Annotated in this window: 50 protein-coding genes and 2 pseudogenes (1 of these 52 only partly in view); 22 read left to right on the top strand and 30 right to left on the bottom strand. The window is 61.9% G+C overall.

Features of this window, described 5'->3' with window-relative positions; genetic code table 11:
- Both PDMSB3_RS20565 and PDMSB3_RS20560 read left to right on the top strand, forming a co-directional pair.
- Positions 1–411: the 3' portion of a GntR family transcriptional regulator gene (locus tag PDMSB3_RS20565; protein ID WP_165187566.1), read on the top strand. Its footprint begins 294 nt before the window's first position; the window shows 411 of its 705 coding nt (coding positions 295–705); its start codon lies off the left edge, out of view; its stop codon occupies positions 409–411.
- 92 nt (positions 412–503) lie between these two features.
- Complete coding sequence (locus tag PDMSB3_RS20560; RefSeq protein ID WP_007178689.1) at positions 504–905, top strand: RidA family protein; 402 nt, start codon at positions 504–506, stop codon at positions 903–905.
- Positions 906–927: 22 nt separating this feature from the next.
- On the opposite strand, the gene PDMSB3_RS20555 is transcribed toward PDMSB3_RS20560, so the two are convergent.
- A complete protein-coding gene (locus PDMSB3_RS20555; RefSeq protein ID WP_165187564.1) occupies positions 928–4,425 on the bottom strand; it encodes an ATP-binding protein in 3,498 nt (1,165 codons plus the stop codon).
- 300 nt (positions 4,426–4,725) lie between these two features.
- Here PDMSB3_RS20555 and PDMSB3_RS20550 point away from each other — a divergent pair, with 300 nt between their 5' ends.
- The 6 genes from PDMSB3_RS20550 to PDMSB3_RS20525 all read left to right on the top strand — a co-directional run bounded on the left by PDMSB3_RS20550 (position 4,726) and on the right by PDMSB3_RS20525 (position 12,211).
- Positions 4,726–6,420 carry a methyl-accepting chemotaxis protein gene (locus PDMSB3_RS20550; protein ID WP_165187562.1) on the top strand — a complete coding sequence of 565 codons (1,695 nt, stop codon included), beginning with the start codon at positions 4,726–4,728 and terminating at the stop codon, positions 6,418–6,420.
- Positions 6,421–7,028: 608 nt separating this feature from the next.
- A complete protein-coding gene (locus PDMSB3_RS20545) occupies positions 7,029–7,280 on the top strand; it encodes a hypothetical protein (protein ID WP_007178686.1) in 252 nt (83 codons plus the stop codon).
- 335 nt (positions 7,281–7,615) lie between these two features.
- On the top strand, positions 7,616–8,608 hold the full coding sequence (locus tag PDMSB3_RS20540; protein ID WP_007178685.1) for a DedA family protein/thiosulfate sulfurtransferase GlpE: 993 nt from the start codon (positions 7,616–7,618) through the stop codon (positions 8,606–8,608).
- Positions 8,609–8,698: 90 nt separating this feature from the next.
- Positions 8,699–10,429, top strand: a complete 1,731-nt coding sequence (locus PDMSB3_RS20535; RefSeq protein WP_165187560.1) for an FAD-dependent oxidoreductase — start codon at positions 8,699–8,701, stop codon at positions 10,427–10,429.
- 155 nt (positions 10,430–10,584) lie between these two features.
- Positions 10,585–10,857, top strand: a complete 273-nt coding sequence (locus PDMSB3_RS20530; RefSeq protein ID WP_165187558.1) for a hypothetical protein — start codon at positions 10,585–10,587, stop codon at positions 10,855–10,857.
- Between the two features lie 103 nt (positions 10,858–10,960).
- The gene (locus PDMSB3_RS20525) at positions 10,961–12,211 is read left to right on the top strand and encodes a winged helix-turn-helix domain-containing protein (RefSeq protein ID WP_007178682.1); all 1,251 of its coding nucleotides are present in this window, start codon (positions 10,961–10,963) and stop codon (positions 12,209–12,211) included.
- Positions 12,212–12,231: 20 nt separating this feature from the next.
- Here the strand turns inward: PDMSB3_RS20525 and PDMSB3_RS20520 are convergent, their stop codons facing one another.
- From PDMSB3_RS20520 to PDMSB3_RS20485, 8 genes and pseudogenes are all read right to left on the bottom strand, one after another.
- Entirely contained in the window at positions 12,232–12,831 is a 600-nt protein-coding gene (locus PDMSB3_RS20520) for a LysE family translocator (RefSeq protein ID WP_165187556.1), read from the bottom strand.
- Positions 12,832–13,061: 230 nt separating this feature from the next.
- A complete protein-coding gene (locus PDMSB3_RS20515) occupies positions 13,062–13,319 on the bottom strand; it encodes a hypothetical protein (RefSeq protein ID WP_007178680.1) in 258 nt (85 codons plus the stop codon).
- A 200-nt stretch (positions 13,320–13,519) separates the two neighbouring features.
- Positions 13,520–14,723: pseudogene (locus tag PDMSB3_RS20510) on the bottom strand (osmoprotectant ABC transporter ATP-binding protein OsmV).
- The gene (locus tag PDMSB3_RS20505; RefSeq protein WP_165187554.1) at positions 14,720–15,373 is read right to left on the bottom strand and encodes an ABC transporter permease; all 654 of its coding nucleotides are present in this window, start codon (positions 15,371–15,373) and stop codon (positions 14,720–14,722) included. The pseudogene PDMSB3_RS20510 and the gene PDMSB3_RS20505 overlap by 4 nt, the downstream one beginning before the upstream one ends.
- 15 nt (positions 15,374–15,388) lie before the next feature.
- Positions 15,389–15,541, bottom strand: a pseudogene (locus tag PDMSB3_RS20500) (glycine betaine ABC transporter substrate-binding protein); the annotation flags it as partial.
- 132 nt (positions 15,542–15,673) lie between these two features.
- Positions 15,674–16,474, bottom strand: a complete 801-nt coding sequence (scpB, locus tag PDMSB3_RS20495; RefSeq protein ID WP_165187552.1) for a methylmalonyl-CoA decarboxylase — start codon at positions 16,472–16,474, stop codon at positions 15,674–15,676.
- The gene (locus PDMSB3_RS20490) at positions 16,471–17,730 is read right to left on the bottom strand and encodes a CaiB/BaiF CoA transferase family protein (RefSeq protein ID WP_007178676.1); all 1,260 of its coding nucleotides are present in this window, start codon (positions 17,728–17,730) and stop codon (positions 16,471–16,473) included. Before PDMSB3_RS20490 ends, scpB begins: the two co-directional genes overlap by 4 nt.
- A gap of 41 nt (positions 17,731–17,771) precedes the next feature.
- Entirely contained in the window at positions 17,772–19,100 is a 1,329-nt protein-coding gene (locus PDMSB3_RS20485; RefSeq protein WP_165187550.1) for an MFS transporter, read from the bottom strand.
- 175 nt (positions 19,101–19,275) lie between these two features.
- Here PDMSB3_RS20485 and PDMSB3_RS20480 point away from each other — a divergent pair, with 175 nt between their 5' ends.
- Complete coding sequence (locus tag PDMSB3_RS20480) at positions 19,276–20,193, top strand: LysR substrate-binding domain-containing protein (protein ID WP_165187547.1); 918 nt, start codon at positions 19,276–19,278, stop codon at positions 20,191–20,193.
- A 28-nt stretch (positions 20,194–20,221) separates the two neighbouring features.
- Here PDMSB3_RS20480 and PDMSB3_RS20475 read toward each other — a convergent pair whose 3' ends face one another.
- Entirely contained in the window at positions 20,222–21,121 is a 900-nt protein-coding gene (locus PDMSB3_RS20475) for a DMT family transporter (protein WP_007178673.1), read from the bottom strand.
- A gap of 157 nt (positions 21,122–21,278) precedes the next feature.
- Between PDMSB3_RS20475 and PDMSB3_RS20470 the strand changes: the two genes are divergently transcribed.
- Positions 21,279–22,196, top strand: coding sequence for a helix-turn-helix domain-containing protein (locus tag PDMSB3_RS20470; protein ID WP_007178672.1), 918 nt, complete (start codon positions 21,279–21,281; stop codon positions 22,194–22,196).
- Positions 22,197–22,256: 60 nt separating this feature from the next.
- Here PDMSB3_RS20470 and PDMSB3_RS20465 read toward each other — a convergent pair whose 3' ends face one another.
- Positions 22,257–23,477: a pyridoxal-phosphate-dependent aminotransferase family protein gene (locus tag PDMSB3_RS20465; protein WP_007178671.1), complete on the bottom strand. Its 1,221-nt coding sequence runs from the start codon at positions 23,475–23,477 to the stop codon at positions 22,257–22,259.
- Between the two features lie 161 nt (positions 23,478–23,638).
- On the opposite strand from PDMSB3_RS20465, the gene PDMSB3_RS20460 reads away from it, so the two are divergent.
- Positions 23,639–24,364, top strand: a complete 726-nt coding sequence (locus PDMSB3_RS20460; RefSeq protein ID WP_007178670.1) for a GntR family transcriptional regulator — start codon at positions 23,639–23,641, stop codon at positions 24,362–24,364.
- A gap of 358 nt (positions 24,365–24,722) precedes the next feature.
- On the opposite strand, the gene PDMSB3_RS20455 is transcribed toward PDMSB3_RS20460, so the two are convergent.
- Entirely contained in the window at positions 24,723–25,361 is a 639-nt protein-coding gene (locus PDMSB3_RS20455) for an HD domain-containing protein (RefSeq protein WP_007178669.1), read from the bottom strand.
- A gap of 239 nt (positions 25,362–25,600) precedes the next feature.
- Here PDMSB3_RS20455 and PDMSB3_RS20450 point away from each other — a divergent pair, with 239 nt between their 5' ends.
- Both PDMSB3_RS20450 and PDMSB3_RS20445 read left to right on the top strand, forming a co-directional pair.
- Positions 25,601–26,560, top strand: a complete 960-nt coding sequence (locus PDMSB3_RS20450; RefSeq protein WP_165187545.1) for a GlxA family transcriptional regulator — start codon at positions 25,601–25,603, stop codon at positions 26,558–26,560.
- 111 nt (positions 26,561–26,671) lie between these two features.
- Positions 26,672–27,430, top strand: coding sequence for an SDR family oxidoreductase (locus tag PDMSB3_RS20445; protein WP_007178667.1), 759 nt, complete (start codon positions 26,672–26,674; stop codon positions 27,428–27,430).
- Positions 27,431–27,508: 78 nt separating this feature from the next.
- Here the strand turns inward: PDMSB3_RS20445 and PDMSB3_RS20440 are convergent, their stop codons facing one another.
- The 6 genes from PDMSB3_RS20440 to PDMSB3_RS20415 all read right to left on the bottom strand — a co-directional run bounded on the left by PDMSB3_RS20440 (position 27,509) and on the right by PDMSB3_RS20415 (position 34,218).
- Entirely contained in the window at positions 27,509–28,255 is a 747-nt protein-coding gene (locus PDMSB3_RS20440; RefSeq protein ID WP_007178666.1) for a winged helix-turn-helix domain-containing protein, read from the bottom strand.
- Between the two features lie 858 nt (positions 28,256–29,113).
- Entirely contained in the window at positions 29,114–29,479 is a 366-nt protein-coding gene (locus tag PDMSB3_RS20435) for a response regulator (RefSeq protein WP_007178665.1), read from the bottom strand.
- Positions 29,480–29,499: 20 nt separating this feature from the next.
- The gene (locus PDMSB3_RS20430) at positions 29,500–30,471 is read right to left on the bottom strand and encodes a chemotaxis protein CheX (RefSeq protein WP_165187543.1); all 972 of its coding nucleotides are present in this window, start codon (positions 30,469–30,471) and stop codon (positions 29,500–29,502) included.
- A gap of 37 nt (positions 30,472–30,508) precedes the next feature.
- Entirely contained in the window at positions 30,509–31,051 is a 543-nt protein-coding gene (locus PDMSB3_RS20425; RefSeq protein ID WP_007178663.1) for a hypothetical protein, read from the bottom strand.
- Positions 31,048–31,782, bottom strand: coding sequence for a methyl-accepting chemotaxis protein (locus tag PDMSB3_RS38190; RefSeq protein ID WP_007178662.1), 735 nt, complete (start codon positions 31,780–31,782; stop codon positions 31,048–31,050). Before PDMSB3_RS38190 ends, PDMSB3_RS20425 begins: the two co-directional genes overlap by 4 nt.
- Before the next feature lie 45 nt (positions 31,783–31,827).
- A complete protein-coding gene (locus PDMSB3_RS20415) occupies positions 31,828–34,218 on the bottom strand; it encodes an ATP-binding protein (RefSeq protein ID WP_165187540.1) in 2,391 nt (796 codons plus the stop codon).
- Positions 34,219–34,493: 275 nt separating this feature from the next.
- Here PDMSB3_RS20415 and PDMSB3_RS20410 point away from each other — a divergent pair, with 275 nt between their 5' ends.
- Positions 34,494–36,269, top strand: a complete 1,776-nt coding sequence (locus PDMSB3_RS20410; RefSeq protein ID WP_165187538.1) for a phospholipase D-like domain-containing protein — start codon at positions 34,494–34,496, stop codon at positions 36,267–36,269.
- 42 nt (positions 36,270–36,311) lie between these two features.
- Here the strand turns inward: PDMSB3_RS20410 and PDMSB3_RS20405 are convergent, their stop codons facing one another.
- The 6 genes from PDMSB3_RS20405 to PDMSB3_RS20380 form a co-directional block, all read right to left on the bottom strand.
- The gene (locus PDMSB3_RS20405) at positions 36,312–37,007 is read right to left on the bottom strand and encodes a DNA alkylation repair protein (RefSeq protein WP_007178659.1); all 696 of its coding nucleotides are present in this window, start codon (positions 37,005–37,007) and stop codon (positions 36,312–36,314) included.
- Complete coding sequence (locus tag PDMSB3_RS20400; protein ID WP_007178658.1) at positions 37,004–37,411, bottom strand: DUF1398 domain-containing protein; 408 nt, start codon at positions 37,409–37,411, stop codon at positions 37,004–37,006. The genes PDMSB3_RS20405 and PDMSB3_RS20400 overlap by 4 nt, the downstream gene beginning before the upstream one ends.
- Before the next feature lie 25 nt (positions 37,412–37,436).
- Complete coding sequence (locus tag PDMSB3_RS20395; RefSeq protein ID WP_165187536.1) at positions 37,437–37,955, bottom strand: MarR family winged helix-turn-helix transcriptional regulator; 519 nt, start codon at positions 37,953–37,955, stop codon at positions 37,437–37,439.
- Between the two features lie 533 nt (positions 37,956–38,488).
- The gene (locus tag PDMSB3_RS20390) at positions 38,489–39,007 is read right to left on the bottom strand and encodes a hypothetical protein (RefSeq protein ID WP_007178656.1); all 519 of its coding nucleotides are present in this window, start codon (positions 39,005–39,007) and stop codon (positions 38,489–38,491) included.
- Positions 39,008–39,218: 211 nt separating this feature from the next.
- Positions 39,219–39,698 carry a nuclear transport factor 2 family protein gene (locus tag PDMSB3_RS20385; RefSeq protein ID WP_007178655.1) on the bottom strand — a complete coding sequence of 160 codons (480 nt, stop codon included), beginning with the start codon at positions 39,696–39,698 and terminating at the stop codon, positions 39,219–39,221.
- A 13-nt stretch (positions 39,699–39,711) separates the two neighbouring features.
- Positions 39,712–40,377 (bottom strand): TetR/AcrR family transcriptional regulator, encoded by a 666-nt coding sequence (locus PDMSB3_RS20380; RefSeq protein ID WP_007178654.1) that lies wholly within the window; start codon positions 40,375–40,377, stop codon positions 39,712–39,714.
- A 109-nt stretch (positions 40,378–40,486) separates the two neighbouring features.
- Here PDMSB3_RS20380 and PDMSB3_RS20375 point away from each other — a divergent pair, with 109 nt between their 5' ends.
- Positions 40,487–41,137: a YceI family protein gene (locus tag PDMSB3_RS20375; protein ID WP_007178653.1), complete on the top strand. Its 651-nt coding sequence runs from the start codon at positions 40,487–40,489 to the stop codon at positions 41,135–41,137.
- 67 nt (positions 41,138–41,204) lie between these two features.
- Here PDMSB3_RS20375 and tdh read toward each other — a convergent pair whose 3' ends face one another.
- Complete coding sequence (gene tdh, locus PDMSB3_RS20370) at positions 41,205–42,236, bottom strand: L-threonine 3-dehydrogenase (RefSeq protein WP_007178652.1); 1,032 nt, start codon at positions 42,234–42,236, stop codon at positions 41,205–41,207.
- Between the two features lie 13 nt (positions 42,237–42,249).
- On the bottom strand, positions 42,250–43,449 hold the full coding sequence (locus PDMSB3_RS20365) for a glycine C-acetyltransferase (RefSeq protein ID WP_165187533.1): 1,200 nt from the start codon (positions 43,447–43,449) through the stop codon (positions 42,250–42,252).
- 149 nt (positions 43,450–43,598) lie between these two features.
- Between PDMSB3_RS20365 and PDMSB3_RS20360 the strand changes: the two genes are divergently transcribed.
- The 3 genes from PDMSB3_RS20360 (at position 43,599) to PDMSB3_RS20350 (ending at position 45,883) form a co-directional block, all read left to right on the top strand.
- Complete coding sequence (locus tag PDMSB3_RS20360; protein ID WP_007178650.1) at positions 43,599–44,237, top strand: helix-turn-helix domain-containing protein; 639 nt, start codon at positions 43,599–43,601, stop codon at positions 44,235–44,237.
- A 105-nt stretch (positions 44,238–44,342) separates the two neighbouring features.
- Positions 44,343–44,741, top strand: coding sequence for a DUF2471 domain-containing protein (locus PDMSB3_RS20355; RefSeq protein ID WP_165187531.1), 399 nt, complete (start codon positions 44,343–44,345; stop codon positions 44,739–44,741).
- 59 nt (positions 44,742–44,800) lie between these two features.
- Positions 44,801–45,883, top strand: coding sequence for a tyrosine-type recombinase/integrase (locus PDMSB3_RS20350; RefSeq protein WP_007178648.1), 1,083 nt, complete (start codon positions 44,801–44,803; stop codon positions 45,881–45,883).
- A gap of 71 nt (positions 45,884–45,954) precedes the next feature.
- On the opposite strand, the gene PDMSB3_RS20345 is transcribed toward PDMSB3_RS20350, so the two are convergent.
- The gene (locus PDMSB3_RS20345; RefSeq protein WP_165187529.1) at positions 45,955–47,160 is read right to left on the bottom strand and encodes a DNA-binding protein; all 1,206 of its coding nucleotides are present in this window, start codon (positions 47,158–47,160) and stop codon (positions 45,955–45,957) included.
- A gap of 2,087 nt (positions 47,161–49,247) precedes the next feature.
- Between PDMSB3_RS20345 and PDMSB3_RS20340 the strand changes: the two genes are divergently transcribed.
- Entirely contained in the window at positions 49,248–50,597 is a 1,350-nt protein-coding gene (locus PDMSB3_RS20340) for a replication initiation protein (RefSeq protein WP_007178646.1), read from the top strand.
- A gap of 58 nt (positions 50,598–50,655) precedes the next feature.
- Here PDMSB3_RS20340 and PDMSB3_RS20335 read toward each other — a convergent pair whose 3' ends face one another.
- Both PDMSB3_RS20335 and parA read right to left on the bottom strand, forming a co-directional pair.
- Positions 50,656–51,714 carry a ParB/RepB/Spo0J family partition protein gene (locus PDMSB3_RS20335; protein WP_007178645.1) on the bottom strand — a complete coding sequence of 353 codons (1,059 nt, stop codon included), beginning with the start codon at positions 51,712–51,714 and terminating at the stop codon, positions 50,656–50,658.
- Positions 51,715–51,739: 25 nt separating this feature from the next.
- Complete coding sequence (gene parA, locus PDMSB3_RS20330) at positions 51,740–52,402, bottom strand: ParA family partition ATPase (RefSeq protein WP_007178644.1); 663 nt, start codon at positions 52,400–52,402, stop codon at positions 51,740–51,742.
- Between the two features lie 1,082 nt (positions 52,403–53,484).
- Between parA and arsC the strand changes: the two genes are divergently transcribed.
- On the top strand, positions 53,485–53,844 hold the full coding sequence (gene arsC / locus PDMSB3_RS20325; RefSeq protein ID WP_007178643.1) for an arsenate reductase (glutaredoxin): 360 nt from the start codon (positions 53,485–53,487) through the stop codon (positions 53,842–53,844).
- Positions 53,845–53,912: 68 nt separating this feature from the next.
- Here the strand turns inward: arsC and PDMSB3_RS20320 are convergent, their stop codons facing one another.
- Positions 53,913–54,899: a sulfonate ABC transporter substrate-binding protein gene (locus PDMSB3_RS20320; protein WP_007178642.1), complete on the bottom strand. Its 987-nt coding sequence runs from the start codon at positions 54,897–54,899 to the stop codon at positions 53,913–53,915.
- Between the two features lie 229 nt (positions 54,900–55,128).
- Here PDMSB3_RS20320 and PDMSB3_RS20315 point away from each other — a divergent pair, with 229 nt between their 5' ends.
- Both PDMSB3_RS20315 and PDMSB3_RS20310 read left to right on the top strand, forming a co-directional pair.
- Positions 55,129–56,505 carry a GntT/GntP/DsdX family permease gene (locus tag PDMSB3_RS20315; protein ID WP_007178641.1) on the top strand — a complete coding sequence of 459 codons (1,377 nt, stop codon included), beginning with the start codon at positions 55,129–55,131 and terminating at the stop codon, positions 56,503–56,505.
- 134 nt (positions 56,506–56,639) lie between these two features.
- Positions 56,640–56,928 (top strand): DUF1272 domain-containing protein (locus PDMSB3_RS20310; RefSeq protein ID WP_007178640.1); only part of this gene is annotated, 289 nt, incomplete at its 3' end.

Below are 56,928 nucleotides of genomic sequence, written 5' to 3'. Positions count from 1 at the left end.
ATCGAACTGGAAGTCGTGCGCACGCTCGCGGAACAACGCGATGCTGCACTGACGGGTCAGTTGCGCGCCACGATTGCCCGGCAGATGGAACTGCGCGACCTCAAGAACTATGAGCAGTTCTCCGTGCTCGACCAGGCCTTTCATCGGCAGATGTACGAGGCGGCGGGCGTGCCGCAACTCTGGGATCTGGTGCGCAGGCTGAGCGGCCACATCGACCGGCTGCGTCGCCTGCACCTGCCGGTGGAGGGCAAGACGATGGCGTTGGTGCGCGATCACACCGAGATCGTCGAGGCAATCGAAAAGGGCGATGTCGAGGCAGCGCAGGCGGCGCTGCGCAAGCATCTCTCGGGTACGCTGAACCAGGTCGATCAGATCCGCAACAGTCATCCGAACTTCCTGACCGACGACTGAATACGCTCCGAGAGAGATGGGCAAACGCCGTGCCGAGTTTTGATCGGTTACCTTGTCATCCCGACATTCGAACTTGCCCATTGCACCCACCCATGAGCTCAACCCCTTCTTTCTGGATGATCCCCTCGGCACCCACGCCGGTCGGCCCGTTTTCGCACGCTGCCGAAGCCGACGGTTGGGTCTTCCTGACCGGCCAGATGCCGACCTCCCCCACGGACGACGCCGCGCCGCTTCCCGAGGGTGTCGTCGCCCAGACCAAGCGCGTGATGGACAATCTCGTGCTGGTTCTCCAGGGCTTGGGCCTCGGCCTGCAACACGTGGTTGCCACGCGCATCTTCCTGACCGAGTTCAAGCGCGATTACGCGCCGATGAACGAAATCTACCGCGCCTACTTCCCGGCCGACGCGCTGCCCGCTCGGACCTGCATCGGCGTCACCGGGCTGGCGCGCGATGCGCTGGTTGAAATCGATTTCGTCGTCAAACGGCCGGTTTGATCCCGCCGTGGCGGGCGGCGGCTCAACGCGCCGGTTGCTCGTCGAGTCCGTAGTGATCGGATAAGGCTTCGTGCAGCGAGATGGCGCGTTCGTCCATCTCGGTTGTCCACTCGCTGTTGTCGGCGCATAGCCTTTGCAATTGCCGGCATTGGTCGAAAAACTCCGGCTCCCGCACGACCACGAACGCACCGCTCGCGCTATGCGCCCAGCCGGCCAATGCCCGCACGTCTTCTTCCTCGACGATGGCGAGTAACCTGGGCAGATCTTTCCGCAAATGCTCCCTGAGCATCGCGGTGTAGCGCGCCTTGTCGTCCGAGCTGAGCATGCTCGCTACGTTGGCAACAGGCGCCACGGAGTCGGCCGATGCCGACGTCGATGCCGCCTTGGCGCGAACCGCTCGCGCCGGCGCGGGCACCACCGCCAGCAAAGCCGCCTGTAGTTCACTCAAAGACGCCGGCTTGGAAACGTACCCGCTAAAGCCGCGCTCGCGCCAGCTTTGAACCTGCTGCTCTTCGGCTGCGGCGCTAAAGGCCAGCACCGGCAGCTCAGCATGCCGCTCGCGCAATACCGTCAGCAGCTCATGGCCATCCATCACCGGCATATGGATGTCGGTCAGCACCACCTCGAACGGCGCCCGTTCGAAGAGTGCCAGCGCGTGCTTGCCATCCGCGGCAATCGTGGGCACGCAACCGAGCTCGACCAGTTGCTCGGCGATCAGGTTCTGGATCAGCGGATTGTCTTCCGCGACGAGGACCGCAAGACCCAGTAACGCGGGATCGATCTCGACAGCAGGCGTCAAGGCGGAGACGGCCGCGGGCGCTTCCTCCGTCGCGGCGGAGGCGCCCTCGACGGCCAGCTCGATTGCCGTCAGACACGCGGTCCGGCTGAATTCACTCACTTCGAGTACACCCTGAGCGCGCGCCTCTGGCCGGGTCGGGCCACCGCTCGTGATCCACACCGCCCCGACCGCCTGCAACGCGCGCAAGCGGACAATCGCCTCAAGATCGTATTCACCGGACACAATCAACACCACTGGGCGATTCGCTTTCAACCACGCCTCTGCGCCGGCCAGCGACGTCACCGTATGGCTCGACCAGCCCGCTCGCTGAAGCCAGCCGTCCAGAAACTCGCCCGCCTGCCGCTCCGTGCAGAGCACGAGCGCCGTCCCGCGCCACGCGGGGATCGTGACCGGCGTGCGCTGATCGCCCGGCACCGCGACGAGCGGGATCGATACATGAAACACGCTGCCCACGCCGGGTACGCTTTCGGCGGAGATCCGGCCGCCCATCAATTCGCATAGCCGCGCGCAGATCACGAGCCCCAGACCGGTCCCGCCCGTTCCGCGCGACGTACCCAGCGCCCCTTGCACGAACGGCTTGAACAGACGTGCCAGCAGCTCCTCGCTCATGCCGGCGCCGGAGTCCGAAATCCTGCAGATGAGCGTCGGGCGGCCTTGCGGATCGTCCTTCACTTCCGCATACAGCGTGATCTTGCCGGAGGACGTAAATTTGAACGCGTTGCTCAGCAGGTTGTTGACGACTTGCGCGATGCGCATGCGATCGCCGATCAGGGTGCAGTCGAGCGTCGGCGAAAGCAGTGCATAGAAACGGACCGCGCGGTCCCCGCACAACGGCGCTTGAGAGAACGCGATATTTTCAAATTCGTCGATGGGCCGGAAGGGCTCGTTGGCCAGCAGCATCTCGCCCGCATCGATCTTGGAGAAGTCGAGAATGTCGTTGACGACGCGGCGCAGCGCGTCGGACGCGACACCCAGGGTCGCAAGCCGCTGCGAATGCGCCTCGAGACCGGGCGTGCGCGCGAACAGTTCGAGATTGCCGAGCAACGCGTTCAACGGCGTGCGGATTTCGTGGCTCATCGCCGCGAAGAAATTCGTCCGCGCACGCATCATGGCGTCCGAAGTCTGCTGTGCGTGCCGCAATTGCTGTTCGAGTAACGTCTGGGCGGTGACGTCGAGAATTGCGCAGAACAGCACGTTCTCACCCGCGTAGCGCGCGGGTGCATAGGTAAACTGCAAAAACCGCGCGGGCGTGCCGCTTTCTTCCGGCGGTGGCGAAGCCTGCGACTGCGGCCGTGCGGCCACAACGAAAACGGCGATCCGTGCAATCGTCGCGGCCGAAGGTTTGCCGGGCGTCTGCGCGAGGAACTCGCCCACGATATGCGGCGGCAACCGGTTGCTGCCCGGCTCGATACTCAGCAACTCTGCGGCCAGCGCGTTGGCGGTCAGAATGGAATAGTCGCTTTGGCGGACGACGCACAGACCGACCGGCGTCGCACTGACCAGCACGTGATTGATGGTTTCACTTTCCAGTGAGCGAGAGGTTTCGGCAAACGCATTGCGCAACAGCCGAAAGCCGAAATAGCGCGCCGTCAGCGCAACCGCCAGCAGGATCAACGCCGTGAGAGCGGCGATCACCGCGAGTTGCCAGCCAAGCGCGACGGCGAGCGCCCCCCACGGCAAATAGCCGACCAGGAAGCCGAACCCCGGCCCCAGCGGCTCATGAAAGATCACGCCTTCACGTCCGTAATGAAACACGTGAGACGGCGTCGAGGCCACTGTCTGTTGCAGCATTGTGCCGGTCTGCGCGCCGAGCGGCTTCGAGGACGCGATAATGCGACGATCCGCGGCCATCAGCAGTATCGTGCCCTCGTCGCCCGGCGGCGCGATGCGCCTCGCGAGCACGTCGAGCCGAATATTCATGCTGATGAGCGTAGTGGGCGTGCCGCCGTCGTAATAGACGCTCACAGCCGAAATCACCGGCACGTTCTCCAGCGGATCGAGATAGGGCCCAAGCCAGACGCGCTCGCCTTTGCCGGGCAGACGCCTGCCGGTTTGCGCTTCGAGCTGGCGTTCGAGCGTTTCGCGCAGCGTCCGGATGAGAGCCCGTTGCCGCTGGGGCACAGCGGACAGGTTCGCGGCGGCGGCCTTTCCCGCCACCGGTTGCGCGAGCGAAGGCAGGATCACGGCATAGTCTTCCTTCAGCCCGACCAGCGTGGCCCGTTGCTGCAACTCGAACGCCTGCTGGGTCGCAAGCGTCGACTGCGACGCTTCGTACAAACGGCCAAGCTTCTCGCCGAGTTGCGGCCCCCAGGCCGCGGTGGTGGCTTCGCCGACCAGCAAGTCGAAGCCGGCATCGATCCTGTCCACCTTGCCGCGCACGGCGCCGGTCCGGCGGATCGACTGCTGAACGGCATCCGGCGCGCTGCGCACCTGGGGAGCGGTGTAGTAATAATCGAACGTGAGCTCGACGCGTCGCGAAAACGACTCCTCCTGGTGCAGGAGAAGGGAGATGTCGGTTGCATTCTGCGAAGCGAAGGTGCGGCGATAGTCGAGTTGCGCGAGCCCGGCAACGACAGCCAGCACGAGTGCGAAGATCGCCACGATCAGCATGAGCGAACCGATTGTCGCCAGATAAGCCCGCTGCTGACGCTTTGCGTTCTGCGCGAGCGTGGCGAAAGCGAGCGCCAGGGACTCTTGTGTACGGTCGAGGATCTTCTGCATCAGCTCGCGTGTGTAGCGGATTCGTGCAGGCAGACCACTGCGGAATCGAGGGACGAACTACGTCTGCAGGCCTTATACGGGCGCAGTGTAGCCCTTTTGAAGGTATCGCGCGACGCATCCGGCACCGTTTCGCGGGGCCGCCCCGGCACATATCAGACAACCTTGCGTTAAGGGCCCAGAGCCCCTTAAACCTGAATTGTTTACTGGGAAACCCTCAAGCCGGAGGGCTTAAATGCCGTTAATCCTTGCGACCAAGTAAGCATTGCGCGCACGTGCGCGTCTGCATCAGCAAGGAAAGCCATGCGCAACAACCAGCCTGTCACCGGGCACGAGTACGAGTACCCTTCGTTACAGATGCTTGTTTCCGCGACCGACCTGACCGGCCGCATCCAGTACTGCAATCCCGCCTTCATCGCCGTCTCGGGTTTTACGCGCGACGAACTGATCGGCCAGCCGCACAACCTCATCCGTCATCCGGATATGCCGCGCGAGGCATTCGCTGACATGTGGGCGACGATCCGCGACGGCCGTCCGTGGACCGCGCTCGTGAAGAACCGCCGCAAGAATGGCGACCACTACTGGGTGCATGCCAACGTCACGCCGGTGGTCGAGAGAGGCGCCGTTGTCGGCTATCTGAGCGTGCGCGTGAAACCGGAGCGTGACACGGTACGCGCCGCCGAGGCGCTGTACGCGCGCATGCGAACGGGCGAGGCGCGCGGCATCAAGCTGCGCCGCGGCGTGGTGGTGCGCACCGGCCTGCTGGGGCGTCTGCAGGCGCTCATGCGCCTTCCTGTCGCCACGCGCGCGGCAGCCGGCTACGCGATCACGTCGCTCGCGCTGCTGCTGACCGGACTCGCGGCATGGCAAGGCGCGCCGCCTGCGCAGTTCTGGATTGCGTTCGGCGTGACCACCGCAGTCGGCCTCGTATCCTGGCAACTGTTGAAGCGGCAACTCGCCGCGCCGATCCGCGAGATGTCCGGGTTCGCCACGCGTCTCGCCGCGGGCGATCTGACCGCCGATCTGCACATCGCGCGCCACGACGACCTCGGCGAAGTGCTCCAGGCACTGAATCAGTTGAAGGCGAATCTCGCGGCAATCGTCTACGACGTGCGTGCGCAAATCACCGGCATGCTCGACAACGCGCGCGAAATTTCCAGCGGCAATGTCGATCTCGCGCGGCGCACGGAGTTGCAGGCGGCATCGCTCGAGGAAACCGCCGCCACCATGGAACAACTGACCACCACCGTGCAGGCTAATGCCGACGCGACCGTGCGCGCGCTCGATCTGGCGAGAGACGCGCAGGCGGCGGCCGCGGTCGGCGGCAAGATCGCGGGCCAGGTCGAGCAGACCATGGCCGGCATCACGGCGGCGTCGCAGCGTATCGCGGACATTACCAGCGTGATCGACGGCATCGCGTTCCAGACCAACATCCTTGCGCTGAATGCGGCCGTCGAAGCGGCGCGAGCAGGCGAAGCAGGCCGTTCGTTCGCCGTGGTCGCGAGCGAAGTGCGAATGCTCGCGCAACGCTGCGCGGCGTCGTCGAAGGAAATCAAGTCGGTGGTCGAAGCGAGTGCGACCGAAGTCGCCGCAGGCACCGAACTGGTCGCGCGCACCACCTCGCAAATGCGTGTGATCGACGAAGCGGTGGGCCGCGTGTCGTCGATCATCGTGGACGTGGCGAATGCCAGCAGCGAACAGGCGGAAGGGATTCGTCAGGTCAATCAGGCGGTCTCGCATCTGGATGGCGCCACGCAGCAGAACGCCGCGCTCGTCGAACAGGCGGCGGCCACCGCGCAGCGTCTCGCGGAACAGGCCGATGTGCTGGATGAGGCGGTGCGTCTGTTCAGCGTCGCGCACGCCGCGCCCGCGCAACGCGCCAGCGCGACGCGCCCTCAGGCGCTCACGTCCGATGCCGCGCAAACCGCCGACATCAAGCGACGCAATGTGCCGGCCGTCGCACGCGATCTGGAGCATGACGAAGCCACAATGATCTGATAGATCGGCGTTACTCCCACCTCGACAGCCCGCTATTGGCGCAGCAGGATGGAACCCGTCAGCGCCCAGTTGGTTGCAAGGGCAGGCTGACCCAAGTAACAACGGCGTTTAGCAGCCCGTCCTTCTCACGGACGGGCTATTTTTTTGCGGACGCAGTTGGTTGCATGACTGTCGAGCCGGGTCGAACCGCTACGCCTTCGACGCGCTGACCCGCTGCAACGACGCGCTCACCATTTTCGGCAACGAATTGCCCTGTCCACGCGCAGCCTGGCTGCGGGATGCACAAATGCGGAGCGACGAGCCACGGCTCGCGTGCTTCCTTTAATCGCCGCACGCGTCAACAGCATGACAGTCATGGAGAAGATGCGCACCGCCACGGGGCACGAAAAATGCATCCGTCGTTGCCGGGAGTCGCGTTAAACTGGTTGTCACGGCGGGACGTCACGCCGCGCATTGCCCGGCGAGCCGCGCCAGTCAACGCGCCTGGCCGCGTACGGCACGCCGGCAAGTGAACGGGCAAATGCGTAAAGCGTGACTGCGGTGCGACAGACGCCGCACTATCCTGCCCGTACAATGGTTCGATCAACAACGGAACAAGGACAACTTCGATGCGCACTACCGGGTCCTCCGGGTCAATGGCCCTGCTCACCGAATACGACGACGCAACGGCGCGCGAACTCCGCTCGCTGCGCCTCGAATCGACAGAAGACGGCAAAGGCATTCTTTTGATCGAAGTCGATGAGCGCAAGCCAGGCATACACCGCGAAGTGCGCTACGAAATCACGCCAGCCGAACTGATTGCCGCGATTCGCGCGCACGGCGCCGAACTGCCGGGCGAACAGCACAACCACCGTCAATAACAGAGGTCACGCGGCATTCGCACTTGAGTGCGAATGCCGCGTGTGAGCATCGCCGGTCTTTAGTTGCTTGCCGAGAGGGCGTCTAGGGGACGTCAATCGGGCATTATTTCCGCATTAGCATGCGGCTCGGATTTCAAACCTTTTCGCGTTGTTCGAATTGCGCTCCTGATGCGCTTTTCGAGCGGTTCATTGTGCCCGCAATAGCGCTTCCAACGGCCGAATAACGGGCGTCTTTTCAAGGCGTTTGCACGTCTCGAAAATGCGTCCATAATCCTTGCATTCTCCTTTGCATTCCCTACCTGCGCCGCGCCCGAAAGGGCTGCGGATGTAAGCCGATGCTACATGATCTCGTCGAGCAATATGGGCCGGCGCTCGTCTTCGTGAACGTCCTCGCCGCCTCGATCGGGCTGCCGGTTCCGGCGATGCCGTCGCTCGTGCTGTTCGGGGCGATGGCGGCCATGCATCCCGGTTCCGTGGGCACACAGTTGGCGCCGGTGCTCATCCTGTCGATCTTCGCCACGCTGATCGGCGACAGCGCGTGGTATTTCGCCGGCCGCATGTACGGCGGCAATACGCTGAAAGCGATTTGCCGCCTGTCGCTCTCGCGCGACACCTGTGTGAAGAAGACCGAACGCTTTTTCGGCCGCTGGGGCGTGCGCGTGCTGGCCGTGGCCAAGTTCGTGCCGGGCCTGTCGATCGTGTCGATTCCAATGGCCGGCGCAATGGGCACGCGCTACCGCACGTTTCTCACCTACGACAGCATCGGCGCCGCGTTGTGGTCCGGCACGGGCCTGATTATCGGTGCGTTGTTCGCGCGGCAGATCGACATGCTGTTCGCCCTGGCCGGGCGCCTCGGCCGCACAGCCGCGCTGGTCGCCGTCGCGCTGCTGCTGGCGTATGCGGCTTATCGCTGGATACGCCGGCGCCAGTTGATCGCGAAGCTCGCGTCCGCGCGCATCGAAGTCGACGAACTGGCCGCGCTGGTTAAAGCCGGCAACACGCCGGTGCTGTTCGACATCCGCTCGCACGAGAAGCGCAAGCTCGATCCATTCGTGATTCCGGGCTCGCAATTCGCCGACGAGCGGCAACTCGACGAGATCGTCGCGAGCTATCCGCGCGATCAGAAGTTGGTGATCTACTGTTCCTGCCCGAATGAGATTTCCGCGGCATGGATGGCCAAGCAATTGAACGAAGCCGGCTTTTCAGACGTGCTGCCGCTGCGCGGCGGCATGGAAGCCTGGCGCGACTCGGGCAAGCCGGTGGAATCGCTGCCCGACATGCCGCCGCCCGAAGTGGCGGTCGAAGACGTCGCGCCGAAGGCTGTGTAGCGCAAGCAGCGCACTTGCATTCGCGCCATTGGGCGCCGCGCCGCTTCGCCTCCCGTTCGATCCGTCAATGAACACCGAAGGAGCGGTTCAATGCTTTCGACTCAAGAAGCTGAAGGACAACAAGGGGAAGTGCAACAGCAAGCCGTCGTCGCCGACGCGCCGTTTTCATCTCTCTCCACGCGCATGCATCAGATGTTCCCCGCGCTGACCTGCGCGGAGATCGATCGCCTGCGGCGGTTCGGCGAGATCGGTCAATGGAAAGCCGGTGAACTGCTGTTCGAAACCGGTTACACCGGTCCCGGCATGTTCGTGTTACTCGAAGGACGCGTGAAGGTGTATCAGCGCGACGGCATCGGGCGTGAAGTCCTGATCGGCGAGCATGGCGCAGGGCATTTTCTCGCCGAAGTCGGTCAGTTGTCGGGACGACCGGCGCTGGTCAACGGCATGGCGCTCAGTTCGGTGGAGGCGTTGCTGATTCCGCCGGAAGGACTGCGTGCGCTGATCGTCGCTGAAGCGGAACTCGGCGAGCGCATCATGCGCGCGCTGATCCTGCGGCGCGTGTCGCTGATCGAAAAGGGCGCCGGCGGCCCGATCCTGATCGGCAACAGTAACGATGCGCGGCTCGTCATGCTGCAAGGCTTTCTGTCGCGCAACGGCCATCCCCATTCCGTGATCGACGAACGCGACGAAGACGCGCTGCGTCTGATCGAGCAATTCGCCGCGCAAAAAGAAGACATGCCGCTGGTGATCTGCCCGGACGGCTCGGTGCTGCGTCATCCGAGCATGCCTGAACTCGCCACGTGCCTCGGCCTGCTGCCCGATCTCGACGATGCGCATGTGTACGACGTCGCGATCGTCGGTGCCGGGCCCGCCGGGCTTGCCACCGCGGTGTACGCGGCCTCCGAAGGTCTGTCGGTGATCGTGCTGGACAGCCGCGCGCCGGGCGGCCAGGCCGGCGCGAGTGCGCGGATCGAAAATTATCTCGGCTTTCCGACCGGCATTTCCGGCCAGGCGCTGGCAGGCCGCGCCTTCGTACAGGCGCAGAAATTCGGCGCGCACGTCGCGATTCCGGTCAACGTGAAGGCGCTGCATTGCGCGGAGCGGCCGCATCGGCTGGAACTGAAGTGCGGTGGACACATCACGGCGCGCGCCATTGTGATCGCGAGCGGCGCGGTCTACCGGCGCCCGGCGCTCGAAGGGCTCGACCGTTTCGAGGGGCGCGGCGTCTACTACTGGGCGTCGCCCGTCGAAGCGAAGCTGTGCAAGCGCCAGGAAGTGGTGCTGGTAGGCGGCGGCAACTCGGCGGGTCAGGCGATCGTCTATCTGGCGACGCATGCGGCCAAGGTCCACGTGCTGATCCGGCGCAGCGGCTTTGAAGCCACCATGTCGCGCTATCTGATCGACCGGATCCGCTCGTTGCCGAACGTGTTCGTCCATCCGAATTCGGAGATCGGCAGGCTGGACGCCGACGAAACCGGTTTGTCATCGGTCAGCCTGAAAAAACCGTTGCCCGACGGCACCGATCATTTCGACACGCGTCATCTGTTCCTCTTCACCGGCGCGGACCCGAATACCGACTGGCTGCGCACCTGCGGCGTGGAACTCGATGCCAAGGGCTTCGTGCTGACCGGCACGAGCGCCGAAGGCGCGTCGGTCTGCGATCTCGCCACCACGGTCGAAGGCGTGTACGCGATCGGCGACGCGCGCGCCGGCTCGACCAAGCGGGTGGCGGCGGCCGTCGGAGAAGGCGCTGCCGTGGTTGCCCAGATCCATCAGCTGCTGGCGGTTGCCGCGGGCGATGCAGTCCCGCTCGACGCCTGAACGAACGTCCGCTAAACCGCCGCGACCGCCCTTGCGGCCGGCGTCCGGTGGCCGTAAGGGCGGGTAACCTGCCGTTACACAAGCCTTCAACTCGTTGCACCTGTCTTGCTTTCTGTCTCGTAATATTGATGTCAGCCATTCGACAGGAGACAAGCATGTTCCAACGCGCGATCGTTCTCGCCGCCATCGGCCTTGCCGCCGCCTGCGCCTCGACTGCCGCCTCGGCCAAGGTGGACGTCGGCGTATTCGTCAACACGCCGGGGCCGGTGTACGCCGCGCCGCCGGTCTATGCGCCTCCGCCAGTCGTATACGCGCCGCGACCGGCCTACGGTTACGGCTACCGGGACGATTACTATCGCGGCCGCCGCTGGCATCACGATCATGGCCGTCATCGCGGCTGGGACCGGCATCACGGCCGCGGGTGGTAACGGCATGTCTGGCGGCTTCACGCTACAGTAACGGCTGCTGATCCAGGCCGGACCTTGTCCTTGTGTCCGCTCCCATCGCAGTCACTTACTGATCCACATTCGCGTGAAGACTCTTCCGCTTTCCGCCGCCCGAACCCTGCATCTGGCCGCGCAAGGTTTGCTGACACCGCCGCGCCGCAAAGCCGTCAAGACCGACGTGCTCGACGCGATCGGCCGCATGGCGCAATTGCAGATCGACACGATCCATGTGGTCGCGCGCAGCCCTTACCTCGTGTTGTTCAGCCGGCTCGGCGCTTATCCGCAGCAATGGCTCGACGAGCATCTCGCCGAAGGCAAGCTGTTCGAGTACTGGTCGCACGAAGCCTGTTTCGTGCCGACCGAAGACTACGGGCTGCTGCGCCATCGCATGCTCGATCCGAGCGGCATGGGCTGGAAATATGCGGCCGAGTGGCACAAGAAGCATCGCAAGGACATCGAGAAACTGCTCGCGCACATTCGCGCGACCGGTCCGGTACGCTCGGCGGATTTCGCCCGCGAGGCGGGCAAAGGCAACGGCTGGTGGGACTGGAAGCCGGAGAAACGCCATCTGGAAGTGCTGTTCGCGATCGGACAATTGATGGTGGCCGAGCGACGCAATTTTCACCGCGTCTACGATCTGACCGAACGCGTGCTACCGGATTGGGACGACGCACGCGATCTGCCGCCTGCGCACACCGTAACCGAAGAAGTGTTGCGCCGCACCTGCCGCGCGCTCGGTGTCGCGCGCGCCGATTGGGTCGCAGACTACTACCGCTTGCCGCGCCGGCCGTACCGCGACGAACTGCATGCGCTCGCCGACCAGGGCGAACTGATTCCGGTGCGCGTGGAGGGCTGGAAGCAGGACACGTTCGTCCACGAGGACTTCGCCGCAATACTCGACGATGCCGCGAGCGGCAAGCTCACCTCGACGGTGACCACGGTGTTGTCGCCGTTCGATCCGGTGGTGTGGGACCGCAAGCGCGCCGCTGCGCTCTTCGACTTCGACTATGCGATCGAATGCTATACGCCCGCTGCGAAGCGCAAATACGGTTACTTCGTGTTGCCGCTGCTGAGCCGTGGGCGTCTGGTCGGCCGCGTGGATGCGAAAGCGCATCGAACCCAAGGTGTGTTCGAACTGAAGTCGCTGCACATCGAACCGGGCGTGCGACTAAGCGCCCGTCTTGCCGGCGATCTGCGCCGCGCGTTGCAACGCTGCGCGGATTGGCACGGCACACCGCAACTGGAAATCACCGCCGCGCCGCCGGAATGGCTCGACGCGCTAAGCGTAGACGACGTCTCGAATGAAGTCCGCTTGCGCGCCGGCGTGGCTGCCTGAATGCGGAATTATCGCCGCGCTCAATGCAGCGCCGCCCACGCCAGCGACAGGGAAAACACGCCGAGCACAATGGAAGCGCCGCGCTGCACCTTCACGGGATTCAGCCAGGTGAGCCTGCCGCTGCCGAGCGCCGCACCGAACGTGATCCACGCGAGCGCGATCGGCACCACCAGGCACGCGAACATCAGCATTGCGAACACGTAGGCCGGCAGTTGCGCGAAGGCAATAGCCGGAAAGATCGTGCCGGCGAACAGCAAGCCTTTCGGATTGAGCAGCGTCGCCACGAACAACGTGCGCATGCCGCTCGCCTGCTGCGCCGAGTCAGGCAACGCGACTGCCGCGCGCCACATGTCGACGGCGAGATAGGCGATATATAAACCGGCCGCCACGCGTACCAGCGAGGGCAACCAGGGCAGCGCATGCGCCGCCTTGACGAGGAAATGCCCCCACACCGAGATCGAGATGAAATAACCACCCAGTTCGGCGGCGATCAACGGCAGCGAGCGCCGCACGCCTTGGCGCAAGCCGGCTGCGGCAAGCAGCGTATTGGTAGGCCCGGGCGTAATCAGCACGACGACAATGCCGAGGGCCAGCAACGCGATAGCAGACGCTGAGAGCATAAAAAAGGCGCAATGTTGGAGACAGTGCGCCTTTTTATCATAGACAGGGTGCCGCCGAAATGCAGCGGCTAGAAGTGGCTAGAAGCAGCTAAAGACGGCGGTGAGTCGCAACGACAATTCGCCGCCGCTTTGCCGTCACGCCATGCAATGGCAGCGGCCTTGCCACATCGGCAAGCATGCCAAGACGAATCGCGCCACCCACAAGCCACACCAGCGGCGCGCCATCGCCTTTAGTGGTCCAGCTTCGCGCGTAATTCGCGAGCGGCTTCCAGCAATCCCTCGTAACCCGAGCGCGCGTGCTCTGGCAGATCGGGGTCGCCGACAAACGTGCCGAGCGTTTCGATCAGGCTATATAGAATGCCCTTCGCGGCACCGGTTGCAATGCTGCCTGAAGATACCTGCTGATCCACATGGCTGAGCGCTGCGTCGAGGTGCTCCAACTCGGGCCGGTCGCCGGTGGGCGGTTTGGGCGTTACGTCTTGCGTCATGATGAAACTTCGCTCCTGTTGATGCATTGGTGAACAAGCCGTCCTTTCACGTCGTTATATACCGATCGTGCGTTGCCGTCTATTCGTGATCGGGGCGAACGCGAGCGACGTTAGGCGCCCATCGATAACTCAGAATTTTCTCACGGGCGTCGTCTTCAGGCGAGGCGGCGTACTCACGCACTTCGACCCACCCGCCGATTTCACGCGTGATCAGCCGTTGCAACCTGCGCAGCGGCTGCCTCCGCTGCGGCGACGGCGGGCGAGACGATCGCAGGCTGACCGGTCTGCCTGCGCGAACGGCCTGAGCTCAGATAGTCCGCAATCGAATCCTGCGTGACTTCGCCGACATAACGGCCGTCGCCGTCCAGCACCGGCATCCATGACGAATTGAACTGGTACATCTTCGACAGCACGATGCGCAGATTCTCGTCCGCGCTGACCGTCGCCTTGAACGCGCTCAGATGATCACCGCACACGCCTTCGCCCGTGCGCGCCGCGCGGCGCGTCACATAGCCGAGCGCCTGCTGCTTCTCGTCGACAATGGTCAGATAGCGGCTGTCGCTGTCGTCCATCATCTGGAATGCGCGCGCCACCGGCGTATCGGCGCGGGCGGTGTCCGGGTGCGTGGCGGCGTCGCCGGCCTTCACCAGCAAGAGGCGCTTTAACGTGCTGTCCTGACCGACGAACGCGCCGACGAACTCGTCGCGCGGATGCGCGAGCAGCGTATCCGGATGATCGTATTGCACCAGTTGGCCACGGCGGAACACGGCCACACGATCGCCGAGCTTGATCGCCTCGTCGATGTCGTGGCTCACCATGATCACCGTCTTGTTCAGTTGACGCTGCATCTGGAAGAACTCGTTCTGAATCGACTCGCGATTGATCGGGTCGACCGCGCCGAACGGCTCGTCCATCAACAGGACCGGCGGATCGGCGGCCAACGCGCGAATCACGCCGATGCGCTGTTGCTGGCCACCCGACAGTTCGCGCGGATAACGCTTCAGATACTGCTTCGGCTCGAGCGCGACCATCGACATCAACTCCGTGGCCCGTTCGCGGCAACGCTTCCTGTCCCAGCCGAGCAGGCGCGGCACAACCGTGCTGTTCTCTTCGATCGTCATATTCGGGAACAGGCCGATCTGCTGGATCACGTAGCCGATGTGACGGCGCAATTCGACTTCGTTCAGACCCGACGTGTCTTCACCATTGATCAGCACGCGGCCTGAGGTCGGCGCGATCAGACGGTTGATCATCTTCAGCGTGGTGGTCTTGCCGCAGCCCGAGGGGCCGAGAAATACGCAGATTTCGCCTTCGCCCACCGTGGTGGCTCACCGAGTCGACGGCCTTCACCTGCTGGCCGTCTTTTTGAGTAAACGTCTTGGTCAGTTTGTCGAGTTCGATCATGTCTTTTGTACTCCCCTCGGGGTCAGCAAGCGTTGCAGCGCTTGCAGCAGCAGGTCCGCAACAATCGCGAGCACGCTCACGAGCACGGCGCCCACCAACAGTTTCATCATGCTGCTCTGGCCGATCGCGCGGATGATCAGCGTGCCGAGACCGCCGGCGCCGATTACCGCGGCGATCGTCATCACGCCAATGTTCATCACCACCGCAGTACGCACGCCGCCGAGAATCACCGGCACGGCAAGCGGCAAATCGACGAGGCGCAGCCGTTGCCACACCGTCATGCCGATGCCGATGCCCGCTTCCTTGATGCCGGCGTCGACGCTGCGCAGCGCGAGGTAGGTGTTGCGCATGATGGGCAGCAGCGAATAGAGGAACACGGCGGTAATCGCCGGCACCGCGCCAATGCCCTGGCCGAAGCGCGAGAACACCGGAATCATCAAGCCGAACAGCGCGATGGAAGGCAAGGTCAGCACCACCGTTGCAATGCTCAGCAGCGGCGCGGCAAGCCATTCATGCCAATTGATCAGGATACCAAGGGGTACGCCGACGAGAATCGCACAGCCCACCGCGATGCCCACCAGCCATACATGTTGCGCCGTGAGTTGCAGCAATTCAGGCCAGTTAGCCGATAGATAGTCGAATACAGTCATTGTGAAAATCTCCGCTCAGGGCAGCTTGTGCGTGCGCGGGAATTCCGCCGCGACTTCGCGCACCGGCTTGCCGTCGACGTCGACCTGCTTGTTCATCTCAAGCATCGTGTCGTTGTTCAGCGCATCGGACAATGCGTTCAGTTGCGGCGCGAGTTGCGGGTTCTGGTCGAGCGTCGTCTTGCTGTGGCGTCCTCTACCGCTTTTTTAGCTCCCGAAAATACTCACCTCAAACGGCCACCAGTGCGGCCGTGCCAATCTGATTCATCACCTTTTAATCAACCGGCGCATCGGCAAACGATGTCACGTTCCCCCGAACACTGCCGCCCGTCTCTCCGAAAACGCCGCCAACCCTTCGCTGAAGTCAGCACTTTCGCACGCCTGCCGCCGCAGCTCCGCGATCTGCTCCATCGCCTGCACAGGCAGCGGCTGCAAGTCCTCGAGTATCCGCAATTGCTCCTTCACCGCCTGAATCGCAAGCGGAGCCTTGCCGGCAATCCCACGCGCCATGTCGAGCGCCGTTGCCTCCAGCCTGTCGCTGCCGACCAGCCGGTTGACCACGCCGAACCGCTCGGCACGCGCCGCATCGAGCGGCTGCGCGGTGAAGAACATCTCCTTCAGCACGTGAATCGGTACGTTGTTGAAGAACCGCAGCAAGCCGCTCGTCGTATAGGGCAAGCCGATGTTCGCCGGGGTCATTGCGAAACGGGCGGTCTCGTCGGCGACGACGAGATCGCAACTCATTGCCAGATCCACCGCGCCGCCCCACGCCGAACCCGACACCATCGCGATCACCACGCCCGGATACGCACGCACGCGGCGCAACGCCTGTTCGAGCGGCTTGCCGTAGGCGATCGGATCGCGGTCGTGCGCCAGTTCGCCGAGATCGTGACCCGCGCTCCAGACGTCCTGTCCGACGCCGCTGCCCAGTATCACGACGGGTATGCGCCGCGCAGCGAGTTCGACGAGGCGCGTGTCGAGCGCCTGCAGCAACTCGGCGCTGAGCGCATTCCTTCGCGTAGGATGACTGAACGTCAGGCGGGCGATCCGTTCATCGACGATATCGATTGTGACGGTAAATGGTGAAGGGTGCGTCGTACTCATTGTGTGACTCCCGCAGCGCGTTCCGAGGCTTTCTCCAGCGAATGATAGCCGCCCAGCTGATGCACGACCTTTGCGGCAAGCAACGCGTCGATCTGCGCGGCGTCGAAACCCGCCTCGCGCAACACGTCGACGGTATGTTCGCCGAGGCGCGGCGGCGCATGACGACTCGTGTGCCGCGCCGCGCCGTCCGAAGCAGCGGAACCCGACACGGGCGTCACAACCTGGCGCAACGCGCCGAGCGTCGGATGGTCGAGCGTCTCGACGAGTCGGCAATACTGCACCTGCGGGTCGCTGAACACTTCGTCGAGCGTATTGATCGGTCCGGCCGGCAGCCCCGCGTCGATGAACATCCCGGTCCACTCCCGCTTTCCTCGGGTCTTCAAACGCGCTTCGAGCACGGCCTTCAATTCGTCACGATGCGCGACACGCGCTTCATTGGTCACGAAGCGCGGATCGTCCGGCAATCCAGGCAGATCGAGCAACTGGCACAACCGCAGCCACATATCGGACGTGATCGGCGCGAGGTTGAGCGGACCGTCAGCGGTCTCGAACACGCCGTATGGCGCGATCACCGCGTGCGCATTGCCGGTGCGGCGCGGCACGTCGCCAAGGCTCAGGTAACGCTGACCATGCACGCTCAAGAGCCCAACCAGACTCGCGAGCAACGACGTGCTCACATGCTGGCCGCGCCCGGTCCGCTCACGTTCGAGCAGCGCGGCCAGAATCGCCATAGCGAGCCACATGCCCGAACTCAGATCGCCGATCGCGGTGCCCGTGCGCGTGGGGTCGCCATCGGCGAAACCGGTCAGGCTCATCAGGCCGGAATAGCCCTGTGCGATCTGATCGAAACCCGGCCAGCCGCTCATCGGACCTTCCGCGCCGAACGCGTTGATGCTGCCCATCACAAGACCCGGATTGCGCGCGCTCAGCACGTCGTAGCCGAGCCCCATGCTGTCGATGGTGCCTGGCTTGAAGTTTTCGATCACCACGTCGGCGCCGTCGATCAGACGGTGAATCGCGGCCAGTCCTTCAGGATGGCGAAAGTCGATGCACACTCCACGCTTGTTGCGGTTGCAGGACAGATAATACGTACTCACGCCGCGGTCGAACGGTCCCCAGGTCCGGCTCATATCGCCGCCCTGACCCGGCTCGACCTTGATGACGTCCGCGCCGAGATCGGCGAGCACCATCGAACAGAACGGCCCTGACAGCGCACGGCTCAACTCGACGACCTTGATTCCTTGTAACGCTTGCATCCGACTCTCCAGCGAATTGACGACGACAGATAAGAGGTGTGCTATTCCGGCAACGTCTGATGACGCGTCTCGATAGCGAACGGCAGAATCAGCAGCCCGATCACGAAGGCCGCCGCAGTCCACGCCACCGGCAAGCCGAGCGAGCCTTGCCAGTGAATCGCGGCGGCCAGCAGAAAGTTGACGCCGGCACCGAGCAGGCGGCCCACCGACGCATTGAAGGCGAACGCGGTGGCGCGAATTCGCGTCGGGTATTGCTCGGGTAGCCACAACGAGAAGATCGCGAAGTTGCCGCCGAAAAACCCAAGAAACAGCAGCGACACCATGAACAGGTTGAGTCCGTTCGGCAGATAGAAAACCCAGCCGAACGCGAACACGATCGACACGGCCATGCCGGCAAAGTAAGCGCCGAGCGCGAGCCGGCGGCCGAGCCGTTCCGCCAGCCAGGGCGCGGCAAGGCAGCCGAGTATCGTCCCCACGGACAGCACCGCCGCCCCGATCGACGCGAGATGCACGGCCCCGACGCGGCCGATGCCGGCGCGCGTCGCCAGTGTCACGACCGCGCTCGCTTCGTAGACCGAACCCGCCCACAGACCGATGATCGCGACGCCGACGAGACTCGCGCTAGTCAGCGTGCGACGCCGATACGCCGGCGCGAAGATTTCCAGCAACGGCCGGCGAGCCCGCACGGGCGGCGCGCTCGTCTGCCCGATGCCGTGCGTGGCCTTGCGCCACTGCCCCGGCTCCTTCACCTTGAGCACCGTGAAAATCGCGAGCAATGCCGGCGCGAGGCCGCACAGAAACATCGCGCGCCAGCCGTATGTCGCGCCAATGGTGTAGTTCAGCAAAGCAGCGAGGAAGAACCCCAGGTAGTAGCCCGTCTGCAGATAACCGGCGCCCATCTTGCGGCGATCCTCCGGCCAGCTTTCGGCCACATAGGTACCGGCCAGCGCCCATTCGCCGCCCACGCCGATGCCGGCAATCAGCCGGAACGCGGCCAGCTCCCAGACGTTGTGCGCAAACGCCGCTGCGCCGGTGAATACCGAGTAGATCAGGATGCTCGCGGCCAGCGTCTTGACCCGTCCGAAGCGGTCCGCGAGCGGTCCCCAGATGAACGACAGTCCCCAGCCGATCAGAAACAGCGCAAACAGGATCGAGCCGTACATGCCGAGGTTGCCGGGCGTGGCGGCAATCCCCGAAGCGGGCAGCAATTCGGCAAGCGCCGGGACCAGCACCAGCGCGTAGATCACCGAATCCACGCCGTCCATCACCCAGCCGGAGTAGACCGCCCAGAAGCCGCCGATCTGCTCGCGGGTCAGGGGCGTGCGCCGGGGCTTGAGCGCCGGCGTCGATGCAGCGATTACTTTGGCCATGCCTGTCTCCTGGCCGGCGTGAGCCGGCCGTTCTGAAGCGGCGCCGCACCGTTCAGAGCGGGCACGCTTCGGTTTTTTGTGAGTTGAGTATAAGAACGCGCTCGATAATCGAAAAATATGATATTTCTCTAGCTCGATCGGATTTCGTTATGGAATGAAGGAGCGAGCGACGCGCATGGACCTGCGGCAACTACGGTATTTCGTGAAGGTGGTGGAGTGCGGCAACGTCACGCGCGCGAGCGAGGCGTTGCATATCGCACAGCCCGCGATCAGCCAGCAGATGCGCAATCTGGAAACCGATCTGGGCATGCAACTGCTTGAGCGCAGCGTGCATGGCGTCGCGCCCACGGCGGCGGGGCAGACGCTGTACCGGCACGCCGTCGAATTGCTACGGCAAGCCGACGGCACGCGTGAACTGTTGCGTCAGGACGCGGAGTTGCCGCAAGGGAGAGTGTCGGTCGCCATGCCGTCGAGCACGACGCGCATGGTCGCCATCCCCCTCGCGCGCACGATTCGCGATCGTTATCCGGGGATCGCGCTGGAGTTGATCGAAGCGCCGAGTGCGGACCTCGCCAAATTGATCGGCGGCGGACGGGTGGAGTTGGCCGTGGTCGTCGACGCCGTCGAGACACGCGGCGTCGCCTCGCAGAAGCTGCTGACGGAAGCGCTCTATCTGATTGCGTGGCCGGAATTTGCGATGCCGCAGGAGCCCGTGCCGATCGCCGAACTGGCGCGCATGCCGCTGATCCTGCCGAGCGCACCGAATACGATTCGCAGCCGCGTGGAGTGGGCGCTGCGCGAGGCCGGGCAGCCCTGCGAGATTCTGTTCGAGGCCAGTTCCACCGCACTGCTGTTTGCCGCGGTGATGGCAAAGCTCGGCGTAACGATCTTGCCGTGGACGGCGGCGCACGTCGAACTCGATGAACACAAGCTCAAGCTCGCCAAGGTCGACCACCCGCTGTTTTCGCGCGACCTGTCGCTGTGCTGGCACGACACGGCATTGCTAAGCAACGCCGTGCAGAAGGTGAAGGCGACGATCCTCGAAGTGTTCGACAGCCTCGGAAAGCGGCCCGAGTGGATAGGCGCGGATTAGCGCGCCGCCTTGCGCGGAACAATGCCCGTCAGGAAGTGCGCACGCGCCGCACAAAGATACGCCGCGTGAGATCGAAAGCCACCAGATTGCCGGCCACCACCAGCAACAGGCCGACCACGGCCAGCGCGGACCACTGATAGCCCTCGAATACCGTCGATACCGCCAGCGCCACGATCGGAAACAACACCGTGCAGTAAGCGGCGCGCTCGGGTCCGATGCGCCCGACCAGCATCAGATAGGCCGTAAAGCCGATCACCGAGCCGAAAATCGCGAGATAGGCGAGCGCGCCGAGATAACGCGCGGACGGCTCGACGGCGAACGAAAAGCCTGCCAATGCGCTGCCTACCGTCAGGACGCCGGCGCCGATCAGCATCGCCCAGCTATTCGTGGCGAACGGGTGCAAACCCATCGACTGCATCCGGCTCGACAACAGATTGCCAGCCGAAAAGCACAAGGTTCCGAGAAACGCGATTCCCAGACCGAACCAGGCGGCGTGATCGCCGAGATGTCCCGCCATCTGCTGAACGAACAGGCACACGATGCCGACGAGCCCGAGCAACGCCCCGGCGATCGCCGTGGGTTGCAAAGGCCGGCCCATGAACAGGCGGCCGTTGATCGAATTCAGCAGCGGCGCCGTGGAAAACACCACCGCCACGAGGCCGCTCGGCACGACCTGCTCTGCGTAGTAGAAGCACAGGAAATTAAGGCAGAAGAGCGCCAACCCTTGCGCAACCAGGAATCGCCATGCGGCGCGCGGCGGCCAGATCGGCCGGCGCATGATACGTAGCAACGCGAACAGCACCAGTGCCGCGATCCAGAAGCGCCAGGCAATCGACACCGGCGGCGGCACGTCCCCCAGTTGCCATTTGATGGCAATCCACGTGGTGCCCCAGATCAGAACGGTGGAGATATACAGCGACAGATTCATGGCCAGGCCTGCAACAGCGAATATGGGGAGCTCACTATGCCGCAGCCTGGCTGGCCGCACTTGTCCAGGATTGCGCACATTTCAGTAGCCGCACGCCGCCCACGCGGGCCATCGTATACTGGCGCTCATTCAGTCATGACAAGTATTCGCACGCTTCGTGAACACCAGACCGCCCGCTCCCGCGACCCACTCCACTGAAACGCCGTTCGGCCTTCAGTCGGTGTGTCACACGCTGAGCAGCGCGAACGCCAATCTGGACCGGTTCGCGTGGCTCGGCGACCGGCTGGCCATCGCCGTCTGGACGCGCGACACGGAAGAAGCCGAGACCGTCTATGAACGGCCCGGCCATCACACGCTGTCGTGCTATCTGGACGGCGGCTATCGCACCGAGCGCCAGAAAATGCCGGGGCATTACGGCGCGCCGTCGCGGCTCTGCGCGCTGCCCGGCGATCACGAATCACGCTGGTGGGTACGCGGGCACATGCATTTCATGCATCTGTACTTCCTGCCCGAGCATTTCACACAGCGCGCCGTTCAGGAACTCGACCGCGAGCCGCGCGAACTGACGCTCGCGGATCGCACGTATTTCGAAGACGCCCGCATCGCCAGTCTGTGCCAATCGCTTGCGAATGAAGACTGGGAGAACCCCGACGGCTTGCTGCGCACCAACGAGACCGCGCATCAGGTGCTGAGTCTGCTGTTGCGCGCCCAAGGCGTGCGCCGCACGGACGCGTCGCTCAAAGGCGGTCTGTCGGTCGCGACTCGCCGGCGGCTGCGCGACTATATCGAAAGCCATCTTTCGCAGACGCTTACGCTTGGTGAGCTGGCCGGCGTAGCGGCGTTGTCGGAATTTCATCTCGCGCGCATGTTCCGTACTTCGTTCGGACTGCCGCCCGCCGCGTGGATCGCGCAGCAGCGGCTCGAACGCGCCCGCACGTTGTTACGGACTACGACGCTACCGCTCGCGCAGGTCGCCGAGCAATGCGGCTACGCGAACGCCAGCCATTTCAGCCACCGCTTCCGCGAGAGCGTCGGCGTGGCGCCGACCGCGTACCGGCAGGCACTTGCGGCCTGAACGCAGGTCGGCGCGTGCTCAGGCCGCCACTTTCAGGCCTGAACGCAGATCGGCACGTGCTCAGGCCGCCACTTTCAACCCCAAGGCCGTGGCCGCCTGGCTCAACCATTCCATCGCGGCAGGCAAGCCGCTTTCCTTGAGCGGCACGCCCGCGAGCCGCAGACCCATTTCGCAGCCAGCCAGCGTGGCGAGCAGCATCAGATCGTTGCAGTCGCCCAGGTGGCCGATGCGGAACATACGCCCCTTCATCTTGCCGAGGCCCGTGCCGAGCGACATGTCGAAGCGTTCGTAAATGACCTTGCGCACCGCGTCGGCGTCGACACCGTCAGGCATCATCACGCCAGTGAGCACCGGGCTGTATACGGCAGGATCGGCGCACTGAATCTCCAGGCCCCACGCGCGCACCGCGCGGCGGGCCGCTTCGGCGAGACGTTCGTGACGGGCGAACACATTGTCGAGCCCTTCGCCGAGAATCATTTCCAGCGCTTCCGAGAGGCCGTAAAGCAGGTTCGTGTTCGGCGTATACGGCCAGTAGCCGGTCTTGTTCATCTCGACGATTTCAGCCCAGTCCCAGAAACTGCGCGGCAGGCTTGCCTGCTTGCTGGCCGCCACGGCTTTCGGAGAGATCGCGTTGAAGCTGATGCCGGGCGGCAGCATCAATCCTTTTTGCGAACCCGAGACCGTGACGTCGACGCCCCATTCATCATGACGGTAGTCGGCGCACGCAAGGCCCGAGATCGTGTCGACCAGCAGCAACGCCGGATGGCCAGCGGCGTCGATTGCGTGGCGCACGGCGGCGATATCGGAGGTCACGCCCGTCGACGTTTCGTTGTGCACCACGCACACGGCCTTGATCGCGTGTTGCGGGTCGGCACGCAGGCGCTCCTCGATCATTTGGGGCTGCACGCCGCGGCGCCAGCCTTCAATGCCCGGCAGACCGAGGAATTCCGGCTTCAGCCCGAGGCTGTCCGCCATCTTTTTCCACAGCGTGGCGAAGTGGCCCGTTTCGAACATCAGCACGTGGTCGCCAGGGCTCAACGTGTTCGACAGCGCCGCTTCCCAGGCGCCCGTGCCCGAGGCTGGATAAATCACCACGGGCTGCTGCGTCTTGAAGATTTTCTTGATGCCGTCGAGCACCGTCAGACCGAGCTCGCCGAACTCCGGCCCGCGGTGGTCGATGGTGGGGTAGCTCATTGCCCGGAGGATACGGTCGGGCACGGGGCTCGGACCGGGAATCTGCAGGAAATGACGGCCGGCGGGGTGAAAATCTAGCTTGAGCATTGGGCTCCTCCGATTTGAATTTTGCATTCAAAAAACTATATCAGATGAACGATGACGTACCCAAGACGAACGTCACTTTCTGGCACCCGTGTTTACCCGTGCTATTAACTAATCCTTGAGTTTCCTATAAAATCGCGCTATGAGAGGTTGAGGGCTTTTGTATGCAAAATTCTGGTTTTGAGACGGGCATCGCTCCTTCGCCGCTGATGCCGAAGGTCGAGCGGCAGCGTCTGCATGACACGGTGGTGGAGCACATCCGTCGCTTCATCGTCGAAGGCGCGCTCGAAGCGGGCAAGAAACTGAACGAGCGCGAACTGTGCGAGACGCTCGGCATTTCACGCACGCCATTGCGTGAAGCGCTGAAGGTTCTGGCTGCTGAAGGGCTGATCGAAATTTCGCCGAATCGCGGCGCGTCGGTATCGAAAATGTCGGAGGCCGAGTTGCGCGAGACCTTCGAATTGATGAGTGGTCTCGAGGCTTTTTCCGGCGAACTGGCCGCGGAGCGCATGACGGCGGCAGAACTCAGCGAGATCAAGGCGCTGCATTACGCCATGCTCGCGTGCCGTACGCAAAACGATCTACCTGGATACTACAGCCGCAATCAGGCGATTCACGACAAGATCAATGAGGCTGCCAGAAATTCGGCATTGAGGCAGACTTATATGGCGGTCAACCGGCGCCTGCAAGCGCTCAGGTTCCGGTCGAATTTCCAGGTTCCCAAATGGGATCGCGCGATTCACGATCACGACGAGATGCTGAAGGCGCTTGAGGCGCGTGACGGTAAGAAGCTGAGCGCGATTCTCCGGCAACACCTGCTCGATAAGCGTGATGCGGTTTTGCAGGTGCAGTCGCAGGAAGCGGCGGCTGCGTCGCCGCTGAAGACTTAAGGCACGGGATCGGTTTTGCCTTCGGTGCGGACGTACATGCTATGTCGACGCTGAAGGCGCCATATCCCCGCCTCCAGCCGTCCCCTGAACTTATCCCCACAAATTGTTTGCAAGGCTGTGGACAACCTGCGCACAGCCCACCCAAGTGATTGATGCAACGGGCCTATCCTGTGTCGGTGCAGCCACAGGCAACGCGGCTTCCCTGTGACAAGAGTGGTTCTCCAGTCAAGCACCGAGGCCGCGCATGCCGTCCGTCACGGGCGTCAAAGTCGCCCCGCTGTCGCTCGTCGCAATCATCGGTCTCGAACTGCTCGCCAAGCGGCTGCGTCGGACTCTTTGCCCGCGGCACAGACTCAACTCAGTCCTTCCAGGCCGAACCCAGGATCATCGTGCAGAAATTCTCGCGATGATAATGCGGATCCTTCACCGCCAGCACGTCCGCTTTCACGTTGCCGAAGGTAGTCTCCGGTTTGTGAATCGTGCCCTGCGCGAATGCGTCGATAATGCCTTCCTTGAAATGTGCGCCCCGCGGATGCGCGTGAATGACCTCGTGGCGCTGGTGCTCGGAGAATTCATCGTAGGTGAGGCCCAGCACGTCCATTTCCACGCCCGCCGTGACTAGCGCGATCACCGGCTTCATATGCTGCGGAATGCCTGGCGTGGTGTGCAGCGCGATCGAGTTCCACACCTGATCGATGTCGTCCTCACCAATGCCGTAGCGCCGCAGGAAATCACGCGCCGCGTTCGCGCCGTCCACCTCGAAGCGGTCGTGCTCGCTGCTATACGGCGCAACCAGTCCCATGTCATGAAACATCGCGCCGATGTACAGCAGTTCGGCATCGTACTTCAGCTGTTTGCGCGCGCCGGCCAGCGAGCCGAACAGGAAGACGCGCCGCGAATGGTGGTACAGCAGCTCGGTTTCGGTATCGCGCACGAGTTGAGTGGCTTCGCGCGCCATCATGCTGTCGGGAATCTGAATGCCTGCGATCGTGGTCATGTGATGAACTCCGTGATGGATTCGAATGAACGGGACGCGCGTTCTTGGTGATTTGAATGCGCGTTTGGTATGCTGGTCCGCGGCGCTTTTTTCAACCATTCAAGCGCCGCGTCCGATGAAATCCAGTATTGGTCAACGCATCGTCGCAAACAATCGCCGTGGACCGTTGAACACTGCCAAACGCACCGCGTTGACTGCCGCGGCATGCGGAGTCCGTCCGTCGTCAAAGGAAGTTTTCGATGCCCACCGTTGCGATCGCCATCTTTCCCGGGGTGCAGGCGCTCGACGTCGCCGGTCCCGTCGACGTGTTTTCCGAAGCCAACCGGTTCATCGCGCCCGACGATCGTTACGAGGTGACGCTGCTTGGCGCGGAATCCGCGCCATTGCGTGCGTCCAATGGCATGACGCTGGTCGCCGACGCTACTTTCAGCGAAGCACGTCACGCGTTCGATCTCGCGCTGGTCGCGGGCGGCCCGGCGCTGCCCGATCACGCGCCGGATGCGCGCGTACTGGATTGGCTAGCGAACGTCGCCAGCCAGTGCGGCCGTTACGGTTCCATCTGCACCGGCGCATTCGCGCTCGGCCACGCGGGCTTGCTCGATGGCCACAACGTCACCACACACTGGCAGCATGCGGCGCAACTGGCGGCGCAATTCCCCAACGCACGCGTCGATTTCGATCGTATCTATCTGCGCGATGGACCACTCGTGACGTCAGCGGGCGTGACGGCCGGCATCGATCTATCGCTTGCTTTGGTCGCCGAAGATCATGGGCCGCAGATCGCGCTCGCGGTCGCCAAACGCCTCGTGGTGTTCGCGCAGCGGCAAGGCGGTCAATCGCAATTCAGCCCTTATCTGACCGCACCTGCCGACGAGACGTCGCCGGTCGCCAAAGTCCAGGCACACGCCATGGAACGGATTCGCGAGAGCTTCACGGTGAAGCAACTGGCTGATGTCGCAGGTATGAGCGCGCGCAACTTCGCGAGGGTGTTCGTGCAGGAGACCGGGGTAACGCCGCATGAATTCGTCGAACGTGCCCGTGTGGATGCCGCGCGCAAGCTGCTTGAGAGCAGCGGCGCGGCGCTGAAGGCAATCGCGTACGACTGCGGGTTCGGCACGGCGGACCGCATGCGCATTGTCTTCACCAAGCGCATCGGCGCGACGCCCATGCAATACCGCGAACGCTTCCGGTCGCCCTGAGGCCGAGGCAACGCGCCCGGCCGTCAGCGTATGACGCTGGACACTGAGCGCAAGAAAATCTTGCGTGAGAAAATGGCCGCCTCGCTCAAGCCATTGATCCCAAGGACCGACATGACCACCTCTTCTCCGATCCGTGCGATCGTCACCGGCCACACCCGCGGTCTGGGCGCGGCGCTCGCCGAACAACTCCTTGCTCGCGGAATCGCGGTGCTGGGTTTGTCCCGCTCGCGTCACGCCACGCTCAAGGCACGCTTCCCGGCGCTGCTCGAAGAAATCGAACTGGAACTGGCCGACACCGCGCGCGTCACGCAATGGATCGCGACCGATGCGCTACGCGCATTCGCCAGCGGCGCGCAAACCGTTCTGCTGATCAACAACGCGGGGATGGTGCAGCCGATTGGCCCGATTGAAGGACAAGACGCGGCGGCCATCGCGAACGCGGTGAGCCTCAATGTCGCCACGCCGTTGATGCTCGCCAGCGCGCTCGCCGCAGCCGCCGTCGACGCCACCGACCGGCGCATCGTGCATATTTCCAGCGGCGCGGCACGCAATGCGTACGCCGGCTGGAGCATCTACTGCGCGACCAAGGCCGCGCTCGATCACCACGCGCGTGCCGTCTCGCTCGACGCGAACCGTGCGTTGCGCATCTGCAGCCTGGCGCCCGGCGTGATCGATACGAATATGCAGGCGGAGATTCGCGGTAGCGGAGTCGAACAGTTCCCGATGCGCGAGAAATTCGAAGACCTCAAACGCAACGGCCAACTCGCGACGCCCGAACAATGCGCCACCCAGTTGCTCGATTACGCATTGAGCGATGCATTCGGACAAACGCCGGTTGCCGACATTCGCGAGATCGCCAGACCGGCGTAATGAGCAAAAAACGCAGTAACATCGGAGCGGATCAAGTGCTCCCGAAAACTCTCACCTTTGCCCTGACTCGCCGCTGATTTACGCGCCGGGCGCGACCATTACGGTGCGCTCGGCCGCGCCGAGTTCGCCGTGCGGCACGAACACATAGCCGCGTCCCCACACAGTCTGCACGTAGCGCGGCTCCGAAGGATCGATCTCGATCAGACGACGCAGCCGCCAGATCGACACGTCGAGGCTGCGCCCTTGATGCAATACGCTGTTGCCACGCAGCTTCTCGTTGAGCTGCATGCGCGTGAGCACGGTCATCGCGTGATTGACGAAGATCTTCAGTAACGCAAACTCGGAACTGCGCAATGCGAAGTGCTCGTTGTCGCGGCGCAATTCGCGAGCGGAGAAGTTCAGTTCGCAGCGGCCGAAACGATAAGGCGGCCGGGTCTCAGGAGCGCCTGGCGCAACCGCGCCGCGGCGGCGTAGCAACACGCGAATGCGGGCGAGCAGTTCGGCCGGGTCGGCGGGTTTGCTCATGAAGTCATCTGCACCGAGCTCGAGACCTATCACGCGATCAATCGCCTTGCTGCTTGCCGACAGCAGAATCACGGGTACGTCGTTGCCGCCCATGCGCAAGTCGCGCAGCACAGCGAGGCCATCGCCATGCGGCGCCGAGATGTCGAGGACCAGTAGTGAAGGCCGTTCCATCTCGACCACGTGCTTGAGCCCCGCGCCAGGCGGACGTGCAGACACGCCGCAGCCCTGCCCGCGCAATGATTCGCCCACCACCGCAGTCAAGCCGGCATCGGCGCCCACGAAGAGAATATGCTGACTCATCCAACTGATTCCAGGAGACGATCGTTTTTCAGAGACAGGCACCTGGCGTGCGGATATAGTCAATCCGCGCCCGCTGTCGTCCGCGTCGCCAATCTTCTCTGCATGCGGGTATTCTCAAAACGCGGAACAGCCCCCAAGGTTGCCAGTTTCTTCCCAACTCTTTCAACGCGGAACGTGATACGCGGCGGCGCGTGTGGCGCACCGTACGCGTTGCCCGCGTGCTCCCGAAAACACTCACCTTTGGCATGGAGCGCTTGGGATCCTGCGTGAAGTGCGCGTTGAACTGCTCCCGAAAACGCTCACCTTTCGAGCTTGGGGGCAGGCCGCAACAGCATGCTGGGCGTGGCACGGGTGCTCCGGAACAGGCCACTCCCGCAAACCCTCACCTTTAAATCCGGCGGACTAATTTGCATACCCAGGTAAGCGGCCGTGTGCGCGCAGCTTTACAGCCGCTGGAGAGGCGCGACTCGCGCGTGGGACGGATATTGTGATCGAAGTGTGCCGGTCATCGACACCATCGTGCTGAAACAGAGCGGCCTGGTGAGTGCAGATCAACCTTGCCGCTCACCGTTTTCAATCCGAGGCTTGATAGATAGCGCACGCGTGCATCACGCATGCCTCAATGTGAACGACGCTTTCTGGCCGCCGTCACATGGATACTCGAAAGATCCCGAATATTCTCACCTTTGAACAGGCGAACGGATCCAAAGGCATCGCCTCGATCGCCAGACCGGCCGGTTTATTCGCTTATATAGCGTGTTTCGGCCGCCGCAGTGACTGCGCAACAGAGTCAAAACCACGCGCGCACACGGCTCCCGAAAACACTCACCTTTGCGTGCGAGGACTGCGCAGCCGCGTCTAGCTCGCCAGTTTGCGAAACGTTTCCAGCACTGCGTCGCCCTTGAACGGCTTGACGATCCATCCCTTGACGCCTGCCGCCTTGCCGCGCTCCTTCATCGCCGGGCTGCTCTCGGTCGTCAGCATGATGACGTTGACGGTCTTGTTCGCGAGCTCACCGCGAATCTTCTCGACCATCGTCAGGCCGTCCATATTCGGCATGTTGACGTCGCTGATCACCAGCTTGATGCCGGGGCTGGCCTTCAGCTTGGCGAGGCCGTCCTTGCCGTCCACCGCCGTGTCGACGTCCAGACCGTTTTTCTTGAGAAAGCCGGCCACTTCGTCGCGCACCGTGCTCGAATCATCCACCACCAGAATTTTCGACATGTTTTTTCCTATGACCACACTCAGAACAGATCCAGTTCGCCTGCCTCGACCATTGCGCCGACGTCGTCCGCGACTTCCTTGAAGTCCTCCGGCGACCAGCTCAGGCTGAACACAAAACGTTGATGCAACTTGACCGCCCGGGTCGACTTCGGGTCTTTCAACCAGTACGTGAAGCACAGTTGCGGATTGCCGCTGCCAAACGAGATGTACTTGTGCTTGTGATTCACCAGCAGCGGCACCTGGACCTGGCTGCGTGCCCAGGCATCCGCATCGCCTACATAGCGGTTCCGGAAGGAACCCCAGATCAGATTCGTCACCTCGCCGAGCACGCTGTTGAGATCGCGGAAATCCGCCTCGCCGCGCTGCGTGTTGTCGATCATCTGGTGACGATCGAGCAGTTCGAGGATCGGCGTCTCTTCGGCCTGCATCATCATGTAGCCGCGGCACCATGCGCTTTCCAGCGGAATCAGGCTGAACACCTCGCCGAAGATAATGCGGTCGCGCACGATATGCGGCGTGTCGCACGTGATGGTCAGATCCTTGAACACGTCGCCGAGAATGGCTTGTGTCATGTCGGCAATGCCACGCACCAGCGCGTTCGGATAATCCAGGCTGAAGATGTACTCGTCGATCACCTGGCGCAGCGGCGCCATATCGTGGGCGACATACGCGGCGCACACCACGCGTCGCAAGCCCTCCGGCAAGTCGTCCATGCCTGGGTCGTTATCCCGACGCATGATGATCGGCAACTCGGGGCGCACCGCGTTGATCCTGATCGCGATTTCGGCGCTGGCTTCCGGCGAACCGCCGTAACGCTCGGAGAACAACACCGCGCCCAGATCGATATTCGAGCGCAGGACCGACTGCAGGCGGTTTTTGGCGACTTTCACGCCGACCAGGTTGTTCTCGTCGCAGAAGCGCTTCAGCGCTTCTTTGTGAGCCGGGCAATCGTCCAGCACCAGCACTTTGCTGACCGGTTTGTTCATGTTCATCTCGCGTTCCTGCTCACAGCGGCAATGGCTTGCCCAATCAAAACAATTCCAGCTCGCCGCCGGTTTCTTCGAGCGCGCTCGTGTCGGCGACGAAGTCGATCGGCGCATAGGCGCATACGCATACCGTCGCGGCAAGCCGCACGGTGCCGTTCAGCGTGACCGAATACGACGACAGCAAACCCGGCTTCAATTCATGCAGATGCGGCAGGCAACGCGCGTTCAGCACGTAAGGCGTCGACATGCCGAGGTCCGGAAAGTAGCGCAACAACTCCTGATTCATCGCCCCGCAACACAGATTGCAGATTTCCAGAAAGACTTCCTGGAACGGCCGCTCGTCGGCGGCGTCTTTGAGGTAGTAAGCGCGCGTGCTCTCGTCTTCGTCGAAATGAAGAATCAGCAACAACCTGAACACGATCGACGAAATGGTCAACACGACCACTTGCGTGTCTTTGGATACTCCAACGCTGGCGTCGGCAATCGGCGCGATCTCGCACAGATCGCCGGCATCCAGCGGCAAACGCGCCTGGGCGGCCTTGCGGAAAATGCGGTCGAAGCTGTCCTTGGCGTGGACCGAAATCACACCGCCACCTCATGCAGCTTCGAATGAAACTGATTGGCCAGCGACTCGACGCTGGCGAGCGACGCCGCGATCATCTTGCCACCCGCCTGAATGTCCTGAAACGTGGAAGTCGTGGTCAGGTCGTTGCGGTGCAGGCTGTCGCGATAGCTCTTCGACAACTCTTCGGACCGCGCGGCAAGCGCGCGCACTTCGCTCGCCACCACCGCGAAGCCGCGACCGGCCGGACCCGCCCGCGCGGCTTCGATCGACGCGTTCAGCGACACGATCACCACATGCCGCACAATCGACGACAGTTCCTGATTCTTCGCGTGCATGTCGTTGTTTTGCGTCATGAGCGAAATCATCTGCTCGTGCCAGCGCTCGAACGTCGCGCCGAGACTCTTCAGACGCTCGGCCTCGCCGGCGATCTTCTGGGCCTGATGTGCCAGTTGGTCTTTGTCCTCGGTGGCCGCTTTCAGCGCGGCGCGCAGTTCTTCGGCGTTTGCCGTCTGGAGCGCGAGTTCGTCGCGCAACTGCGTGGTCAGCGCTTGCAGTTCCTGTTCCGCCCGCTCGCGCTCCGCAATCGCTGCGCCATGCCCGGCCTGGGCGGCCTCGAGTGTGTCGATCCGCGCTTGCGCTTTCGCGTGCAGCCGTGCCGTCAGCTTTGCGCTGTGCAGCTTGTGCGCGGCAAATGCCAGCAGCGCGGTGACCGCGCTGCTGGCTGCTACCGCCAATACATACTGTTGAATCACAACCGTTTCCTTCAAATGCCGCCGCGACGTACGCCGATGCGGCGCTCAGTCCGCCATCGCGTCGAGTTGCAGTGCGCCGGCTTCGCCGCGCGCTTCTACGCCGAGCGTATCGACAGCGATGCTATCCGGCAGACAGACGATCGTCTGGAACTGACGGTACGCCGCGCCCTTCTGATCATCGGTAAAGCGCAGTTCGATGCTGCCGTTCGCGCGCTTGAGAAAATCGCGCACCGCGTCCATACCGACGCCGCGCCCCGACAACTCCGTCACCGTTTCCGCGGTCGAGAAGCCCGGCCGGAAAATGAAATCGGCGATCGCTTCGTCGCTCAGCGTGTCGTCAGGGCCAATCCAGCCGCGCTCCGTTGCGATACCGCGAATGCGTTCGAGCGCGAGGCCGCGGCCGTCGTCGCTGAGCGTGATCTGCAACGCGCCGCTATCCAGGCCGACTTCGATACGGATCGAGCCGGCAGGCGCCTTGCCGTGCGCGCTGCGTGTCTCTGCGGTTTCGATGCCGTGGTCCATCGAATTGCGCAGCAGATGCATGAACACGTTGTTCAGCGTGCCGCCCGCCTCGCCACGCAGACGGTAGCCGTTGTCGTCGACACGCACGCTCGGCGCGGGCTTGCCCAGCTCGCTCGCGAGCGAAGGCAGCGAATCCAGCACGCCGGATAGCGCGTCTCGCACGCTTTCGCTACCCAGTGCCCGCAGCGTGCGGCGCAGCGCATCACGCATGGACTGAAGTTCCTGCAGTTCGCCGGCGTTGGTCTGTTCCAGCATGCTAAGCGTGTGCTGGATATGTTCCCTGGCGACCATCACGTAATGGCCCGAGTTGCCGGCCTCGTTGGCCTGGCCTTTGCCCTTGCGACCAAGACTCTGTTCGTTGATCTTCGCGTAGCTCTCGATAGCCTCGCGAACGCGCGTCAATTCACGCATCAGATGCTCCTGATCCCACGAACGGCCCGCATCCGGTTGGCGCAGCTCGTGATAGCTCTGTTCGGTTTCGTGCACGACGTTGGTCAGATGCTGCAGGTTGTAGGTGCGCGCATTGCCCTTGATGGTGTGCATGTTGCGGAACAGCTCGGCAATCGCCGCGTGATCCGCCGCCGAGTGCTTGCGGATGATCCGCTCGTTCTCGCTGATAAAACCGGCCGAGCTCTCAATGAAGTGATGGAACTTCTCTTCACTCACCGCGAGAATTTCGCCGATCATGTCCAGACGGCGGCGCTGTTCGCTGGCCTCCGCCGCGAGCTTGCGCAGTTCGGTAACGTCGCGCACGCAAAGCATCAGGCGCACGATCACGTCGTTTTCGTCGGTAATCGCCGACCAGCTCAGGTCGAGAATCTTCACGCGGCCGTCGGGCATGCGTTTGGAAATCTCGCCGACCAGCAGATGCTGATTGAACGCGAAGTTGATGCAGTCTTCGCCGAGGCAGGCATGCACGGCCGCATCGACTTGCGAGAGCGCGTCCGAACCGATGTCGGTGTCCGCGAACACCAGATCCATCAAACCGCGCCCGGCAATATCCTTCGTTTCGAAGATGTCTTCCAGATAGGCCGAGTACTCCGCGTGGATCACGGCGCCGTCGATCACTGTCAGAATGCCCTGCTGCATGTTCTGCAACATCGCCTGAATGTCAGCGGTTTTCTGCTTGAGTTGCGCCGAGCTTTCCTGAATCTTCTCGATCATGCCGTTGAAGGCGACGATCGAATGACCGATCTCATCCAGCCGGCCGACCGGAACGCGCCGCGTGAAATCCTGGCTCGACGCGATTTCGCTCATCATGGCCTGCATGCGGCTGAGCGGACGCGTGATCTGGCGGTAAAGCAGCGCGCCGATGAAAGTCAGCAGAATGATCGCGATACCCGTGACTGCGGCGATCGCCGTGGTTGTCGTGGCGAGTGTGGCGTTCAGCGTGGTAATCGCCTCGTCTTTCTCGCGATTCTTCTCGACGCGCAAGGTCTCGACGATCCCTTCGAGTTCGTCGCGATATTGCGCGACATTGGCAAACAGATAGGCCTGCGCGAGTTCGTTCTTGCCCTCGGCCTTCATTTTGGCCGTCTCGGCAATCGCGGAGAAATAGTTCTGGAGACTGTCGTTGGCCTGCGAAACGAGCCCCTTCTGCGCGTGGCTCGCGGCATCTTTGTCCTGCAACGCCAGCGCCTGTTGCAGCGAAGCTCGCTTCTTGTTCAGTTCGTCCTGCGCCTGGGCGACCATGTTGGCGTCGGGCGCGTAGACCAGCGTCATCGTGGCGAGTTGCACGTCCTTGACTTGCGACACGAGATCGGCGGAAGCAAGCGCGCTGGGCACGACGCCTTCCGTGACCTTGCGCACCTCGCCTGCGCTGCCGCGCGTCTGGTAGACAGCGTAGCCGCCGATTGCCGATAAGGCGACGAACATCAGAACAACCAATAGCGTGATGCGATGACGAATAGTCATGTTAACCCCCCGGGGTCTGGCCTTCGCGTCAGCCCTCATGGGGAGCAGCGCGTTTTATGCGAAATATGCTCTGACTTGCAGCGCTGCGGAGTATTACGCACGCATATTACTAAGCGATGACTACAGAATTCTGGAACACATTTAAGTATTAAATTTATCTCTCAAGTTTTCGAATAACGCGCCGTTAACTAGCGTCTTTTTAATTTGTATCTTGTCACCATTCCAACAAACTGTGCGTCCAGACTAAAGCTCCATTCGACACCGTGGAGCAACTGATGAATGTCAGCGTCCGCAGTTATCTGTCCCCGACACTCGTCCTGCTGGCTTTCGACTGGCCCGAAGGCGGCACGCGTGAAGACTTCCTCGGTTTCGCCATCAAACGGACGCCGGGGTTCCTCGCGACCGATGGACAGGAGCGCGAAGCCAGCAGTTGGCTACCCAACCGGTTGACCTTTAAAGGCGCGGTGCCGGATACGCAGAAAGACGCGCCGTCGAATGAGGCGCCCATTCAGAAATTCATGTGGTGGGATGCGCGAATCGACGAAGCGGATCGCGAGAAGTCGTTCACCTATCTCGTCTATCCGGTAATCGGCAATCCAGAGGCGCCGCAATTGCTCCACGCGCAAAAGGGCGAATGCAAGTTGAGTTTGCCCGCGCATATGGAGGAGAGCATCGGCTCATGGTTCAATCGCGCCGTGGTCAGCTCACAGGCTTTCGCGCGCAAAGTCGCCGCGCTTCATCTCGCGCCGCACGCGGCGCCGTCGACGGAACAGGCATTGCGGCTGCGCACATGGCTTGCGAACGACTTGCAGGAAGCCTTCGCGCTCACACTCGATCATGCGCAGCGCGCGGCGTCGGCGGTGTACCACCTGACCGATCCGCTTTGGGCGATACCGGCTTTCGAAGCGTTCGGCAAGAAGCAGGGCAAAGCGTCGCTCGCTGTTGTGTACGACTCGCACAAAGTGTCGCAGAAGGGCAAACCGCCCGCACCGTCGCCGAATCAGCCTGCCGTCGACGAACTCGGAGATGTCGCCACCTTCGCGCCGCGCGACAAGACGCACATCATGCATGACAAGTTCATCGTGGTGAACAACGGCAACGGCGCGGCATCACCGGCGCGCGTGCTGACAGGTTCGGCCAATTTCACCACCGAGGGCATCACGGAGCAGGCGAACGTGCTGCATCTGTTCGATTCGCCGGAACTGGCCACGCTCTATAGCGACCGCGCCAAGGCGCTCGCCGGCAATCCGACCATTGCCGCGACCGCGAAGCTCACGCCGGGCTGGTCGGACTCGATTCGGATCGGCAGCGCGCAAGTGCGGGTCTGTTTTTCACCGGAAGAGAAAGACTCGCGTTTGCAGATCGACACGATCGTCGATGCGATCAGCAAAGCGAAGCACTCCGTGGTGTTCTGCCTCTTCATGCCGACCGATGCGCCACTGCGCGAGGCCTGTTTCGCGGCCGGCGACAAAGGCCTGATGATGTTCGGCCTCGTCAATCACATCAGCCCAAAGTCGGCCGAAGCTGCGGAGGAGGCGGAGAAAAACGGGCAGATCGTCTCGACGACGGCGCTCGCCAACATGGAGCTGTATCACCGCGGCCGCGACAAGCGCGACGTGATCGACGCGGAGTATTTTTCACCGGCGACCGTGCCGGCAGGCTTCGAACCCGAGCTACGCCTTTTTCCAGGCGAGCACCCGCCGGAGTACGCACCCGTCATCATTCACCACAAGTTCCTGGTGATCGACGCAGAGGGCACGAATCCGGTCGTCTACACGGGTTCGGCAAACATGAGCAACAACTCCGAACATTTCAACGACGAGAATCTGCTGGAGATTCGCGACCGCCGCATTGCCGGCACGTATCTCGCGGAGTTTCTGCGGCTCTATGAGCACTATCGGGCGCGCGCGTTGGCCATACGGCAGAAGAAGAACGACGATACGCATGAGCGTTTGATGCTGGCGCCGGATGGGTCATGGGCGAAGAAGTATTTCATCGCCGATAGTCCGGAAGACAAGGCGCGTGTCGCGCTGGCGCACGGCGGCGATTGACGTTCGCACTTCGAAAGTTGTGCGTTCAGCGTACAGGCGAATTCAGCGGATCGGCGGCAGATGCTTTGATGCTTCGCGCAGAGTGAGCGGTGATATGAGGTCTCGCGAGGCCGACAGAAAGCCGCTCACCACGTCGGGCGCGTGCCGCGCGTAGTCCCGCAAGGCCCAGCCGATCGCTTTGCGGATAAAGAAGTCGCTTTCCGCGGCCAGCGCACGCGCGTACCCGAACAACCGGTCTTCGTCGGTATGCCCGCGCCAGCCGAGTTGATGAATCATTGCAATGCGCCGCACCCATAACGATTCGTGCTGAAGCGCGGTGTCCATCGCGGCCTGCGCCTGCGGCGCCTCGACTCGCGCCGCTTTCAGCACGCCGCCTACCACGGCCGCGAGCGGATCGACCGAATCCCACCACGAAGCATGCTGCGCGATCGTCAGCAGACGCGCGATGTCACCCAGCGCGAGCGTCTTCCATTTGCGCGCCAGCAGATCCGTGGCGACATACTGGTACTCGCGCGCCGGCATGGTCCATAGGACATTGGCGTATACCAGCAGATGATCGGCGTTCTCCACCTGCAGCGCCTTTAGTACCGGCAAAACTGCTTGCCGCCGCAGCGGCGTCGGCACGCCGATGAACTCGAAGTGGTGGCGCATGTAGGCGCGCATCGCGAGTGCGCGCTCCGCGTCAGCGTGCGGGGCGAGCGCGGCCTTGATTTCCCTCGCGAAAGCGTCAGGCGTCATTGGGGAAAGCGCTCGACGTGAACTTCGCCGCGCCGGCCGAAATACTGCACCTGGCGTCCCGTGATCCAGACGAAATAGCCGACGCATCCTGCCGCCAGAGTTCGGCTCACGAACTCCGCGTATTTGACTGCGCCGCTTTGCGCGCCGCGCACGGCCTGGGTCACGGCATCGGCGTCGAATGCGTTCGCAATGGCGACGTCGGGCAGCGGCAAAGCGATCACGTGCGTCTCGCCGCCGGGCGCGTAGTACGTATGCTCGCCGCGACGGTAATCGGTGAAATACGATTCAATACCGGCCTCACCGAGCGCGCGCACCACCGAGCCGAAGTCGATCGTACCGTTGTGGGATTGATGCGCACAGTTTTCGGCGGCGCGACGGCTTGCTTCATTGAGCTTTGCAGACATGACTATCTCCGGCACGATTGCGCGTTTATTCGATGGGCACCGCTTTCAGACCGTGGACGGCAACCACGTTTTTCATGGCGTCGACAATCGCCGTTTTGACCGAAGCGGGCAGGTGGCCGAAGAACTCTTCGTCGTTCTGATCGGCCAGCCGCGCCAGCTCGGGAACGAGCTTCAGTCCCGACGCGCTCAACGCGACGACGTGATTGCGGCGGTCTTCTTCGACCGTCTCGCGTTCCAGCAGCGCCTTGGCTTCAATACGCGCCAGCAGTTTCGACACCGTGCCCTTACTCATGCCGGTGCGTGCGGCCAGCGCCGTAGCAGACGTGGGGCCCGAGCCGTAAATCTCCCGCAGCAACACCCACTCGGACACGGTTACGCCGTGGGCTTCGACTTTCATCTGGAACCCATGCGATACGTGATTCGACACGAAGCGCAGCCAGTAACCGACGTGCGATTCGAGACCGCTAACGGGTTTCTTTCGGTCCGCCGCGGGCTTCTTGCGAGCCGGCGTATTGGCGTTGTCTTTCTGACGAGAACCTTGCATGGGGTAAACGGAGTAGCGGAGAGCGTTGACCGGATATTAGTTTCCTAGGAAACCAATGTCAAGCTCATCGAAAATCAGACAGACGAGGGCTTGGAGTTGTGCTCCCGAATTCCCTCACCTTTGCATTTGAAGTGCGCACACAGGTGGCCATATTCTCACCTCGCCGGCTCCCGAATATTCTCACCTATAGCAGGAGCGCGGCCTTACGCTTTGCGATCACAGACAACTGGCTCGTCATTCATGGCGATGAAGACAACTCCCTGGAAATCCTCACCTTATCGCAGGTGCGGATTCAATGCGCCGATCGCTCACCTCCTGGAACCGCTCACCTTTTCGGACGATCTCCTGGAACTCCTCACCTTACGTATCTTCATAAGCGATTGAAGTGCTGTTCAGCTCCTGGAACGACTCACCTTTGAGCGAACTCGATCGGTCTCCTGGAAAGCTTCACCGTTGATCTGGATGAGGTCATCTCCTGGAATTCCTCACCATCCTGGAATCGCTCACCTATAGAGGCGCATCACGACAATGGACTAGAACTTGACCTTCAACTGAAACCCGATCGTAAACGGAAGATCATCCGATGGGATCGGCGGAATCACAATGAAGTTCGCACCCACCCGCTTATATTCGACCATGACGATCGGCGCGACCACCGGGCCGATCGTATGATTGCGGCCCAAACCCCAGTTGCCGTAGTTATATCCCGAGATGATCCCGCCGATCGCCGCGATCCGCACGATGCCCCAATGCGCGAACTCCGGCGCCCACACACCGCCGCCGTAATACGAAGGCCGGCGCAACGAATTACGAAAGCCACCGGCAGTCAGCGCCCATTGGTTATTGAGCCAGCATTCGACGCCGAGTCCCGGGTTGAACTGTTCGAAATGGGTGTTCGGGTCGGGGTTGATGTGATACGAACCCAGCATGGCGTCGACCCATACGCCGCCTTCGCACCAGTTGCCTGCATGCGCGGCGGAGGCCGCGGCCAGGCTGGCAACAAGCGCAAGTGCCGCGCGTCGGATGTTCTTGTTGATCTGCCGAAAATGCATGTACTCTCCGCCGCCGGTCGAGCGCCGGCGTCATCTGTGTTCTGGGTATGCTTGCGTGCCGTCCGTCGCGCACTGTACCTCAACCCGTCAGCACGATGTTGAGGACACGCTCGGGCGCGCGGGCACATGACGTGCCCGCAAGCGCAGACGCAACAATAACGGAGAACCGATGTCGGAGCGGTGAACGCGCAGCAGGCGTTCGCCGTGCAGGTCAGAGACCGAGATCGGACAGGCCCGGATGGTCGTCAGGACGGCGGCCGAGCGGCCAGTGGAAAAGGCGGTCGGCTTCGCGGATCGGCATATCGTTGATGCTGGCATGACGGTGCGCCATCAGTCCATGCTCGTCGAATTCCCAGTTCTCGTTGCCGTACGAGCGGAACCAGTTGTTCGAATCGTCGTGCCATTCGTAGGCAAAGCGCACCGCAATGCGGTTATCGGTGAACGCCCACAGTTCCTTGATCAGACGATAGTCGAGCTCCTTCGCCCATTTGCGGCGCAACAGGCCGACGATCTCCGCGCGACCGTTCGTGAACTCGGCACGGTTGCGCCATACGCTGTCTTTTGTGTAGGCGAGCGACACGCGCTCGGGGTCGCGGGTATTCCAGCCATCTTCCGCGGCGCGCACTTTCTGGATGGCGGTTTCGCGTGTGAACGGCGGCAGCGGCGGACGGGTTTCGATCGGATCGGTCATGATGGTTCCTCAGTCAGGTTGCGGTCCGCCGGGACGGCGGTCGTTTGCGTGGCGGTGTGCCTGACTCGCTCGCACACTCCGCGTCGAGCAGGACTTGGGCTGCAGCTTGCGCGTCGAGCGCCGCATCGGGCTCGCCGCTCACCAGCGCGACGGCAATCGCGCCGTCGAGCAGGATCAACCATTGACGCGACAGACGCGCGGCGCGGCGGGCATCCATACCCGACTCCGCAGCCAACTCGTCGCATTCGGTTCGCACGAACGCCAGCAGGCGTTCCTTGTGTTTGCGCGCGACGATCCGGATCGGATCGTCCGCGGAAGCGATCTCACCGGACGCATTCAGAAACGCGCAACCATGAAAATCTTTCGACGCAAACCATTCGCGCAGCACCTCGAACATGCCGAGCAGACGTTTGCGCGCCGTCTTACCGTGCCGTTGCGTGCCTGCGATGAACCAGTTCATCCAGCGTTCGTCGCGCCGGTCGAGCGCAGCCGCCACGAGTGCGTCTTTCGATCCGAAATGCGTGTAAAAGCTTTTGCGCGCCGTGCCCGACTGCTTGACGATCGCGTCCACGCCGGTTGCATGAATGCCGCCGGCGTAGATCAACGCTTCCGCCGCATTCAGCAACCGCTCGCGGGCGCTGCCCGGCGGCACTGATTCAATGTGAGTTTCGGTATCCATGAGACGAAGGGTAGAACGATCATTCTCCCTCGTCAAGTCTTTTGCGTTTTTGCGGGTTGGGTGTGCGACCTGTTATCTTGAGCGGAATCGGTCAACGGGAACGAACTTCATGAGCACTCTGACTCTCCGCGCCACGTTTGTGCGCGCCTTCCTGAGCGCAATGCTACTGACGGCGGTGGCCTGCACGCCTTTGCAAGTGCTCACGCATTCGGTCAGTCAAAACGAAGCGCGTGTGCCGCCGGGCCGCTACGAAATCGATCCGGATCACTGCAGCATCACCTTCGACATCGATCACTTCAAGTATTCGCGCTTTACGGCGCGCTTCGATCGCAAGAAGGGACAGCTCGACTGGAATGAAGGCGGTCTGGACAAGAGCACGACGTCGGTAACGATCGACGCCGCGAGCATCGACACGAATGTGCCGCTACTCGACAAAATGGTGAAGAGCGGCAGCATGCTCGACGTGGAGCGCTATCCGGAGATCCGCTTCGTCAGCACGCGGTTTGAGCGCACCGGCGAGTCGCGCGGCACGTTGACCGGCGATCTGACGATTCACGGCGTCACGCAACCGGTCACGCTTGATGTCACCTTCAACGGTTTTGCGCCTGATCCGCTCACGAAAAAAGACACGCTCGGCTTTTCTGCCGAGGGTCATTTCAGTCGCGCCAGGTTTGGACTGGCTACGTGGTATCCGGCCGTCGGCGACGATATTCATGTGCGCATTCAGGCCGAGTTCGTTAAAACGCCCGCAGGCGGGTGAGCGCGGTGCGGGCGTTATGGGCCGCGGGCATTGCTACACGCGGTAATGCGGATACTAGCGTGCTAACTCACGCGGCGGTCCAGTCGAGAATCACTTTGCCGCTCTCGCCTGAGAGCATCGTGGCGAACGCTTCCCGATAGTCGTCGACCTTGAAATGGTGCGTGAGGATCGGCGACAGGTCCAGCCCGCTTTGCAGCATCGCCACCATCTTGTACCAGGTCTCGAACATCTCGCGCCCATAAATGCCCTTGATTTCGAGGCCTTTGAAGATCACCTGAGTCCAGTCGATCGCGGTCTGCGCGGGCGGAATGCCGAGCAGCGCGATCTTGCCGCCGTGGTTCATCGCGTCGAGCATGCCGGTGAACGCGCTCGGCACACCGGACATTTCCAGCCCGACGTCGAAACCTTCCGTCATGTGCAGGTCCGCCATCACGTCGCGCAACGATTCGCGCGAGACGTTGACCGCACGCGTGGCGCCCATCTTGCGCGCGAGGTCGAGGCGATAGTCGTTGACGTCGGTAATCACCACGTTGCGCGCGCCGACGTGTTTCGCGATCGCCACCGCCATGATGCCGATGGGTCCGGCGCCGGTAATCAACACGTCTTCGCCGACCAGATTGAACGACAGCGCAGTATGCGTGGCGTTGCCGAACGGATCGAAAATAGCGGCGAGGTCGTCGGAAATCTCGGGCGGAATCTTGAATGCGTTGAAGGCCGGAATCACCAGATACTCGGCGAACGCGCCTTCCCGATTCACGCCGACGCCCACCGTATTGCGGCACAAATGCCTGCGGCCCGCGCGACAATTGCGACAGAAGCCGCACGTGATATGTCCTTCGCCGGACACACGGTCGCCGATCGCAAAGCCGCGCACTTCCTGGCCCATTTCAACGATTTCACCCACGTATTCGTGGCCGACATGCATCGGCACAGGAATCGTTTTCTGCGCCCAGTCGTCCCACTTCCAGATGTGAATGTCCGTGCCGCAAATCGCGGTACGCGTGATGCGGATCATCACGTCGTTGTGACCGACTTCGGGTTTCTTGACGTCCGTAAGCGTGAGGCCCGGAGCGCGTTCGAGTTTTGCCAATGCTTTCATGTGCGCCTCCGTATCAGATGACGCCAAGTTCGCGGCCGACGCGCGCGAAAGCATCCACCGCGCGGTCGATCTGCTCGGGCGTATGCGCGGCGCTCATCTGCGTGCGAATGCGCGCGCGGCCTTTCGGCACCACCGGGAACGAGAAGCCGATCACGTAGACGCCTTCCTTCAGGAGCGCATCGGCCATTTTCGATGCGAGTTGCGCGTCGCCGAGCATGACCGGAATGATCGGATGCTCGCCGGGCACTAGCGTGAAGCCGAGCGCGCTCATCTTGCTGCGGAAGTGAGCGCCGTTTTCGCGCACGCGTGCGCGCAGTTGCGCGCCTTCCTCGCTGGCCAGCAGTTCAAGCACCTTCAGCGAGGCGGCGGCAATACTCGGCGTCAGCGTGTTCGAAAACAGATAGGGACGTGAGCGTTGCCGGAGCAACTCCACGATTTCCTTGCGCGCGGCCACGTAGCCGCCCGATGCGCCACCGAGTGCCTTACCCAGCGTGCCGGTGATGATGTCGACGCGCGACAGCACGCCGCAATGTTCCGGCGTGCCGCGTCCGTGTTCGCCGACAAAACCCACCGCATGCGAGTCGTCGACCATCACGAGCGCACCGTAACGGTCGGCCAGATCGCAGATGCCGGCGAGGTCGGCGATGATGCCGTCCATGGAGAACACGCCGTCGGTGGCGATCAGTTTGAAGCGTGCGCCGGCGGCTTGCGCTTCGATCAGTCTGGCTTCGAGATCGGCGAGATCGTTATTCTTGTAGCGAAAGCGCTTCGCCTTGGAAAGCCGCACCCCGTCGATGATGCTCGCGTGGTTCAGTTCGTCGCTGATGATCGCGTCATTCTCGTCGAGCAAGGTTTCGAACAGCCCGCCGTTTGCGTCGAAACAGCTGGAGTAGAGAATGCAATCGTCGGTTTGCAGAAACGCGGCGAGCGCTTTTTCCAGCTTCTTATGTACCGTTTGCGTGCCGCAAATGAAGCGCACCGACGCCATGCCGAAGCCGTCGCTATCCAGACCCTGCTTTGCCGCGTCGATCACGCGTGCGTCGTCGGCGAGTCCCAGATAGTTGTTCGCACAGAAGTTCAGCACGGCCGAGCCATCGGCGAGACGAATGTCAGCCGATTGCGGGCTGGCGATCACGCGCTCGTTCTTGTAAAAGCCGTCAGCGCGAATCTGCTCGAGGGTGTCGCGCAAATGGGCGAGGTATAGGTCACGCATGAACCAGACTCCTGAAAGGGGTGAAAGCGCCCGTGTCAGCGTGTTCGGCATGTGCGACCACGAGGCGGCCTGTTATAGTCGGCTGTCAGTTTTATCGGATATTTTCGTTTTTCCGAACTAAAATCCGGTATGTCGAACAACTCTAAACGATGGGTCAGGAAATGGCAAGTTCGGGTATCCGCCGCGCCGCGGCCAACGCGGCACCTACTTCGGGCGCAACATCGGTGCCGGCAGTTGCGGCGCCGCCGCGCGTCGGCGAGCAGATTCAGCGCTTGCGCGCGGAACGGCGCATGACGCTCGACGACCTGTCGCGCGCGGCCGGTGTGTCCAAATCGATGCTCTCGGAAATCGAACGCGACAAGGCCAATCCAACCATTGCGGTCGCCTGGCGTCTGACTAATGCGCTCGGTGTCAGTCTCGATTCGCTGTTCGCGCCACAGAAGACGCCGGAAGCGATCGCCGTCTCCGGTCCGCACGAGATTCCCACTTTGAGCGGGCACGACGCCAGGTATCAGTTACGTGTGTGGGGGCCGATCGAACTGGCCGGCAAGTTCGAGTGGTATGAATTGACGCTGCAGCCGGGCGGAGTGTTGGCGTCGAACGCCCACGAACCCGGCACGCGCGAGCATCTGACCGTGTTGCACGGATCGATCGAAATCGAGGCAGCCGGCACGACAAAACGGCTCAAGGCGGCGGACACCGCGCGTTATGTCGCTGACGAGCCGCACGCGATCCGCAACGCCGGCAAGGGCGAGGCGAAAGCGCTACTAGTGGTGATTCATGGCTGACATTTCGGCGCACCGTGGCTAGCGGTTGGCGGAATCGGCGCTTCGGACGAGGTTGCGCCGAATACTGTATATTTGTACAGTACAGGGTATCGACTGGAGCCGATCATGAACGACCTGATAACCGACTCGACCGACCACGCTCTGGCCGCGCTGCGCTATCAAACCGCGGCGCGTGATCTCGAACGCATCGTGCGCAATATCGCTGCGCGCTATATCGTGCAGGAAGTGCCGCTCACATGGCGTTTGCTGCACGCCGTCGAAGCCGAGGCGCTTGCAGATCTCGGCTTCGCCAGCCGGCACGACGCGCTGATGCTGGGACTCTTTCAACGGCCGTCCGATCTGCCGTATCCGGAAACGGACGAGGCCGTGGACTTCGGCACCTCCACGGCGTTGCCGGCGGTTTTCGCGTTTGCGGTCAGCGCCTATGAAGAGGCGGCACGCCGTGCTGTCCCCCCTTCGTCGCAGAATGCTCCTCTCAAACGCGCACGCGCGTGGGGTGACTGAAGGCTGCGTTTCGAGCGGTTGCCACCTACAATAGGTGCAACTAACGGAACTGTGAGTCCATGTCACCCCCTAATCTGACCGACCCGGTCCCGCGCCCGGCGCCATCCACGGACCTCTTCGATCAACAGCGTGAGGACTGGCGTCGCGACCCACAAATCGCTTTCGACGCATGGCTTGCGAAACAGCATTTCCGGCGTTCTTCCGCTGAAGTCTACCAGGCACAGTGGGGGCTCTTTCTCGACTGGTTGGGCATGCGCCAGAAGAGTCTGGTCACGGTCGACGCTCGCACGATCGCCGAATTCGTTGCCGGGCTCGATGTCCGGAAAACCCAGCGCATGCGGTATTTACGGCTAATCGAGCGAGTGCTCGATCACGTGCGCGAAATCGAATCTGCTTCGACCAATCCAGCGCGTTTCATTGCTCAGGACGGCGAGGCAGCCTGGCGCAACGCGCGTGATAACGAGCCGACCGGCTTTCTCAGTCATGCCGAACGAACTGCGCTGACCGCGCATCTGTTTTCGCCGTTAGCGGATCTGTCAGCGGCTCAGCGTTGGCGGGAGCGGCGCGACCGTGCGTTGATTGCGGTGTTTTTAGGCGGTGGATTGAAAACCGGTGAAGCCGCCGCGCTTTCGGTTAGTTGCGTGAATGCCGGCTCACCCTGGGTGACGATCGAGGCGGCTAATCCGATGCTCACACGGCGTACCCGTCTTGCGCCGTTCGCCGCAGCCATTCTGGACGCCTGGCTCGCCGAGAGACAGCTTGCGGAATTAGCCGGGAATCTGGTTTTCCCCGCATCCCCCTCCGGACGCCCGATGCATAAAGCCACCATGCTGCGCGCCGTCGATGCATTGATCGGCGGAGCGGGAATCGCCGCGTCGCGGACGTCGCGAGCCAGTCCGCAAACATTGCGCAACACGTTTGCCGCGGATCTGTTCGAGAGCGGGGTCGAGGCGGAACTGGTCGGGCAATGGCTGGGATTTGTGCAGGCGGTGTCGGCCAACCGTTTGTATCGCGCGTGGCAAAACTGGACGGATCAGCAGGATTCCCCTGCCGCGGACGTGCCGGATCCGGCTATTCCGCCATTGCCCGCGCCTAGGCGCGACGGGCGTTCGACGAGGAAAAGGGGAGCCAGCGAGTCCTGAATTTCCTCACCTTTCTGGTCCCGAATTTCCTCACCTTTGCCACTTTGTCCGTTATCGCAACGCGCCAAACCTCATGCCGATGCCGCAACCGAACTGCTCGACTGAAACCGGCTAACCGCCTCCAGCCTTGACTCACCGAGACCTGACGAGTGATCGCACTCCGGACATTGCAGCTCGAAGCGGTGATCCACTTGCGACAGTTCCGGCTCACCTTCCTCACATTTTGGGCACCGTAGCGGTAAGGCCACGTGGCCATCCACGGCGGTGCCGATCGCTTTCAATTCGTGTTCTGTCAGCCGGCCGGCTTCGACCAGCGAACAGAGCAGGGTGGCAATTGCAGGATCGACGCCCTGCTGGCTGCGCAGGACGGCGACTTCTTTCGTCAACGCATCCAATTCGTCGGATTGCTCGCGCAGTTGGGCGTCGAGTCGGTCGCCGCGCGCCTTGGCCGCGGCGATTTGCTGAATAAACTCAAACTCTTTGCGGCTTGCGTCGCGTAGGCCGGACTGATAGGTCGCCGCCATGCTGCGCAAAGAATCGAGTTCGACCAACATCGGTTTGACGCGGCGCTCGGCTTCGGCAATTGCGTCTTTAATCTGTTGCGCATAGTGCTCGGTGCTTTGGCGCAATTCGACGTGCAACGCGTCGATCCGGTCCCGTAACGTCGCATTGGTCGCAAATTCGGTGTCAAGGCGTTGCCGAAGCGCCTCGTTTTCCTGATCGAGACGGCGCACTGTTGCCTGCAGCCCTTCCTGGTGAGTATTACCGTGCGTGGTCGCGCTCGACAATTCTGCTTCCAGCGCGCGAACGCGTTCCCAGCCCGCCTCCGCTCGCAGTTCGCTGCGCTTGATCGCGTCTTCCGATGCTTGCTGGCGAATTTCCGCATCTCGGGCGCGCTGGTCGGCGGCGGCGATCTGCGTATGCATTTCCTCGCGCTCGTCATCGAGCGTCGCACGTGCGTGTGTGACGGCCTCTTCAAAAAGTGCGCCGAGCAGTTCGCCGGCACGCTCTTCAAGTGCCTTTGGGATAGCGCCGGCACCAACTTTCATGCGCGACACATCCCGGATGCGTTCCCAGAAGTGATCGATGTCTTTGGGGATGTCGCTCGCACTGCCGGTTTGCGTGAGATCGCGAACGGTGGCCATAGATGGCCGGATGCCTAGATCAAAAAAAAGTCGCTTGCATGCGTGGAGCGAAAGATCTTGCCGCCGAGCCCCGTTAGCTCGAAGCGTTTCAAGCTCATTCCGAATGGCTTGCCGTTCCTGATCCAGATTCATATGTCCCTCGACGTCGCTCGAATTGGATAGATCATAACAATTTACGTATTTTTTGCTACGTATTTGTCGTTAAGGAACGTGGATTAGCAAAAAGGCGTTACTTGGGTGCGTGGTTGGGTCGATGGATTCGTACCGGCCGGATTTTTCCGTGAAACAAAACGAAGAATAGCTAATAAGGTCTTGTAAAGAAAGAGCTTTTAAAGGTTTTACAGCGATTGCATACTGTTTCACGACCGTGTCGTTATGCCAACATGGTTCGAGGAGGCTTTGTCCGAAGGACGCACGGGGAAAGTCTAGAGAGTAATAAAAGTAAACACCTTTGAACCCATGTTAAAAACGTTAACGCCACGGCAAAGCCTTATCTGGCAGGGGTTTCAGCCCGACAAGGTGAGGCTTTGCGGGAGATGTGGTGAGGTCTTGCGGGAATGTCGGGTGATGAGGTTCGGGGGACTCGGTGAGCCGGTGCGGGACAGAACGTGAGGGGGTTCAGGAGGGACCCTAAAAGTGCAGTATGACCAAAGGTGAGATTTTGCGGGAGCTGAACGCCACAGATTACCCGGCAGCGCTCAAAAGTCGGTTTGCAGTCTGGCCAAGGCTAAGGTGAGTGCCTTCGGGATGCTCTGCCGTGGCCAATTTGGACCTTATTTTGAGCCGGTTAACCCCATTGGTGAGTCAAGTCGGGAGAAAACGCGAACCGGAGGTGAGGGTTTACGGGGCACGAGGGGCGTTTTTGCCTCATTTCTGTGCGTCCACATATCTGAGGTGAGGGTTTTCGGGAGTGAGGAGGTGTTTCGGCGCGATGCGAAGCATCGACGCTGTGAGGCCGTCGATCCTCTGTATGACGAAGGTGAGGAAATTCGGGAGGTAGGGTTTTGTGCGGTGAGCCGTCTGTGAAATATGCGTCGTTCGCCACAAAGGTGAGACTTTTCAGGAGTCGTTTCTGTGCCGACCGATCCATAAGGTGAGGAAATACAGGAGGGAAAATGGCTTCCACATCGCTGAAAAGCCCTGTAGACGTTGTTGAGGGCGTTTTCGGCTAACAGTCGGGGAATTTGAACGGTGAGGATTTTCGGGGCCGTGGCGGCCGCGATCAGTCATGCTGGAATCCACCTAAATTAGCTCTAAGGTGAGATTTTACGGGAGCGCTCGTAGACGGTGTTGCCATAGCTTGAAGTGTAAGTCATTGAAATTGTTGAGTATTGGCTCGGTGATTCGCAAAGGTGAGGGTTTTCGGGGGCGCTCTTTCAGGATGAGCGAGAGCTCCTGGAGTGGTCAATGGTGAGGTTTTTCGGGATAGTTTTTCGCTGCTTTCTGGGCTCAACAGGTCGGGAGGCCGCGTCATTCCGAGCTCTCCGGCAACGTTAAGGTGAGCTTTTTCGGGGGCATAGGGAAGAGGCGCGCAAACCGCGGGTCGGGCACCCCCCTCAAGTTTTGTCCATAGCCGTTTGCACGAGTTACAGCTGGCGGCTCGCGTGAAAGGCCAGTACTGGCGATCCTGGCTCGGCGCATTATTGGAAAGCTTGCGACGCCTGTGGAGAACTGGCCTGAGGGGCTATATGGCATGAACGCGCGTGGGTGGCATACGGGCCGGTCCGATGAACGCTGTGGAGGCTTGTGGCTGTGGTCGCGGCCGTTTGGCTGCGCCGGGCACGCATTTGAAGTGTGGCTGGCTTCGGCGATGCGCATTCGACAGCACACTCGTCGGCCTCCACATTTGTACTGCCACGCGCCTCTGCTACGGGACCGTGATTGCCCGAACCTTCTTCACGACTTGGCCGGCTCGCGAATGCTTCAGGTCTGCGTGCGCACCTCGTCAAAAATCCATGAAAATTTTTTGAGGTGAGAAGATTCGGGATCGGACCACGTGCGTTGGTCCGCGCAGCGGAAATGGTTCGAATTTGCCAGGCCCGCGACCTGCAAGGACCGGCCGAACCTAGGGCGAAACGGCTGAGGTGAGGGTTTTCGGGAGTTGCTGGAGGTGAGTTGCTGCTCGTAAACTCACTTCACCGCGAACGGTGAGATGTGCGCTATAGACGCGTATCACCGCAGCCGGTATGCTCTCGCCAAATCCCTCCTCGACCAGACGCATGGCCACGAAGCGCGCGAAGAAGACCGATGTAGTCAGCCCGAGCTCGGCCGAATTGCGCAAAGCCGTCGAGGCGATCGCGATTCAGCCGAAAAGCGGCAAAATCACGCTCCTTACCCGCAAGCTGTTCAACGTGCTCCTCGCCGTCGCCCAGCAAGCGGACGAATCCGGTGACACGTATCGGGCCTTGCTGTCCGACATCGTCGCGAACTCCGCGTTTGATTCCAACGATACCGCGCTCGTCAAGGAGCACTTGCGGCGCATGGTTTCAGTGCAGGTGGAATGGAGCACCGGGACGTCCAGTCAGAAACCAGGTCGGAAATGGGGCATTTCCACGCTGATCGCCGACGCCGAAATTCTCGAAGATCCCACCACCCGCCGCGTCTGGGTGGAATTCTCGTTTGCGCCCAAGATCAAGAAGAAGCTGCTCGACCCGGTTCAGTACGCGCGTCTGAGTCTCCAGTTCCAAAGCCAACTTCGCAGTAGCGCGGGTCTCGCGCTTTACGAGATTTGCGTGCGCTACCTGACCAACCCGAGCCATCTGACGATGCGGGAAACGTGGGAATGGTGGCGCCCTATCCTTTCCGGCACGCCAGACACGGAAGCGGGCGATGAGGCGAAGCGCGAGTACAAGTACTTCAAGCGTGATTACCTGCGCCCGGCCATCGCCGAGGTCAACGCGGTCACCAACATCTTCGTCGAACTGATCGAGCACCGGGAAGGACGCCGCGTGGCCGAGATCCAGTTCCGCGTGACCGAGCGCAAGCAGCCTATGCTTGCACTCGACGAACATCCAAACGTGTTCGACAGCACGCTGGTCGACCGGATGGTGAAGATCGGCATTCCGCTGAAAGAAGCACAAACGCTGTACGCCGATAGCGAAGAAAATCGCATTCGCGCCGCGCTTCAGATGACTGAACAACGCATGCGCAGCACGTCGTTGCCGCCGGTGCGCAGCGCGCCAGCGCTGTTCAAGGACGCCTTGAAGAAGGGTTATGCGCCGCCTGTCGAAGCACTGCCGTCGAGCGGTGGCGGCAAGGCTGCGATGGCTGCGCCGGCGGACGATCTCAAGGCCCGGCTGCTTGGCGAGTACTCGGCATATCGCCGCAAGGAAGCGCGCGAGCTGTACGACGAGCAGGGTGAGTCCGAGCGGGAGATCGCGCGGCAGTCATTTGAAGAAGATGAACTGCCCGGACTCGGCACGCACATGCGCGACGACTGGCGTCGTCGTGGGCTGGATTCGAAGATCGTTGAAACGGCATTCTTCGATTGGCTGGCTCGCAAGACCTGGGGTGAGCCAACCGACGGTGACCTGCTTGCCTTCACGCTGAGCCAGTCGCGCGCGGCGTAATGATCGGATGGGGCGCCGCGGTTGACCGCAGCGCTGCCCACCTCTGGACAAGCCCTTCTTACTTCAGCATCTTTTCAATCTGTCGAAGGATGTCGTCGCGCTTTTCACGCGTGAGGCCCTTCAGACGCAGTTCGATTCGATCGTCTCCGTACGACTTAAGATCGCCTACCGACACCCCGTCGAGTTTGATTTCCAGACGCTGCGCGTAGCGTTGCCGTCCCGCCGGTTTGGCGCTTTCCTGGCCGCTTGCCCTTCCCTTAACGATGTCAGCAACCTGCCGGGTGCTCAGATCGTCCGAGAGGATCTTGTTGATCAGACGCAGCGTCGCATCGGCGCCGCGGGCAGTGTGGTAACGACCGACCTGATAGGCCATGTTGGAGCCGAAGCGATCGGGTCTCGCGACCATCTCATGCATGACGACCTCGGGCAATTTGGAAATTGACAAGGCGACTGCAACGGTCGACTCGTCCAGCCCGAGGTGTTCGGCGAGTTCTTTCTGGCTCTGGAAGTGCCGGTCGTCGAGAAAGCGTCTCCATACGACCGCGTTGTCGAAGACGGTCTGTGAATCACGTTGGACGTTGAGGTCGTAACCAAGCTTGTAGCTCTGAATACCGATCGGCAGATCGATGACGATGGCCTTCACCGATTCCTTGTTCGCTTCTTTCAGTGCTCGCACGCGCCGTCCGCCATCGCTGACGAAGTAGCTGCCGGGGTTGTCGTAATCAGGAATAACGTGAATTGCCTGCTGCTGCCCCTGCTTAGCCAGGTTGACCGCGAGTTCGGCAATCGACGACTTCAGATAGAAATGCCGCGGGTTGAACGGGCTCGGCTTGATCGTTTTGAGCGCCAGCTCGATGACCTGACCAGGCCGGTAGCCGTGCTCGAGCCGCCATGTGCGGTAGGCCGCTGATTCATTGGCTGCATCAACGGCATCGACTTCGGCGACGTTCTGCGACGGCGTGCCGGGCGCGATGATGCGCCCCGCCGCCTCGCTATTCCTGGGGTCGTTCTTGACGATACCGTCGATTGCGTTCAGGCGATCGAGAGCGGTCCGCTTTTCGCTGCTGGTCGAATCAGGACGTGCTTGAAAGCCTTTGGCGAATTGGGAGGGTTTCATTCATGGTCCTTTATGCGCATAAATTTCACGGGAGCAAGGCGGCGATCTCATTCGCACACGCTCGTACTTCAATGGCGGCAAGCTTGGCGCCGCGATCATTCATCTGGAGCACTGTTTGCCCTAACGCCATAGCCTGCTTATAGGCCTCGCGAGTCGGGATCTGTGTCTTGAGCAACGGGAACCCGAGCTCTTCCAACGCGCGTTTCAGTTCGCGCGTCAGCATCCGTTTTTCTTCGGTTTTATTGAGGAGGAAGACCGCGCGCAGATCCTCGTTCATGAGCTGCGCCTGCTGGACAAGTTTCACCAACCCGATACTCGACCAATAGTCGGCAGGCGATGACGATGTCGGGATCACGGCGACGCTGGCAGCGAGCAGGACCACGCCTGAGACTTTCTCAGTGATAGAGGGCGGGCAGTCGACGACGATGATGTCATAGTCGGCCACGAACTTCTTGATCTCGCGGTGGATCTGGCTACCGGCTTCGGAAAGATTGACGACCGGAAAGGGGATACCCGTATCGCCGTCTGATGACGCACTGGCCCAATGGATCAGTGTGTTTTGACCATCTGCGTCTACAACGAGGACGCGCTTGCCTTTCTCATGAAACGCAGCGCCGAGGTGCATCGCGATGGTGCTCTTCCCGACCCCGCCCTTCTGCTGAGTTACCGCGATGATTTCTGCTGCCAAACTTCACCTCCTCTTTTTAGACGCAGATGGATTTTACCTGGATGATTTTGTATTTCAATCGTTTTTGTGTAAACGCGAGAATGATTAGCCATTCGGGATAGGTTTATGCGCATAAACGCTCGGACGCAGCGACGTGGTCGTTGGCCAGTCGAGGGAGAGCCGCTCTTCTGATACTTCGATGCCCGGTCTGGTCGATGCGGCGTCTGTAGACGGCAAGCGGCCCTAGGCTGATAGTCCATCGAGTGTTGTTTGGAAGGTTCGGGCGGTTTTGCCCGCGCTGTGCTGAATCGGACGAGTTGGGGCCTGCGCCCGCGTGATTGTCTTTATCAGCGCGCGCTCCCCCGAGTCTGGCGATATGCCCTAGTGCGGAGGGCGCGGTGGACGTGCTGGTGTTGGTCCAAGATTTATGCGCATAAAGTCGCCACCGGGAGGATCCGCGGTGGCCGTTACTTAGCTAAGGGAGGTTGGGGGCCACCCCTTGACGCATCGGCAAGCTGGTCGAGAGCCGAGAGTATCGGTCCGTCCTTTATGAAGGCGTCTCGCATAGCGCGAAATACGCGAACGGCGGCGGCTCGGAGGAGGCGGCGGGCGCGCTAGCCTCCACGCTTTATGCGCATAAAGCGCAAACCCTTTCCGCCACAAATAGGATTCCTCGTTCAGTAGTCAACGACGCCCGGTCCACGCTGCGACATGGGCCGCCGAAAAAACCTCGCACGGAATGGCGCTCTATTTAGTGCGAGGTTGCGAGACAGCTTTCTCGCATGGGCAACCCGTGTGGTCTCTGTATGGCCTAGATGCCTCATCCACCCGCCACACCGAGTGTCATTTCAAATACACGCAATAAATTGGGAAATATTCAAAAACGGCAAACCACATTCTTAACCTATCATCCAATCCCTCGCGCAGCGCCGCCAAAGTGTCCGGGCCCCTTCGGACTAGGTATCTCCACAAACCCTTGCGTCCACAAACATATAGAGCTGCCGCGGCGGCGCACCTCCCAACCGGTAAAATCCTCACATAAACCACCCAACCTCCCGTTGCGCATGCGCAGTCCGCAACCCCATTCACCATCACCCGAAACCATGATCACGATCTACCACAACCCCCGTTGCTCAAAATCACGCGCCGCATGCGAACTAATCGCCGACACCTACAACAGCGCAAACGAAGCAACGGAAATCATCGAATACCTCAAGCATCCACTCACGGTCGATCAGCTCAAGCAACTCAACGCGCAGCTAGGCTGCGCAGTCCGCGAAATGATCCGCGACACGGAAGCCGAGTACAAAGAACTCCAGCTCTCCGATGCCACGCTGACTGACACTCAGTTATACGAAGCATTGGCGAAACATCCCATCCTTCTGCAACGGCCAATCGTCGTGCGAAACGGGCGGGCCGTGATCGGCCGCCCCCCCGAAAAAGTCGCCGCGCTATTCGACTGAATGCGCCTGATTGCGCTTGAATGGCGACACAGCGCGAGCAAATAGAGACTGTATGTCAGGCCAGCGGACTAGACCTTGCTCGCAGGCAACGCCGCATCTTTAGTCACGATCCGCGTAGGGATAATGTGCAATTCGGCGAACGTGTCGGCGATATGCTGTTGTTCCGCGAGCACACTCGCATCGACGGGTTTGTAGATGTGCGCATAGTGTCGCAAGCCCGCTTCGATCACGCCTGCGTCGAGCCCTTGAATGGGCGCGAGCTGTGCGGCCGCTTCGCTGTAATGCCCCCGCACCCACGCTCCTTCTTTGCCGACTTCGTCCATCGTGATCGCGAGCACATCGGCGTTCTGTTGAGCGAACGACCGGGCACTGAGGAAGAACTGATGATGGCTCACGATGCCTTCGCCATCCGCGAGCAAGCGCGCATTCGACTGCCGCTTCGCCGCTTCGAGGAAAGGATCCCAGATCGCCCACGCATCGATCGCGCCGCGCTCGAAGGCCGCGCGGGCATCGGCGGGCGCCAGGTAGACAGGCTGAATCTCGCTGTACTTCACGCCGCTCTTCTGCAGGGCGGCGACCAGAAACCAGTGAACATCCGAGCCTTTGTTGAAGGCGATTTTCTTGCCCTTCAGATCGGCCAGCGTTTTGATCGGTGCGTCCTGATGCACCAGGATCCCTTCGGCATGCGGCGTCGGGATTTCATAGGCGACGTAGACGAAGTTTGCGCCGGCGGCTTGCGCGAACACGGGCGGTGCTTCCCCAACGTAGCCGAAGTCGATGGCGCCGACATTCAATCCTTCGAGCAACTGCGGCCCCGCGGGAAACTCGGTCCATTTGACGGTGATGCCGAGTGGCGCGAGCCGTTTTTCGAGCGTGCCGTGCGACTTCAGCAACACGAGCGTATTGGCTGCCTTCTGGTAGCCGATGCGAAATTCCCTCGCGTGCGCATCGGCGGCAAAAACGGACGTGGAGACGACGGGCAACGTGGCGGCGGCGAGCGTGGCGCCCACACCTGCAATGAACGCGCGGCGCGTGAGCAGCGGATGACGTGACATAAAAATGTTCGTTAAAAAGACGGACGCAAAACGGACCGATTGGCCCCGACAATAATTCGTCTGCAAGCCTGGACGAACCGATAAATTCACATAAGCAAATCACGCGAGCTAGCGAAGCTCGTAGGGCTCCCGATCTGGCGCCTTCTGCGTCGAATCGCCGCCCGCCGCTACAATTCGTCATCCGCGGGCGGCCCGCGGATGCGTCACTCTCTCGACCAAAAGGGACACCGTGCATTTGACAACAACACTCGCGCCGTGGTCATCCCACGACACCCAACTGATTCTCTCGTGCGCGCTCGGGCTCGTACTGATCATCGTTTTCATCAGCGCGCTGAAGCTCGCGCCGTTCCTGTCGATTCTGGTCGGCACGTTCGCAGCGGGTTTTTCGGCGGGCCTGCCGCTCGAAGCCGTTGCCAGTGCATTCAGTAAAGGAGCGGGCGCGCTGCTCGGCGACGTCGGCATCATCATTGCGCTCGGCGCCATGCTCGGTGCGCTCATGGCCGAATCCGGCGCCGCCGACCGGCTGGTCTCGACCATTCTCAAGCACTCCACGCCGCGCACGCTGCCGTGGATGATGGCGGTGGTCGCACTGATCATCGGCTTGCCGCTCTTTTTCGAAGTTGGCCTCGTGATGATGGTGCCGATCATCTTCGTGATGGCGCGCCGTTCGCAGCAACCGATCCTGCGTATCGCGATTCCGGCGCTGGCCGGCATGACCACGCTGCACGCGCTTCTGCCGCCGCACCCGGGTCCGCTGATCGCGGTGAGCGCGCTGCACGCCGATCTCGGCCTGACGCTCGGGCTCGGTCTGATCGTCGCGATTCCCGCGGTGATTCTCGCGGGACCGCTCTACGGCATCTGGTTGTCCAGGCGCATGCACGTGGTCGAGCCGGAGGAAATGGGCAAGCTCTTCAGCGCAAAGCAAGACACCGGCGAGCCGCCGGGTTTCGCGATCTCCCTCATCACGATCCTTTTGCCCGTTGTGTTGATGCTGGGGCGCACGGTCGCCAAGCTGCTGCTTCAGCCCGAAACGTTTCTGTTCAACACGCTGAATTTCCTGGGTGAGCCGCTGGTTGCGCTCGGCCTCACCGTGCTGTTCGCGGTGGTGGCATTGGGTTGGTCACGGGGCATGGCGCGCGAGCGCGTGGGCGGCATTCTGCGCAAGAGCCTGCCGCCGATCGCTGCGCTGCTGCTGACCATCGGCGCCGGCGGCGGCCTCAAGCAGGCGCTGGTGGTAGCCGGCATCAGCACGACGATCGGCAAGGTCGCGGTCGGCGCGCACATGCCGCTGATTCTGCTGGCCTGGCTGATCGCGGTCGCGCTGCGTCAGGCGACGGGTTCGGCGACGGTTGCCACCACCACTACGGCGGGTATCGTCGCGCCGGTCGTCGCGGGTCTCAGCACGACGCACAATTCGCTGATGGCGCTCGCCATCGGCGCGGGCTCCGTGTTCTTCTGCCACGTGAACGACGCCGGTTTCTGGATGGTCCGCGAGTATTTCGGTTTGCAATTGAAACAGACGGTGATGGTCTGGTCGGTTTTGCAGACGATCGTGTCCGTCGTCGGCCTTGCGCTCACGCTCGTGTTATGGACAGTGCTGACGTGACGGTGGAATAGGCGTGCGCCGCGTTGGCAGGAATTGACGTCTCGCTGTCAATTCCGGGCAGCCGACGCCACTTACACTGGCCGACAGGCGAGAGGCGGTTGCGCACCTCGCTTCCCTGAAAACGCGGAGCCACCATGCTTGAACTGAGACCGTCCTGCGAAGGATGCGGCAAGTCACTGCCGCCAAACGCATCCGACGCCATGATCTGCACGTACGAGTGCACCTTCTGTGAAGTGTGCGCGCTCACCAGGCTGCGCAACGTGTGTCCGAATTGCGGCGGCAATTTCCAGCGTCGGCCGATTCGCACACGCGCTCAACTCGAGAAGCATCCGGCCGGTGTCACCTCGCATCCCGTTTCGATCGATGAAGCGTCGCATGCGCGTTTCTTCGAGCGTTACCGGGACACGCCGCCCGGCGAGCGCT

Origin of the sequence: Paraburkholderia dioscoreae, from assembly GCF_902459535.1 — a bacterium.
In the GTDB taxonomy this organism is placed as follows: domain Bacteria; phylum Pseudomonadota; class Gammaproteobacteria; order Burkholderiales; family Burkholderiaceae; genus Paraburkholderia; species Paraburkholderia dioscoreae.
This window is presented reverse-complemented; position numbering and strand designations above follow the sequence as displayed.

Excerpts from the sequence above, each read along its gene's own strand:
- PDMSB3_RS20560 (WP_007178689.1), top strand. The coding sequence starts at position 504 with ATGAGCTCAACCCCTTCTTTCTGGATGATCCCCTCGGCACCCACGCCG.
- PDMSB3_RS20555 (WP_165187564.1), bottom strand. The coding sequence starts at position 4,425 with ATGCAGAAGATCCTCGACCGTACACAAGAGTCCCTGGCGCTCGCTTTC.
- PDMSB3_RS20550 (WP_165187562.1), top strand. The coding sequence starts at position 4,726 with ATGCGCAACAACCAGCCTGTCACCGGGCACGAGTACGAGTACCCTTCG.
- PDMSB3_RS20545 (WP_007178686.1), top strand. The coding sequence starts at position 7,029 with ATGCGCACTACCGGGTCCTCCGGGTCAATGGCCCTGCTCACCGAATAC.
- PDMSB3_RS20540 (WP_007178685.1), top strand. The coding sequence starts at position 7,616 with ATGCTACATGATCTCGTCGAGCAATATGGGCCGGCGCTCGTCTTCGTG.
- PDMSB3_RS20535 (WP_165187560.1), top strand. The coding sequence starts at position 8,699 with ATGCTTTCGACTCAAGAAGCTGAAGGACAACAAGGGGAAGTGCAACAG.
- PDMSB3_RS20530 (WP_165187558.1), top strand. The coding sequence starts at position 10,585 with ATGTTCCAACGCGCGATCGTTCTCGCCGCCATCGGCCTTGCCGCCGCC.
- PDMSB3_RS20520 (WP_165187556.1), bottom strand. The coding sequence starts at position 12,831 with ATGCTCTCAGCGTCTGCTATCGCGTTGCTGGCCCTCGGCATTGTCGTC.
- PDMSB3_RS20515 (WP_007178680.1), bottom strand. The coding sequence starts at position 13,319 with ATGACGCAAGACGTAACGCCCAAACCGCCCACCGGCGACCGGCCCGAG.
- PDMSB3_RS20505 (WP_165187554.1), bottom strand. The coding sequence starts at position 15,373 with ATGACTGTATTCGACTATCTATCGGCTAACTGGCCTGAATTGCTGCAA.
- scpB (WP_165187552.1), bottom strand. The coding sequence starts at position 16,474 with ATGAGTACGACGCACCCTTCACCATTTACCGTCACAATCGATATCGTC.
- PDMSB3_RS20490 (WP_007178676.1), bottom strand. The coding sequence starts at position 17,730 with ATGCAAGCGTTACAAGGAATCAAGGTCGTCGAGTTGAGCCGTGCGCTG.
- PDMSB3_RS20485 (WP_165187550.1), bottom strand. The coding sequence starts at position 19,100 with ATGGCCAAAGTAATCGCTGCATCGACGCCGGCGCTCAAGCCCCGGCGC.
- PDMSB3_RS20480 (WP_165187547.1), top strand. The coding sequence starts at position 19,276 with ATGGACCTGCGGCAACTACGGTATTTCGTGAAGGTGGTGGAGTGCGGC.
- PDMSB3_RS20475 (WP_007178673.1), bottom strand. The coding sequence starts at position 21,121 with ATGAATCTGTCGCTGTATATCTCCACCGTTCTGATCTGGGGCACCACG.
- PDMSB3_RS20465 (WP_007178671.1), bottom strand. The coding sequence starts at position 23,477 with ATGCTCAAGCTAGATTTTCACCCCGCCGGCCGTCATTTCCTGCAGATT.
- PDMSB3_RS20460 (WP_007178670.1), top strand. The coding sequence starts at position 23,639 with ATGCAAAATTCTGGTTTTGAGACGGGCATCGCTCCTTCGCCGCTGATG.
- PDMSB3_RS20455 (WP_007178669.1), bottom strand. The coding sequence starts at position 25,361 with ATGACCACGATCGCAGGCATTCAGATTCCCGACAGCATGATGGCGCGC.
- PDMSB3_RS20450 (WP_165187545.1), top strand. The coding sequence starts at position 25,601 with ATGCCCACCGTTGCGATCGCCATCTTTCCCGGGGTGCAGGCGCTCGAC.
- PDMSB3_RS20445 (WP_007178667.1), top strand. The coding sequence starts at position 26,672 with ATGACCACCTCTTCTCCGATCCGTGCGATCGTCACCGGCCACACCCGC.
- PDMSB3_RS20440 (WP_007178666.1), bottom strand. The coding sequence starts at position 28,255 with ATGAGTCAGCATATTCTCTTCGTGGGCGCCGATGCCGGCTTGACTGCG.
- PDMSB3_RS20435 (WP_007178665.1), bottom strand. The coding sequence starts at position 29,479 with ATGTCGAAAATTCTGGTGGTGGATGATTCGAGCACGGTGCGCGACGAA.
- PDMSB3_RS20430 (WP_165187543.1), bottom strand. The coding sequence starts at position 30,471 with ATGAACATGAACAAACCGGTCAGCAAAGTGCTGGTGCTGGACGATTGC.
- PDMSB3_RS20415 (WP_165187540.1), bottom strand. The coding sequence starts at position 34,218 with ATGACTATTCGTCATCGCATCACGCTATTGGTTGTTCTGATGTTCGTC.
- PDMSB3_RS20410 (WP_165187538.1), top strand. The coding sequence starts at position 34,494 with ATGAATGTCAGCGTCCGCAGTTATCTGTCCCCGACACTCGTCCTGCTG.
- PDMSB3_RS20405 (WP_007178659.1), bottom strand. The coding sequence starts at position 37,007 with ATGACGCCTGACGCTTTCGCGAGGGAAATCAAGGCCGCGCTCGCCCCG.
- PDMSB3_RS20400 (WP_007178658.1), bottom strand. The coding sequence starts at position 37,411 with ATGTCTGCAAAGCTCAATGAAGCAAGCCGTCGCGCCGCCGAAAACTGT.
- PDMSB3_RS20395 (WP_165187536.1), bottom strand. The coding sequence starts at position 37,955 with ATGCAAGGTTCTCGTCAGAAAGACAACGCCAATACGCCGGCTCGCAAG.
- PDMSB3_RS20390 (WP_007178656.1), bottom strand. The coding sequence starts at position 39,007 with ATGCATTTTCGGCAGATCAACAAGAACATCCGACGCGCGGCACTTGCG.
- PDMSB3_RS20385 (WP_007178655.1), bottom strand. The coding sequence starts at position 39,698 with ATGACCGATCCGATCGAAACCCGTCCGCCGCTGCCGCCGTTCACACGC.
- PDMSB3_RS20380 (WP_007178654.1), bottom strand. The coding sequence starts at position 40,377 with ATGGATACCGAAACTCACATTGAATCAGTGCCGCCGGGCAGCGCCCGC.
- PDMSB3_RS20375 (WP_007178653.1), top strand. The coding sequence starts at position 40,487 with ATGAGCACTCTGACTCTCCGCGCCACGTTTGTGCGCGCCTTCCTGAGC.
- tdh (WP_007178652.1), bottom strand. The coding sequence starts at position 42,236 with ATGAAAGCATTGGCAAAACTCGAACGCGCTCCGGGCCTCACGCTTACG.
- PDMSB3_RS20365 (WP_165187533.1), bottom strand. The coding sequence starts at position 43,449 with ATGCGTGACCTATACCTCGCCCATTTGCGCGACACCCTCGAGCAGATT.
- PDMSB3_RS20360 (WP_007178650.1), top strand. The coding sequence starts at position 43,599 with ATGGGTCAGGAAATGGCAAGTTCGGGTATCCGCCGCGCCGCGGCCAAC.
- PDMSB3_RS20355 (WP_165187531.1), top strand. The coding sequence starts at position 44,343 with ATGAACGACCTGATAACCGACTCGACCGACCACGCTCTGGCCGCGCTG.
- PDMSB3_RS20350 (WP_007178648.1), top strand. The coding sequence starts at position 44,801 with ATGTCACCCCCTAATCTGACCGACCCGGTCCCGCGCCCGGCGCCATCC.
- PDMSB3_RS20345 (WP_165187529.1), bottom strand. The coding sequence starts at position 47,160 with ATGAATCTGGATCAGGAACGGCAAGCCATTCGGAATGAGCTTGAAACG.
- PDMSB3_RS20340 (WP_007178646.1), top strand. The coding sequence starts at position 49,248 with ATGGCCACGAAGCGCGCGAAGAAGACCGATGTAGTCAGCCCGAGCTCG.
- PDMSB3_RS20335 (WP_007178645.1), bottom strand. The coding sequence starts at position 51,714 with ATGAAACCCTCCCAATTCGCCAAAGGCTTTCAAGCACGTCCTGATTCG.
- arsC (WP_007178643.1), top strand. The coding sequence starts at position 53,485 with ATGATCACGATCTACCACAACCCCCGTTGCTCAAAATCACGCGCCGCA.
- PDMSB3_RS20320 (WP_007178642.1), bottom strand. The coding sequence starts at position 54,899 with ATGTCACGTCATCCGCTGCTCACGCGCCGCGCGTTCATTGCAGGTGTG.